We start from the raw sequence: 55,591 nt of genomic DNA on the forward strand, positions 1-55,591 counted from the left end.
TGCCACGCGCTCTGGCTGCGGCCTGGCACGGTGAGCGGCTGTTGCGCGAAGGCGGCGCCACACGCCGCGAGCAAAACGAATCCCGCGTAAGTGGAAGGTCTCATTGGCTTGCAGTTCCCCGATGCGGTTTTATTAGTCGTTGCAGTTTCTTGCGCCGCTCGGACACACTTCGAGCGACGCGAGTCTGCGCCGGGCCTGCTGTCAAGGATACCGCGCCCGCCGAACCGTCCACGCCAGAAGCACTGGCATCTTCCGCCAACTTTCAGACGATGCGCGGCGCGGCGCACATTTGCCGCGATGAACCGCGCATCAGAACTTCATGCCGACGCCAAGGCCGATCACCCACGGATCGATCTTGAGCGAGCCGAGATCGGCGCCGCCCGCCGATGCGCTCGTTCGCATCCAGATCTTCTTCACGTCGGCGTTGACGAACAAATTCTTCGCCACCTGTACGTCGACGCCCGCCTGCAACGCCGGGCCGAAGCTGCTGTGCTTGATCGACACCGGCGTGTCGCCCGCCTTGAGCTTGTCGTTGTAGAAGTACGTATAGTTTACGCCCGCGCCGACATACGGACGCACGCGCCCCGCGTGATTGAAGTGATATTGCAGGAGCAGCGTCGGCGGCAGCACGCCCACGCCGCCAAGCCCGCCGATGTTCGACGTCACCTGATGCCGCGACGTGCCGAGAATCAATTCCACACCGATGTCATCGCGGATCATGTACGTGAAATCGAGCTCCGGCACGATCGCGTTGTTGACGTTGACACCGAGCGTGCCGAGCGTGCCCCCCGCTGTCACATCGGGCTGAATGCTGATCGCGCGCAGGCGAACCAGCACATCGCCGGCGTGGATGCCGCCCATCGCATCGCTCGACGATGCATCGCCTGCCGCCTGCGCCGCGCCCGCGAACAACGCCGCGCATGCCATGACGATTGCCCCGAGACCCTTTCTCATTTTTAGCTCACTCACGTTAAAAGTGAGAATTGTCCGAGCGAGGGTCGGTCGCGCCTTTGACCACAATCAACACGCGCCAGACGCGCGCCGCCTATCGCGGCAAGCCTTGCGCGCGGACAAGCATGCTTTACGCATCGGCGGGTCTGCGACCGCGCGCCACTTGCGGGCGGGTCCGCGCCTTGCTGAACGAAGAGAACGTGCAGAACAAAGGGAGGAAGCAGATGAGACCCACAATCGGCACACTCGGGCGCATGACGGGGATTCTGCTCGGCGGCACATTGGCCGTCGTGGCGAGCGCGCAGCAGGCGCCGCAAAAACCGAACAAGCTCGATTACGACAGTACGCCCGCGTATCAGGAGAAAAACGTGACGCCGCCCGCTGCGGCCGCCGCGAATGCCAGCGATGCGCTGAAGACGCGGCCGGGCAAGACGTCATCGGGCAAGGGCGCAGCGCCCGACCGGCCGAACGGACTCGGCTTCGACTCGGGCGCGAGCGGCATGAGCAAGAAGCAGTAGATCACGCGTCGGCCGGCTTGTCCGGCCACGGCCACGTCGAATAGCGCGACGGCTTTTCCGCTTCCGCTGCCGGCGTGGCTTCGTGCGCAGGCGCCGCGCTCGTTGCGACTTCGGGGAGATCCTCGCCGAACCACGGCACTTCCTTGCGCCGCTCTTCCATGTAGGCGTTCCAGCCCTTCGCGTTGTCCGCGAAGAGATCGTGCTTCACGGTGTTCGCCAGCATCGGGCGATTCAGCGTTTCATCGAGCAGCGCTTTCGGCCAAACGAAAAACGCACCCGATGCACGGCGGATGAAATCGCGCGGCGGCATGGTCGCGTCGACGAAGCCGAGCAGCGTGAAGCCCGCGAGCGCGTCGTTGCCCTTCACCGCTTCGCCGATGCTCGCGTATTCGTCGGCGCATTGGCTCAGGCAAAACACGGACTCCAGCACGTCGCCGAGATGCAGCAGCAGTGCGCGTCGTTCGTAGGGATCTTGCGTGGCGGTCTCTTGTTTCGTCATTCGCTGTTCCGATATGTCGAGGGTGGATTCTGCGGCGCGCGCACTGTCGCACGGGCCGCGTTCATCTCGAATTTTAGCGAACCCGGCGTCACGCGTCGGCGCGCCAGCGCCCCGATCACTTCACAAAGCGCGTGCGAAAGCTCAGTCGATAATCATTCGGCGATACACCGAGCCGCCGCGTGAACACGAGCCGCATGCGGTCCGCCGTGCCGAAGCCGCAGTCGTAGGCGACGGTTTTCAGCGGCGTGTCGCTGCTTTCGAGCATATTGCGCGCCGCGTCGACGCGCGCCCGTTCGACGAACTCGTGCGGCGTCAACTGCGCGAGTTGCACGAAGGCGCGCGCGAAGTTGCGCTCGCTCATGCCCGCGACGCTCGCCATGCGCGCGACGGACAGCCGCTCGCCGATGTGCTCCATGACGTACGCCTGCACTTTCGCGACCGGCGACGTGTCGTCGGCGGGGGCGCTCAGATAAGGGCTGAACTGCGATTGTCCGCCGCGCCGCTGCGCGAATACGACGAGCCGTTTCGCGACCGCGAGCGCGACTTGCGCGCCGTGATCTTCGGCGACGAGCGCGAGCGCGACATCGATGCCCGCCGTCACGCCCGCCGACGTGACGAGATTGCCGTCGCGCATATAAATGCGATCGAGTTCGACGCGTGCGCGCGGAAAACGCTCCGCGAGCCGCGGCGCATTCTGCCAGTGCGTGGTGACATTGCGGCCGTCGAGCAGGCCCGCGTGACCGAGCGCGAATGCGCCGGTGCAGATCGAGCCGTAACGCTCGCAGCGCGACGCCGTATCGACGAGCCAGGTGCAGAGGCGCCGATCGGGTTCATCGACGGGAAGGCTCGGACCGCCCGCGACGAGCGCCGTGCCGTAATGGCGATCGGCTTTGTCGAACGGCAGATCCGCGACGAGCCGCGTGCCGTTCGACGCGCGCACGATGCGCTCCTCCGGTCCGACAAGCGTGATCTCATACGCGTCCGAGGCAGCGATGAAGCCGTTCGCTTCCGCGAAGACATCGACGGGACCGGCCACATCGAGCGCCTGCACGCCCTGAAAGATTGCGATTGCAACTGTCGGCATCGGAGAGAAAGTCGGTGATGAGCGCGCGTGGCGGAAGACGGCGTGCGCCTGGCAGAGTTCGACGCGTCGTTTCGATTGAGACGCGAGCGCCTTTTGAAGAGACTGAAGGCATCGGACGCGCTGCGCGATTTTAGCAACGCACGACGCTTCGCGTCTTTCCATCGACTCACATTCCGGAGCTTCAAACATGAGCGAAATCATCGCAGGCATCAGCATTCCCGACAGCCAGATGGCGCGCGAAGCCACGCAACTCGTACGCGATACGGAACCCGACCTGCTCTATCATCACTCGCGCCGCGTGTTCCTGTTCGGCGCGCTCGCGGGCGAACGCAAGCGGCTGAAATACGATCCCGAACTGCTTTATATCGGCGCGATGTTCCACGACATGGGCCTCTCCGATGCATACAGCAGCCCGCACGACCGCTTCGAAGTCGATGGCGCGAACGCGGCGCGCGATTTCCTGCGCGGGCATGGCGTCGGCGAAAGCGAGATCGAGCAGGTGTGGGATGCGATCGCGCTGCACACGACGCCCGGCATTCCGCAGCACAAGAAACCGGTGGTCGCGCTCGTCACGGCGGGCGTCGAGATGGATGTGCTCGGTCTCGCCTACGACGAGTTCAGCGCCGATCAACGCCGGCTCGTCGTCGCGGCGCATCCGCGCGAGGCGAACTTCAAGGAAGGCATCATCGACGCCTTCGCCAAAGGGACGATCGCCAAGCCGGAATCCACTTTCGGCAACGTCAAGGCCGATGTCCTCGCGCTGAAAGACCCGAACTACAGGCGCCTGAACTTCTGCAGCATCATCCTCGGATCGGCGTGGAACGATCAGCCGCACGATCATGCGACCTGCGGCAATCCTTCGCATCGACACGCGTAGTTCAGCGACAAACGCGATACGGACCCATGTCGACGTGAAAGTGCGTCTTGTGCAAGGCGTTGTAGTCGGGGCCTAATGTGGTATCGAAGGCATGACACGCGCCTTCGTGAACGCGGCGCAGGAACTGGCCGTCGGGCGACGCGGCATCGTCCCAACGAGCGAGCGTGATGCGGCGTCCGTCATCGAGCACGAAGCCGGTCAGATCGATGGCGTTCGCGCTCGCGTGCTGGCTCAGCGCCGCGTCCTGCTGATGATTCACATTGCGGCAAGCATAACTGCCGACATGCTCGATGCGCGCGATGCGCTCGCCATACGTATCGAGCGCGGCCGCCTGAAGATATTGATGCTCGAAGTAGGCGATGCCGAGCGCGAGCGGACACGTCGCGAGAAACGGCGCGCTGAAGCGCACGTCTTGCGATTGCGTGACGCGTACGACGCTTTGGAGCGCGCATCCGCCCGGTCCGGTCGCATCGGCCATCTCGCGATAGACGAGACCCGAGCGTGCGAGCGCGGCATCGCAGCGTTGCGCGTCGTGCATCGTGCGCCATAATTTGAAGCGCGTGAGCGGACCTTGCGGCGCGCGCACGTCGAGCGGTGCGAACGGATCGTAACGCTCGGGCAGCACGATGCGTTTCGAATAGACCGCGTAGCCTAACATCGCCGCGCCGGCGAGCAACGCGAGCAACAGCCATCCGACGATGCGTGCGATCACGCGTGATCGGCCGTGTGCGCCGCGCTCACGCGCTCGGCGAGCTTGGCGTCGTAGCTCGAATGTACATGCACGCGCTTTTTCTCGGGATACGCGTACGAATACGCCTTGCGCAACGCGAGCGACGCTTCGTGAAAGCCCGACAGAATGAGCTTCTGCTTGTTCGGATAGTTGGCGATATCGCCGACTGCGAAAATGCCCAGCCGAGACGATTCATAGTTGGACGTATCCACTTCGATGCGGCCGCCGCGCACGTCGAGATTCCATGTCGCGATCGGCCCGAGCTCCGACACGAGACCGTAGAGCGCGACGATCTTGTCGACGGCCAGATCGGTCGAGCCTTCCACCTGCTTGATGCGTGCGCCGCGCAGCACGCCATCGGGCGCATCGAGCGATTCGATCATGCCGACGACGAACGACATCTCACCGGCTTCGACCGCGCGCTTCATCGTCGCGACGGAATTCGCGGCTGCTGAAAACCCGTTGCGCCGATGCACGAGCGTGAGCTTCCTGGCGATGTCCTTCAATGCGAGCGCCCAGTCGAGCGCCGAGTCGCCGCCGCCCGCGACGATGATCTCCTTGTCCGCGAAATCGGCCGCGCGCGAGACGCTGTAATGCACGTCGCGGCCTTCGAGCGCGGCGGCTTCGGGCAACTGCAGACGCTGCGGAACGAACGCGCCGTTGCCCGCGGCGATGAGGATCGCGGCGCAATCGAAAGTCATGCCGTTTTCGGTAGTCACGGTCCAGCGATGATCGTCATCGCGCTGCGTGACGGATTGCACGCGTTGATCGAGGTGGATCGGCACGTCGAAGGGACGAATCTGTTCCAGCAGGCGATCGACGAGCTCGCGCGCGGTGCATGAGGGAATCGCGGGGATATCGTAGATCGGCTTGTCGGGGTAGAGCTCGATGCACTGTCCGCCGATGCGGCCGAGCGTATCGACGATCTGGCACGAGAGGCCGATGACGCCCGCCTCGAAGGCCGCGAATAGCCCGACCGGGCCCGCGCCTATGATCAACACGTCGGTTTTTATCGCTTCGCTTTGAGGTTCCATTTCGGGGTTCTTTCCTTGGCCTGCTGACTTTTTCAGCATTCTTCGGGCCACGATACAGAAAGCGTTCTCTCGCGGCAACGAAACCCCTTGCGGCTTAGCGGCGATTGCTTTCAGGCGTCAGGCGCGGGCATCGAAGGCTTCGTCGAAAGAAACGGTTCCGGCGGGGACTTTTTCGCTGAAAGCTAACGCCTGGAAGTATTCGGCGGGCACGCCGGGGAGCGTGAGCGCGGATTCGGGTCGGAAGCCGAAGCGTCCGTAATAACCTGGATCGCCGAGCACGACGCAGCCCGCGGCGCCATCGCGCTTCAGGTGCGCGAGCGCTTCCTTCACGAGTTCGCCGCCGATGCCTTCGCGTTGACGCGCGGGCGTCACGGAAAGCGGACCGAGGCCGAACCAGCCGCTCGCGGTTGCGCTGATGCTGATGGGCGAGATCGCGATATGCCCAATGATGTCGCCGTTTTCCACCGCAACGAGGGATAGCGTGAGGCGGCCCGTTTTTCGCAATGCGTTGACGATGAACTGCTCGGTGTGGCTCGAATAGGGCATATCGAGAAATGCGGCAGTGGTCAGTATTTCGATCGCGTCGATGTCGCTGAGTTGCTCGTGGCGGATTGTTGTGGATGCCTTCATAGCGTGCTCTGTCTTGCGGTGGTGAGGCGTGCATTCTAGCTCTGGGCTATGTCGCCGGATCCCGTTTTCGTGTCGGTCTGTTGGCGTTGCCCCTGTGCGGGGCGGCACTCACTTTCTTTGCCGCTGCAAAGAAAGTAAGCAAAGAAAGCAGCTTTTCAGGCCCGCGGTCACACGCAATTCGGGTAGTTCTCTCATCGCAGATGGCACTCGCCTAAAGAGTGCCCTCATAGGCCCAATCCAGCTTGGATCGCGCACGGTCTGCCGCCCGAATGCGTTGAGCGCGCTGGTTCAGCACGAAAAAGCATCGGCACAGCGCTACGCGCTGCCGCCGGGCATTCAAGGGAAACCATCGGTTTGCGCACGCAGTGCGATAGCGATGTCACTAGCGAAGCACACGCATCCCCGATTGCCAAATCGCGCATGACCGCGGGCCTATCAGTAGCTGCTTTCTTTAGTTTTAGTTACTGCAGCCCCGCACAGGGGAAGTGCCAATAGACCGACGCGTAATCGGATTTGATAGAAGCCGAAGGCAAACCAAACATCACTTCGCATTCGCCCCCGAATTCAACTCCCGCGCGTAATACATGGCAGCAGCATCGATCTCCTCGGGCGTCATGTTGCGCGCGACATTGCGCATGACCCCATCGATATCGTTGGTCCGCGTCCCATTGGCAAACGCCAGCAACTGCGATTTGGTGTAAGCCGCCGGCAGGCCATCGAGCCACGGACTCCCCGCCTTCGTATCGATGCCCCCATGACACACCGCGCAAGGAGCGATATTTCTCATCGGCGCACCGTGCGCGACGATCGGCGGCGCAAGCGCGCTGCTCACCTTGCGCTGCGCCGGCGGCCGCGGCAAGTTCGCGTAATACGCAGCGAGATCGCGCATGTCCTGATCCGAAAGATTCATCGCCATCGGCGACATCACCGCGTTGTTCCGCGCGCCCTTCTGAAAATCGATCAATTGCTTGTAAATCACCGACGCATATTGCCCCGCCAGATTCGGCGAGTTGGCCTCGCTCATGCCACGCTCGCCGTGACACATCGTGCAGCGTAGAGCCAGCGTCGCGCCACGTCCGATCGAATTCGCGCTCACCTTGTCGAGCAGTTGAGGCGTCATCTCCACGCTCGTCAGCTTCTCTTTCGGCTCGACCGCCGCGCCGCCCGCATACCACTCGCGCGGCACGCCCGCCGCGCTGCAGATCGCATTCCAGATGCCGGCGAACTGCGCATCGCGCTGCACCGAAGGCAGCCACACGAACCCTATCAGCGCCGATACCACCGCGACCGCGATCGTCCCCAATACGCTGACCGTGAACCAGCGATTGCGAAATGTGAAGAGGCGTTCGTCGCTCATCGCTGCGCTCCGATCGGCACCGCAGGCACCGCCGTGTCCGAACGCGCCAGCAACTGCGCAATCGGATAGCCGTAGTTGACGAGCGTAAGCCCGATCATCAGCACGAGCCACAGCGCAAAGCTGTTCAACGCCACCGGAAGCGTGCGCGGCTCATGCACCGCGCGGCTGAAGCGGAACGCCTCGGGCTGCACCAGCGGCGCGCGATGTCCCCTTATGAGCACGATGAAAAACAGCACCGCCGACACAACCAGAATCAGCCCGCCGACAACCGATATCACGACGGACAGCGCCTGCGCCGCAAGCGCCGGATCGTTGTAGTCGTAGAACGCCATGCGTCGCGGCATGCCAAGAATGCCGACGAAATGCCACGGAAAAGTCAGCACGATCATGCCGATGAACCACAGCCACAATTGCCAGCGCATCAGCTTCACGCTCTGCAATGCGCGGCCCGTCAGATGCGGCCACAGATCGTAGGCGATCACGAAGTACATGATGACGATCGCGCCGCCGAAGATCAGATGGAAATGCCCCGTCACCCATTGCGTGTTGTGCACGGTCGAATCGAGCTGATAGCTCATGTTGATGAGCCCGCCCGCGCCGCCGAAACCGAGCATCACGAACGAGAACGCGAGCGCAAGCATCATCGGGTTATCCCACGGCAACGCCTTGATCCAGCCGAGCGGGCCGCGTCCGCCGCGCAGCCGCGCCGCAATCTCCACCGACGCGCAGATCGTGAACACGGTCAGCAACGTCGGCACGGCGACGAGCGTCGTAAAGACCGAATGCATGAACTTGAAGCCCGAGCCGACTTGCGGATCGGCGAACAAGTGATGAATGCCGATGGGCATCGACACGACGAGGAACAGGATGAACGAGATGCGTGCCATCGCATCGCTGTAGAGACGGCCGCCGATCGCGCGCGGAATGATCGTGTAATACGCGATATACGCCGGCATCAGCCAGAAGTAGACGATCGCGTGCAGCGTCCACGAGAAGAACACGCGCGCGAGTCCCGCGTCGATGGTCGTCTTCCAGCCGATCGCGACAGGCAGAATCATGAACAGCACTTCGATGGCCGCGCCCACCGCCGTCCAACCCCACAGATACGCGCCCGCGACGGTCGCGAACATCGCGAGCGGGATCGGCTTGCCGCGATTCTCGCGCTTCCACGACGCGAGATTCACCGACATCAGCGCCACCCAGACCCACGATCCGACCACGACGAACACGACGCCGACGTAATAGAACACGTTGCCGATCATCGGCGGATAAAAGGTATAGAGCACGGATGCGAGACCCATCGCGACGGGCACAGTGGCCGTCACCGCGCCGATCGCGACGAGCCAGAAGCCGAGCCACGCGAAGCGCAAACCCCCGAGCGGGCGCTTCAACGCAAGCTCGCTGACCGCATAGCCGAAGCCCATCGCGATGAGCGTCGGGAACGCGTAGCCCATCACCGTGCCGTGCTCCGTCACCGAGCGATAGTAAAGCTCCGGATTCTGCAGCCACGGATGCAGCGGACTGCGCACGAGCATCTGCCATGCGCCGAGCAGCAGCGCGACACCGAAGGCGATGAACGCCAGCCAGAAATGCGCGAGGACGAGGCGCTTGCTATTGAACACAGGACACTCTCCGCGAATTGGCCGGCATCTTGTCGGCCATCTGCATGAATTCGGCGCGATCCACCACCTTCACATGCGCCCACATGTTCTGATGCCCGGTGCCGCAATACTCGTGACAAGGCATCAGATGGTCGCCCGGCTTGTCGAAGGTCGTCTTGAAGGTCGAGACATAGCCCGGCTCCAGCATCGAATTGATGTTCGTGTCGGTGATCAGAAAGCCGTGCACGACATCCGAACTCGTCGCGCGGAACGTGACCGGCACGCCCGCCGGCACGACAAGACATTGCGGCGTGAACGAATACTGCTGCGCGACGATACGCACCGTCACGGAGCCGTCCGCCTCCGGCGCGCTGCCGAGATTGCTTTCGATGAATTCGCCCGATACGTGCAGCGTTTCCGGGCGGACCGTCTCGACGCGCGAGGGCGGCATCATCGCCCAGTGCACGCCGGTGTAGACGACCATGCCGACCAGCACGACGACGATCGCGAGCACGAGAATCGCCCAGCGCCGTTCGACCCGTTCGGCGACATCGTGCGAGCTTGGATGGATGGCCATATGCGACGCCTTAATGAATCACTGGATCACGCCGCGCGGCAGGAACACGGCGAAGTAAAAGATGAACCAGATGCCGATCACGATCGCGGTCGAAATGCCCGCGAGCGCGATCGCGCCCGCCGGGCCGCGCTTCACGATCTCGTCTAGCTGCGCGTCTTCCTTCGCGAGTTCATTCGGGTCTTCGGTCATGGTGTCGTCGATGCTCAATAAAGTGGCGCCGAACGCAGCTCGTTCACTTCCTTCACGGAAACCGGCGTGCCGTGGTTGCCCCACGCGGTGCGGATATACGTGACGACCGCCGCGACCTCGACATCCGAGAGCGACTGCGCGAACGGCGGCATGCCGTAAGGCTTCGGGTTCTTGAACGTGCCCGGCGGATAGCCGCCGTTCAGCACCATGCGGATCGGATTCACCGACGAGTTCATCACGATCGATTGATTGTTCGCGAGCGGCGGGAAATCGGGCGGCTTGCCCTGGCCTTGCGTCGCGTGACATTCGGCGCAGTGCTGGTCGTAGACCTTCTTGCCGAGCGGCGCGAGATCCGAGCGCGCCTCGACGGCCGCCTGGCTCGGCGGCGCGGGCTTGTCGCCGGAACGCGCGGGCAGCGCCTTCAGATAGACGGCCATCGCGCGCACGTCTTCCTCGCTCAGATATTGCAGACTGTCGTAGACAACTTCGGCCATCGGTCCATACACCGCACCGCGATTCGACACGCCCGCATGCAGCAGGCCGACGATGTCCTCCATGCTCCAGTCGCCGAGACCCGCTTCCTTGTTCGACGTGAGCGACGGCGCGTACCAGTTCTGGATCGGGATCAGCCCGCCTTCGAACGCCTTCGATTTCACATTGCCGCCGAGCGCGTTGATCGCGGTGTGGCACATCGAGCAATGACCGAGCCCTTCGACGAGATACGCGCCGCGGTTCCATTCCGCGGATTGCGTCGCGTCCGGCTGATACTCGCCCTCGCGAAAGAAGAGCGAACGCCAGCCGTACAGCAGCTCGCGTCGGTTGAACGGAAAACGCAATTCGTGCGGCCGGTTCGGCTGATGCACCGGCGGCGTGGACATCAGGAATGCATAGATTGCGTCGGAGTCGGCGCGCGTGACTTTTGTATAGGACGTATAGGGCATCGCGGGATAAAGCAGCGAGCCGTCGCGTGACTTGCCCGAGTGCATCATCGTGTAGAACTCGCCGGCGCTCCAGCTGCCGATGCCCGTCTCCTTGTCCGACGAGATGTTGGGCGTGAAGAGCGTGCCGAAGGGCGTGTCCATCGGACGGCCGCCGCCGAACGTCTTGCCCGCCGGCAGCGTATGGCACGCGATGCAATCGCCCGCGCGCGCGAGATATTCGCCGCGCTTGACGGTCGCGGCGTCGGCGCTCTGCGCGATGGCATGTTCGATCGGCGCGGCGCACGCCGCCATGAAGACCGCGACGGTCAGCGCTCGGAATGGGCGAAAACGGAGCACGTCGGGTCCTCGCTTAGTTGTGGACGCTGCCGCACGCTAGCGGCATCTTGAGCGAACCGGCGGCGACCGGCACCGGATCGGCCGGCGCGGGCAGCGTCGCGAGGTAGGCTGCGATCGCGGTGATGTCGCGGTCGGAGAGCAGTTTCGCGACCTGCCCCATGCAATCCGGCGCGACCGTCGAGCGCGTGCCGTATCGCCATGCGCCGAGTTGCGCGCTGATGTAGTCGGCATGCAGGCCGAGCAGACCGGGAATCGCCGGCTCCATGCCGGTCATCGACGCGCCGTGGCAGCTCACGCAGGCGGGCACGTTGCGCGTAGCGTTGCCCTTCGTGACGAGCGTCTTGCCGAGCTCGAGCGTCTTCGAATCGACGGTGACGGGCGACGGCGGCGGAAACGGCGGATGTTCGCTCGCGAAGTATTCCGCGATCTGCTTCAAATACGCGTCGGGAAGATACGCGAGCAGGTAATTCATCGGCGGATACTTGCGCCGGCCGTCGCGAAAAGCGAGCAGTTGGTTGTACAGATAGCCGGCGGGCTTGCCGGACAGACGAGGGAAGTAGTCGTTGTCGGTGCCCTGGCCCTGCGAGCCGTGGCATGTGGCGCATCCCATCACGCGGGCCTGCATCGTGTCGGGCGCGCGCTCCAGCGGCGCGTTGTCGGCCGCGAACGCTCCGATGCTGAAAAACGCGAAGAGCGCGGACCAAAAGAATGTGCCGAGCTTTGCCACGTTTCGCACGTAACCCCCGTTGTCGATTTGCCGTGTTCGATGTGCCGGGCGCGTGCTGCTCGTCCGGCTCGGTTCTTCAAGGCGCTGCAATGTTCTTGCTGCAGATGGGTTGCGCTAGGCTTTTCTGATCTTAGAAGAGATCGCCCGTTTTTCCCAACTCAGAGATTGTCTCAATCTGTCACATCGATGCGCGTGACAAATCCAAGTGTTTTTTGCGTTCGAACAATGAACCGCATCTTTTTGAGACGAGCAACGACGTCGACCCGATCTGCTAAGGACTGTAGATAGTCGCTTTGCGCGGCCATGTCCATCATTTCGAGATGAACGAGGTGTTGCTCATTTGAGCCCGAGGCGCTTGGCGAGGCGATTGAGATTCGCGCGATCCAGACCGAGCTCGCGCGCCGCCGACGCCCAGTTCTGGTTGTGACGCTTCAACGCGTCGAGGATGAGCGTGCGTTCGTAGGCCGTCACGGCGTCGCGGAAGTCGGCGCCCGGCGCGGCTTCGACGCGCGTCGCGGCATCGGCGGCCAGTGCGGTGTCGCCGGCGAGCGTGAGGTCGGCGGCGGTGAGCGTGAGGATGCGCGGACGTTCGCGATGCGCCGCGAGCGCCTTCAATGCGCTGCGTCCGATCAGATGCTCCAGTTCGCGCACGTTGCCGGGCCAGCGATACGCGAGCAGCGCGGCTTGCGCATCGGCGGAAAGACGCAGGCTCAGGAGGCCGAGGCGCGAGCGGTTCTCTTCGAGAAAGTAGCCGGCGAGCAGCAAGACGTCGCGTCCGCGTTCGCGCAACGGCGGCACGACGAGCGGATACACCGACAGCCGATGATAGAAGTCCGCGCGAAAGCGCCCTTCACGCACTTCCTCGGCGAGATCGCGATTGGTGGCGGCAATGAGCCGCACGTCGACCTTGTGCTCGCTGTCCGAGCCGATCCGCTGCAACTGGCCGTTCTGAAGCACGCGCAGGAGCTTGGCCTGCACGGGCAGCGGCAGCTCGCCGACTTCATCGAGAAAGAGCGTGCCGCCATCGGCGAGTTCGAACTTCCCGCGCCGGTCCGACGACGCGCCCGAAAACGCACCGCGCACGTGCCCGAAGAGCTCGCTTTCGACGAGCGTATCGGGCAGCGCCGCGCAATTCAGGCTGACGAGCGGTTTGTCGGCGCGCGGCGAAAGCGCGTGAATCTCGCTCGCGACGAGCTCCTTGCCGACGCCCGTCTCGCCGGTGATGAGCACGGTCAGATCGCTCGACGCGACGATCGCAATCTCTTCCTGCAAGCGGTTATGCGGCTCGCTGCTGCCGATCATTTCGCGCCTTCGCGGCCCGCTCGCCTGCCGATACACCTCCGCACGCTGACGCTCGGCCTCGCTCGATTTCGCGAGCGCATCGATGCGCTCGGCGACGCTCACGGTCGCCGCCGCGAGACTCAAGAACGCCTGCAGCGAAGCCATGTCGATGCCGTCGAAGCGCGCGGGATCGAGCGCGTCGAGCGTCAGCAAGCCCCACGCGCGCCCGTTGATGACGAGCGGGCAGCCGAGACAATCGTGCACCTCCAGATCGCCGCTCACGCCCTTGACCAGTCCGTCGTAGGGATCGGGCAAGTCCGAGCCGGCGGCGAAGCGCGTCGGTTCAGCGCGCGCGAGAATGCGTGCGAACCGCGGGTGGTCGCTCACGCGAAAGCGCCGGCCGAGCGTATCGCCCGAAAGACCGTCGATGGCGAGCGGCACGAGCGTATCGCCGTCGAGCCGCAACAGCGCGGACGCATCGCTCGGAAACAGCGCGCGCGATGTGTGCAGCAAACGGCGGTAGCGCTCGGTGTCGGGCATCTCGCTCGACAGGTCCTCGATAAGCGGAACGAGCGCATCGAGCAGCACGCGTGAAGTCATTGCGACTACGTCAGCAGTCCTTTTGACTAGAGTCGAATCGACCATGTTTAATAATAAACGATTGATTTATCGACGATTCTACTCTGGCACGGATCGTGTATAGATTCTGCCGAAGAATTCAGACGCGAAAGCGCCCCGCTTTCGCCTTTATCACACGAGGAAACGAACAATGCTGTCAGCAGAACACCGTGCCATCGTCAAAGCGACCGTTCCCCTTCTGGAAAGCGGCGGCGAAGCCCTCACCACGCACTTCTATAACAAGATGCTCAGCGAGTATCCCGAGGTCCGCCCGATGTTCAACCAGGCGCACCAGGCAAGCGGCGCGCAACCACGCGCGCTCGCCAACGGCGTGCTGATGTACGCACGGCACATCGACGAACTGGAGAAGCTCGGAGGGCTCGTCGGCCAGATCATCAACAAGCACGTCGCGCTGGACATCCAGCCGGAACATTATCCGATCGTCGGACGCTGCCTGCTCGCGTCGATCCGTGAGGTGCTCGGCGCGGAAATCGCCACCGACGCCGTCATCGAGGCGTGGGCCGCCGCCTACGGGCAACTTGCGGATCTGCTGATCGGACTCGAGGAAGGCATCTACAGCGAGCGCGAAAACGCGCCGGGCGGCTGGCGCGGCACGCGGCGTTTCGTCGTCGCGCGCAAGGAGAAGGAAAGCGACGAGATCACGTCCTTCTATCTCGTGCCGGAAGACGGCGGCGCGCTGCTCGACTTCCATCCGGGTCAGTACATCGGCTTGCGCCTGTTGATCGACGGCGAGGAACTGCGCCGCAACTACTCGCTCTCGGCCGCACCCAACGGCCGCGAATATCGCATCAGCGTGAAGCGTGAGGCGAATGGCAAGGTGTCGAATTTCCTGCATGAACACGTCGGCGAAAACAGCGTGTTCGATCTCTATCCGCCCGCAGGCGACTTCAAGCTCGAACACAACGACAAGCCGCTCGTGCTCATCAGCGGCGGGGTCGGCATCACGCCGACGCTCGCGATGCTGCAAGCCGCGCTCAAAACGCAACGCCCGGTGCACTTCATCCACTCGGCGCGGCACGGCGGCGTGCACGCGTTCCGTGCGGCGATCGAGGAACTGGCGGCGCGCCATCCGCAACTGAAGCGCTTCTACTGCTACGAGCACAAGCGCGATGGCGATCTCGAAGCGCACGGCATCGGCTTTGTCGACGAAACGCTGCTCGATACGTGGCTGCCGAAGAACCGCGATGTCGATGCCTACTTCCTCGGGCCGAAGGCGTTCATGAAGGCGGTGAAGAAGCATCTGAAGGCGCTCGGCGTGCCCGAAGCGCAGAGCCGCTACGAGTTCTTCGGCCCGGCCGCCGCGCTCGACTGATTCCGTGCGTGGTGCGGCCCTCTCGACCCGCGGCGCATTTGGCCGCGGGTTTTTTTGCGCGTTCCAGCCTTTGCAAGTGGTTACCTCGATTTTGTAGAAATCGGTCATTTCAAAAGGCCAGCCAGACGCCTAATCTGCTCTTGCCGCGCCGATCTGGCGCACTTTCAGAACCCAGGCAAAGAGGATACGCAAATGGAACCCCGTCTCGACTTCTACAAAGCCAATCCCGCAGCAATCAAGGCGCTGGTCGGCGTCGAGGAGCGCATCGCGAAGTCCGCGCTCGAGAAATCGCTGACCGAACTGGTACGGCTGCGCGCATCGCAGATCAACGGCTGCGCGTTTTGCGTCGACATGCATACGACCGATGCGCGCAAGGGCGGCGAGACTGATCGGCGGCTGGCGACGGTCGTTGTCTGGCGCGAGACGCCGTTCTTCACCGATCGCGAACGCGCCGCGCTCGAATGGACCGAGGCGTTGACGCTGGTGTCGCAAGACCACGTACCCGATGCCGTGTGGGAAGCCGTGAAGCCCCATTTCAGCGACGATGAAATTGTCGACCTGACGCTGCTCGTTTCCGCGATCAATAGCTGGAACCGTTTCGCGATCGCTTTCCGCAAGCTGCCGGCGTGAGGGCATCGACATGAGAAAGCGCGAAATTCTCGTGCTGGCGGCCGCGCTGATGATCGGTGCAGCGAGCGCCGGCGCGCACGACGCGGCGGGCGCGGAACTCGTCACGCCGATGATCAAGCAGGCCGTGCCGGAAGTGGCCGGCAAGAACGTGCTGATGGCGACCGTCTCGTACAAGCCGGGACAGTCGTCGGAGGCGCACAGGCATCCGGGGTCGATCTTCGCTTACGTGCTGGAGGGCCGCGTGACTTCGCAGCTCGAAGGCGGAAGCGCGAAGACGTATGGCCCCGGCGAATCGTGGTACGAACCGCCGGGCGCGCATCACATCGTGTCGAAGAATGCGAGCGCGACGAAGCCGGCAAAGCTGCTCGTGTTCGCGATCGTCGGCGATGGCGATCCGGTCAAGCAGCCGATCCCGCATTGAGGACAACATGAAGATCGCAGAACCCGACACCGTTTTCATCGCGACGCCGCAGAAGCGTTCGCCGGAGCATCGGCCGCGTTTCGCGCTGTTCGATCTCGGCTTCCGGCCGTTCTACCTGTGCGGCGCGGCGTTCGGCGCGCTCTCGGTGACGGTGTGGCTACTGGTGCTGTCGGGCGTGCCGCTCTTCGGCGGCTATCTGCTGCGCGCGGATCCGGTCGCTTGGCACGCGCACGAGATGGTGTTCGGGTTCGCGGCGGCGATCGTCGCCGGCTTTCTGCTGACGGCCGTGCGCGCGTGGACCGGACGCGACACGGCCAAGGGCGCGACACTCGCATCGCTCGTGCTGCTGTGGCTCGCCGGGCGCGTGCTCGTGTGGAGCGGCCCGGCGCTGCCGGCGGCGATCGTCGATAGCGCGTTCCTGCCGGTCGCCGCGATTCTGCTGCTGCGGGTGCTCGTCGAGGCGGGCAACCGGCGCAACTACTTCATCGCGGTCGTTGTGTTCGCGTTCGGCGCGCTGAACGCCGCGTTCCACGCGTTCGCGATCGACGCGCGCCCCGATCTCGCGATGCGCGCGGTGTGTGCGTCGGCGGGCATCGTCGTGTTGCTCGTCGGCGTGATCGGCGGACGCGTGATCCCGATGTTCACCGCCAATGCAATGCCCGGTTTCATCGCACGGCGCTGGCGCTTCGTCGAGTTGATGGCCGCGCCGCTCACGATCGCGGCGTTTGTCGCGGACGCCTTCGCGCTCGATGGCGCGATCGTCGCGCCGATCGCCTTGCTGGCCTGCGGCGTGCATCTCGCGCGGATGATCGGCTGGCGCTCGTACGCGGTGCGCGGCCGGCCGATTCTCGCGATCCTGCATCTCGCTTATGCGTGGCTGCCGCTCGGCTTCGCACTGCTCGCGCTGTCTGCGCTCGGATGGACACGCGTGCCGCACAGTCTCGCGGTGCATGCGTTCGCGGCTGGCGCGATCGGCGGCGCGATCATCGCGATGATCACGCGCACCGCGCGCGGGCATACCGGACGGCCGCTCGTCGCGGACACGCGCGATGTCGCGTGCTACGCGCTCGTGATGTCAGCGGGCGCACTGCGCGTGCTCGGGCCGCTCGTCGCGCCTTCGTGGCATTCGACGTGGGTCTTTGCGGCTGGGTCGTGCTGGGTTCTTGCGTTCGGGCTCTACGTCGCCGCTTATGCCGCGCCGCTCTTCAAGCCGCGCGCGGATGGCAAGCCAGGTTGAGACGGCGACGGATTTTGACATCGGGAAGCGAGGGTTCCGCGAGAATCGCGTCCGGCTTTCCCGATTCCGATTCCGATCCCGCCATGAAGCACCTTCGTTCTCTTTGCGCCGCGGCGATGCTCATCGCCGCTTTGCTCGCCCTTTCCGGCTGCGGCCTCTTCGGATGCAGCGGCTTTGCCACCAACGGCGGCGGCTTCGGCGGCTGCAGCGTCGGCACGCGGTTCTGATTCGATGGCGCGAGGCGGGCGACAAGCCGGGTCGCAAGGATCATCGTCATCACAGCGCAACGCCGCCCGCGGCCTTCGCCTTTTTGGCGCCCGAATACCTCGCCTTCAATCCGAGCGCCTGCTTCTCGATCAAATACCAAGAGAGCGCGCCCGCGAGCCAGGAACCGGGCAGCGCGATCAGCATCATTTGTAGCGCGGAGCCGTCCGGATGGAAGTGATTCACGACCTGCTGAATCGGCCAGCCATAGAGATAGATCCCGTACGAATAGTCTTCGATGGGTCCGAGATTGAGCTTTGGCGTGAAGGCGATCATGAACACGCCATAGGCAATCACCGCGCCGCAGGCAATCTCGAACGCCGGCTGACGGTAGGAAAGCACCGCCGCAAGCAGCAGCGCGAAGAGACCCTGGCGGTTCAGCGGGATGAAATCCCGGTTGACGTAGAGAAAGACACCAGCGGCGAAAAACACGGCAACGCGAAGGTTGGACGGATCGCCCGTGATGAACGGCATGTACGTCGGCGCGAAGAGTCCGATCGCGACCAGGGCGGCGATGCAAAGGTTAGCGACCCATCGACTGCGAAGCGCGCCGAGCGCGCCGAACACCAGTACCAGGACGTAAAGCCGGACCTCGACCCAGATGCTCCACAGCGTTCCGTTCACGGCGTTCCGCGCGTGATTGTCCGCGAAGACGCCGGGCAAGCGCTCGGCATACTCATACAGAGAGGCGTTGCGCCAGACAAAGCCGTACGTCTCGGGTGACTCGAAGTAGATTCCGCGCGAAAGCGTCGTCAACGACGGACCGAGCACGAAGGCGAGCAGCGCCATGCAAACGACCAGCGCCGGGAACAGACGCAGGGCGCGCGAGATGACGAAGTCTTTCACGCTGTGCCGACGATCGAAGCTGAACGTGATGAGAAATCCGCTGATGACGAAAAAGATATGCAGACCGAGATCGCCCGAATATCGGTAATGCAGGATCGACGTCGTGAAATCTCTGAGACCGTTGCTCGTGGCGGCAAGCGCGAACGAATGCCCATAGACAACGAGCGAAGCGGCGATAAGACGCAACAGCAGGAAATTATTACTGTCCTCTCGGCCGTTCTTATTAAAAGCTTGTCCCAGCGTTCTCATGAATGCCGCCTATTTGGAAGGCGGAATTGTAACGCGGTGTGACACAAATTAATAAGTTGCCGAAGCGGCGGCCCGTTTGACCCGCTCCCTTCTCCGCGCGGCTTCAGCCGAAGACGCGCGGAGAGAACCTTCACACGAGCACTGCCCGGCCACGAACCGGCACAAGGACGTTCGCGGACGACAGTGAAAACCAGGCTAATTTCAGGAAGATATCTGGTTCGTTTTGGTTAGCCCTTGTTGCATGAGACTTTGCTGGGTCTGCGAATGTGCATTGCGCATCGGCTTCAGCACGAAAAGCGCGAGCAGCGCCGATATCGCCGCCATCCCCGCCGCAAGCATGAACACGGCGTGCCAGCTGCCGGTCATCGTCGTGATGACGCTCGAGAACGGCACCAGCAACGCCGCCGTGCCCTTCGCCGTGTACAGCAGGCCCGCGTTCGTCGCCGCGAACTTCGGACCGAAGGTATCGCCGCACGTCGCCGGGAAGAGACTGTAGATTTCGCCCCACGCGAAGAACACGATGCCCGTCAGCACGACAAACGCGATCGGGCTATGCCCGTACTTCGACAACGCGACGATGCCCACCGCCTCGATCGCGAACGCGACGAACATCGTGTTTTCACGTCCGATGCGATCCGAGACCCAACCGAAGAACGGCCGCGTCAGACCGTTGAGCACGCGGTCGATCGTGAGCGCGAAGGTCAGCGCGGGCAAGGTCAAGCCGAGTATCGACACGGGCGAATCGTGCAAGCCGAAGTCCTTCGCGATCGGACCGAGCTGCGCGGTCGCCATCAGGCCGCCGGCGGCCATCATCACGAACATCAGATACATGACCCAGAAGATCGGCGACTGCAGCACCTGCTTCGGACTCGCGTTGTAGACCGCGGCCTTGACCGTGCTCTTCACCGTCGCGAGCAACTGCGCGGGCGGCGCATAGAGCGCCATGCCGAGCAGGAAGACCACGAGGCCTTGGCCGAGACCGAACCACAGGAACGTCGCTTCATAGCCGCTCGATTTGATCATGTGCGCGATCGGCACGACGGTCGCGGCGGAACCCATCCCGAAGCCTGCCGCCGTGATGCCCGCAGCAAGTCCGCGCCGCGTCGGGAACCACTTGAGCGCGTTGCCGACGCACGTGCCGTACACCGCGCCCGCACCCACGCCACCGACCGCCGCGGCGAAGTACAGAAGCGGCAGCGACGACGCCACCGAGTTGATCGCCCACGCGATCGCGCATAGCAGCCCGCCACCGACCACCACCGGCCTTGGACCGTACTTGTCGACGAGATAACCCTCGATAGGCACGAGCCATGTCTCCGTCACGACGAAGATCGTAAACGCCACCTGAATGGCCGCGCGGCCCCAGTGGTACTTCTCGTCGATCGGATTGACGAAGAGCGTCCAGCCGTACTGCATGTTCGCGATCATCGCCATGCAAATCACGCCGAAAACCAACTGCACCCACGGCGACGCGAGGCGCGACGCCTTGTCATCGCGGCCCATCTGGTTCATTCCCATGCCTGTCTCCTTGGCAAATATGCCTTGTGTATGCGGACGTCGAACGACGCCTCCCGCGACGCCCATTCATGCTGCGCGCATATACACAGTATGTGATATATCAAGTAAGTCAAGCGAAAGAAATGGCGGGGTTTTCACTTAGAGGATGAAACGGTGTAAGCGCATGAAAGCTGCAGTGAGCGCGGATCGTACAGACGAAAAAAAGCCCGGCAGAGGGAGACCTGCCGGGCGATGAGCGTGGGCGAGACATGGCAATCCGCAGCACGCCCTCTCTTTATAAATGAAAGTTAAACGTAATGTAAACGGGTATTTTTGTAGGGTTTACGCTGCGGTGTTTTTAGGCGTTTTCAGAACACGTTCACAGGGACATTGACCATCAGCCGGTAGACGTCGCTCGTGCCGTCCGGATAGTACGCGCTATTGCTGTGATGATGCATGTAGTAGAACTTGATCGACGTGTTCTTGAACTTGCCGTCGGGAATCGTGTAGCTCGGGATCACGCCGATTTCGTAGTGCGTACCGCTGATCGGCTTGCCGTTCACCAGATAGTTAGCCGCCTGAGCGCTGTCGCCGTTAGCCATCGCGCTGCCATCCGCGCCCCAGCCGTAAGCACCCCACAACGCGAACTTCGCGCCGGGCAGGCCGTATTCCTTGAGGTTGAGCGAATACGACAGGCTCACCGATTTTTCATGCGGCTGGTTGTAGTCGACATCGAGCGAATTCGACAGATAATCGCCCGCAGATTGCCCCATGTAGTCGAACGTCTGATCGCTCACGATCTGCTGGAACGCGAACTGCACCGTATGCGCGCCGTGCGTGCCGGCGAGCGCGAGCGAATACGCGTTATTGTTGATCGACCCTTGACGCTTGTCGCCGATCGCGCCGGTGTAGTAGTAGTTCAACGAACCCGTCCAGCGGATGCTCTTCGGATCGCCGATGCTCTGCGTCGCCGTCAGGTAGTACTGCTGCCATACGTTGTTCGCGACGCTGCCGTAGAGCGAGACGGCCGTATCGTCACCGTGTGTCCAGTCGCCGCCGAAGTACGTGAACTGCGAGACGTGCGTGCCGCCGTATTCCGTCGTGAGGCCGGTGACGGTCGTCATGCCGCGCGCGATCACGCCATCGACCGTGCCGGCCTTGAGCGTCAGGTTCTTGATCTCGTCGCTGGCAAGCGAGAAGCCGCGATACGTCGGCGGCAACGCGCGGTTGTCGTGCGGCACGAGGAACGGGTTATCGAAGAGTTGCTGACCGTATTTAAGCACCGTGTTCGACACGCGCGCCTTCACGTCCCACACGCCCGGATACGCCCACGCGAGCTGGTTCGCGCCGCTCGGGTCGCCGCTCGAGGAAACGTGCACGCGATTGCCCGCGCCCTGCCCGCCGTTCAGCTTGAACGCACCGAAGAGCGACACGTCCGCACCCACGCCGATCAGCCCTTTCGTATAGCCCGACTCGAACACGGCCTGCGCACCGAGCACCCACGCGTCCTTCTTGCCTGCGCCCTTGAATTCGTCATGCTCTGTGAAGGACCGCATCAACAGATTCAAGTGCGAATCCTCGATGAATCCCTTCGATTTCGCCTGATTGCTGACGGGCGCATCGGCTTCCGTGTTGGGCGGCGAATCCGGTGCCAGCGCCTTTTGACGCGTGAGCAGATCATCGTCGGCGGATGGCTGCTGCGCCTGCGCGGCCTGCGTCGGCGCCTGTTGCGCATGTGCCGGAACGGCTGCGGCGATATAAGCGCCGAAAAGCAAAATGGACAATGCCGCTGACGTTTTTTGTTTTTTCATGAAAAGTATCTCCACTGACTCGACCCGCGAACTACATGAAATGAACAACTAGAAAGGATTCCGAATTACCTGATGAAGTGAACCGTACCCGTCGATCGCGAAGGATCCGCACGAACGGTCCGTTCAGGGACGCGCTAGTAAAAGAGAAAGTGTCCCTTTACGCCGGGGCCATCACGCATACAGACAGGCGGCCGACGAACTCTCACCAAGCGCGCGCAACACCGGTACTTCGCGTGCGCAACGCGCGTCGGCCATCGGACAGCGCGTATGAAACACGCAGCCCGAAGGCGGATCGATCGGGCTCGGAATGTCGCCCGACAGAATCTGCACGGTCTTTGCGCGCTCGACGGCCGGATCGGGTACCGGTACCGCCGACAGCAACGCCCGCGTATACGGATGGCGCGGCGTGTCATAGAGCGCGTGCTTCTCCGCGAGCTCCATCACGCGGCCGAGATACATCACCATCACGCGATCGGAGATGTGCCGCACCACGGCCAGATCGTGCGCGATGAAGATAAGCGCGAGCTTCATCTCTTTTTGCAGCGACTTCAGCAGATTGACGATCTGCGCCTGAATCGACACATCGAGCGCGGACACCGGTTCATCGCAGATGACGAGCTTCGGCTCGACGATCAGCGCTCGCGCAATGCCAATGCGCTGACACTGCCCGCCCGAAAACTCGTGCGGATAGCGGTTGATCATCTGCTCGCGCAGACCGACCTTGGCCATCATCGCGCGCACGCGTTCTTCGACTTCGCGCGTGTTCATGCCCGGCCGATGCTCGACGAGCGGCTCCGCGATGATCTGCCCGATCGTCATGCGCGGATCGAGCGATGCGAGCGGGTCCTGAAAGATCATCTGCACGTCGCCGCGCACGCGATGCCATTCACGCGTCGAAGCGCCCGACAAGCGCGCGCCCATCCACACGATGTCGCCGCTCGTCGCGGGAATGAGATTGAGGATCGCGCGCGACAACGTGGACTTGCCGCAACCCGATTCGCCGACGACGCCGAGCGTCTCGCCCGCCTTGAGATCGAAGCTCACGCCGTCGACGGCCTTTAGCGTGCGGCGCGCCGCCCACGGCAGACGGTTCTTCGGCTTCACCTGAAAATGCACGCGCATGTCGCGCACGGAGAGAATCGTCGCGTCAGACATGGCTCGCTTCCTTCTTGATCAGATGAACCGGACGATGACAGGCCCGCAGCCAGCCCGGTCCGATCGCCTTCAGCGCGGGCGCATCGACGGCGCATTCATCGCTTGCATCGGCGCATCGTTCGTGGAACGGACAGCCCGCCGGCGGATGGGCCATGTTCGGCGGATTGCCGGGGATGCCGGTCAGCTCGCCGCCGTCGTGATCGAGACGCGGCAACGCGCGCAATAGGCCGACCGTGTACGGATGCGAAGGCTGCGCGAACAACGTGTTCGCATCGCACTGCTCCATCACACGCCCGCCGTACATCACCATGACTTTTTCGCACAAGCCGGCGACGACGCCGAGATCGTGCGTGATCAATACGATCGACGTGCCGAAGTCATGCTGGAGATTGCGCAACAATTGAAGAATCTGCGCTTGCACGGTGACGTCGAGCGCGGTGGTCGGCTCGTCGGCGAACAGCACTTCGGGCTCGCACAGCAACGCCATTGCGATCATCACCCGCTGACGCATGCCGCCCGACAACTCGTGCGGATACTGCCCGATGCGATGTGCAGCCTCGGGAATGCGCACGGCTTCGAGCAACGAGATTGCGCGCCTCTTCGCTTCGCGGCGCGTGACGTTCTTGTGCAGTTCGAGCACTTCGGTCATCTGCCGCTCGATCGTGAGATACGGATTGAGCGAGCTCATCGGATCCTGGAAGATCATCGACAGGCGATTGCCGCGGATGCGGTTCATCGCGCGATTCGTCATGCCGATGAGATTCTCGCCGCGATACATCGCGCGTCCGCTCGCGCGCCCATTCGATGCGAGCAGGCCGAGCATCGCGAGCACGCTCTGGCTCTTGCCCGAGCCCGACTCGCCGACAATGCCGAGCGTCTCGCCCTCTTCCAGCGTGAAATTCACGCCGTTGACGGCGCGCACGGCGGCGTCGTGCGTCCTGAATTCGACTTGCAGATCGTTGACTTCGAGTAGCGGCATGGCTCACCTGTCCTTCGGATCGAGCGCGTCGCGCAGCCCGTCGCCGACAAAGTTGATGCAGTAAAGCGTGATCGAGAGCAGCGCCGCCGGAAACAGCAGAATCCACGGCGACGACTCCATCACGCCGACGCCGTCTTGAATCAGCACGCCCCAGCTCGTCATCGGTTCCTGCACGCCGAGGCCGAGGAACGACAGCACGGATTCCGTGAGGATGACGGCAGGCACGGTGACAGTCGTATAGATCGCGACGATGCCGAGCAGATTCGGCACCACATGCCGCGCGATGATGCGCCGCGTCGGCACGCCGATCGCGCGCGCCGCTTCGACATATTCCTTGGAGCGGATCGACAGCGTCTGGCCGCGCACGACGCGCGCCATGTCCATCCACGAAAAGATCGTGATGGTGATGACGACGAGATAGAACTCGCGGCCGAGCAGCGTCACCATCAGAATCGCGATGAGCAGATACGGAATCGCGTACATCATGTCGACGATACGCATCATCGCGTTATCGACGCGTCCGCCGACGAAGCCCGCGACCGCGCCCCACAGGATGCCGAGCGTCACCGACGTGAGCGTGGCGAGTGCGCCGATCATCAGGGACACGCGCCCGCCGATCAGGCAGCGCACGAGCAGATCGCGGCCAGTGTCGTCGGTGCCGAACAGATGCCAGTTGGCGAGCGTCGGCGCGACGCTCGTCGCGTTCCAGTCGGTCGAATCGAATTCGTTCGGCAACAACCACGGTCCGACGATGCACGCGAGCGTGATCAGCACAAGCAGCACGAGACTCACGACCGCCGCCTTGTTGCGCAGGAAACGCGCGCGCGCGTCCTGCCACGGGCTGCGGCCGGCGACCGCCCTTTCGAGCATCGGTGCAAGAGAAGCAGATTTCATCGCGCGGCCTTTCAGTAACGAATCTTCGGATCGAGCCACGCATACGCGAGATCGACCAGCAGGTTGAGCAGCACGGCCACCACCGTGACGAGCACGACGAGTCCGAGCACGAGCGTGTAATCGCGATTGGCCGCGCCGTTCACGATCAGCTTGCCGATGCCCGGCAGCGAGAACACCGATTCCGTGACGACCGCCGCCGTGATCGACGAGATCGCGAGCGGGCCGATCACCGAGACGACAGGAATGAGCGTCGGCTTCAGCGCATGGCGCAGCACGATGGTGCGCATCGGCAAGCCTTTCGCGCGCGCGGTGCGGATGTAGTTCGTGTTCAGCACTTCGATCAGACTCGCGCGCGTCACGCGGCCAACCGTGGCGACGTTGATCATCACGAGCAGCGCGACGGGCAGCGCCATATAGCGCAACTGGAAGTCGTTCCAGCCGCCCGCGGGCAGCCACTTGAGCAGGATCGCGAAGACGAGGATCAACACCGGCCCGAGCACGAACGACGGGAACGCATTGCCCGCGTTGCTGGCGAGCATCAGCACATAGTCCGCGATGCTATTGCGGCGCAGTGCCGCGGCGATGCCGAGCGCGACGCCGATCACGATGGCAAGCAGCATCGACACGCCGCCGATCGTCAGCGACACCGGCAGCGCACGAAGCACGAGATCGTTCACGCTCCAGTCGGCATAACGGAACGACGCACCGAGATCGCCGTGCAGAAGGTCTCGAAGATAGAACACATACTGCTTCCACAGCGGCTCGTCGAGGTGATACTTCGCTTGCAGATTCGCGAGCACTTCCGCCGGAATCTTGCGCTCGCCATCGAACGGACCGCCCGGCGTTGCGTGCAGGAGCAGATAGCAGATCGTCACGACGATCAGCAGCGTCGGCAGCGTGAGCAACACGCGCCGCAAGGTATAGGACCACATGAAAGGCTCCTTGCCGTCAGTGCTTGACGATGTAGAGATCCTTGCTGCCGTAATGATCCATCGGATTCTTCAGCGAGTATCCGCCGACGTAGCTCTTCACGAGGCGCGGCAGGCCGTATTGCAGGAGCGGCAGCATCGGATAGTCGTCCATTACGATCTTCGCGGCCTGCGTCTGCAACTGCGTGCGCTTGGCTTGATCCGTGGTTTCGCCGGCTTCCTTGATGAGCGCGTCGGCCTTCGGGTTGCAGCTGAAATTGTCGTTCTGCTCCGACTTGCATTGCACGAGCGTGAGGAAGGTCGTCGCGTCGTTGTAATCGGCGACCCAGCCGTTGCGTGCGATCTGATAGTCGCCTTCATGGCGCTTCTTCAACAGCACCTTGAACTCCATCGATTCGATGTCCATCGTGAGGCCGAGCTTCGACTTCCATTCCGATGCGACGAAGATCGCCATCTTCTTGTTGTAATCGCTCGTGTTCATCGCGAATCGCAGCTTCGTTCCGGGCTTCACGCCCGCCTGTTCGAGCAGCTTCTTGGCTTCCTCGACCCGCTTGGCCATCGGCCACGTCGCCCATTCGTAATTCGACACGTCGGCGCCGCTCACGCCCTTCGGCAGCAGGCCGTAAAGCGGCGTCTGACCATCGGCGGTCACGCGTTGCGCGAGCAGGTCGCGGTCGATGACCATCGAGAGCGCCTTGCGCACGCGCACGTCCTTCAACAGCGGATCGCGATTATTGAAGCTGTAGTAGCGCGTACCGAGAATCAGCGAGTTGCGGATGTCCTTCGGGAACTGCTGGCTGTACTTCGCATAGGTGCCGGTCGGAAGCTGATACGTCATGTCGTTCTCGCCGGACTGGAACAGCTTGACGTCGGTGTTCTCGTCTTCGACCGGCAGATACGTGACTTGCGTCAGTTGAACGTTCGCCTTGTCCCAGTAGTTCGCGTTCTTCGTCAGCACGAGCTTGCTGTTGACCTGCCAGTCCTTCAACTGGAACGCGCCGTTGCTGACGATGTTGCCCGGCTTCGTCCATTCCTTGCCGAATTTCTCGATCGTCGCGCGATGCACCGGCCCGAGGTTCGGATTCGACATCAGTTCCGGCAGGAACGGCACGGGTCCGGCGGTCTTGATTTCGACGGTGCTCGCGTCGATGGCGCGCACCCCGAGCGCGCTCGCCGGCTTCTTGCCCGCGGCGATATCCGCGCCGTTCAGCAGGAACGGGCCGTACACGCTCGCATACGACGACGCCGTTTTCGGGTCGAGGAAGCGCTGGCAGCCGTACACGAAATCGTTTGCGGTGACGGCGTCGCCATTGGACCAGCGGGCGTTCTTGCGCAGATGGAAAATCCAGGTCGTCGCGTCCTTCTGTTCCCATTTTTCCGCGACACCGGGCACGACCGTGCCGTCCGAATTCGTCGCGGTCAGGCTCTCGAACAGGTCGCGCGAGACGTTGGCCGCCACCACGGTTTCGACCAGCGCCGGATCGAGCGTCTCGACCTCCGAGCCGTTGTTGCGCACGAGTTCCTGCTTCGCGGCGAGCGCAACACCCGGCGGCACGATGGCGGCCGACGCGTTCAGCGCGGAGAACGCGAGCAGCGCCGCGGCGGCGGCGAGTTTCGTGCGTTGGATCGATGCGTGGGGAACGGCAAAAAACGTCATGGGGAATCCTCTTTCCTGTCTCGTTTATCGATTGTTGCCTTTCGCCGGGCTTTCGAAATTTGGCAGTCCTTCGTGTAGCGGATCGTTTATCGCCGTTGGGATAAACAAAGCAGCTTCAAGCCCGGAGAATCTAACGTATTGCTTTCTATCTTCTGTCGGCGCGCCAATGCCGATAACTCGTTGAAAACCGCGCGTCTGGCGGATATTTCTTACGTAGACGCTTTCATTCGTGCTTCAGGCTGGCGGCGAGTATTTCGTATCAATAAGACGGATGCCACTCACATGTGCTTATAGTCACTAAATTTTTCGAATAGTCGTTCAATTTGTTGGTTTAACGCACTTTCGGGCTTTGGTTAGCTGAACAGGGTTAAGGCAGCAAGTGTTTGTTTCCTATAAGATTGCGTCGCCGTATAACCGCCGCTTCAGAGCCGTCCGAAAGATGATCCGTTTCCGCCAGATCGAGGCATTTCGCAGCCTCATCATGACCGGCACCAGTGTCGGCGCAGCAAAAAAACTCCATGTGACGCAGCCCGCAATCAGCCGCCTGATCGCCGATCTCGAAGCCGATCTCGGCTTCAGCCTGTTCTCGCGCATCGGCGGCCGTCTCAATCCGACGACCGCCGGCCTGCGCTTCTACAAGTCCGTCGAGGAGAACTTCCTCGGCCTGGAGCGCTTGAAGCAGGTCGCCGCAATGATTCGCGAGGAAGCTTCAGACAGCCTCACGGTCGCATGCATGCCCGTGCTCGCGACCACGCTTTTGCCGCCCGTACTCGCCGATTTCACCGAACGTCATCCCGGCGTGCCGATCAAGGTCGATTCGGTGAAAGTGCCGGAAGTGCTGGTGAACCTGCAGAACCACAAGGCCGATGTCGCGTTGAGCCTGGCGTTTCCGGCGGTCGCGGGCATCGAGGTGGAGACGCTGCTCAAGGCGCGCGCGTCGTGCGCGATGCCCACGACACACAAGCTCGCGAAGAAGAAGATCGTGCGCCCTTCCGACTTGCGCGGCGAAAAGCTCATCGGCTGGCTGCCGAACGCGCGCCAGCCGTACGAGGCGGAGCAATCGCTGATTTCATCGACGGAAGACCGGCCGCGTTACACCGTTTTCACCGACACGGCGCACACGCGTTACGCGATGGTGGCGGGCGGGCTCGGCATTTCGATCGTCGAGCCGTTCGCGGCCAAGGTCTGGCGCGCGCACGGCGTGGTCGTGCGGCCGTTCGAGACCGACATCGAATATGAATACGTGCTGTCGTATCCGAGCAGCGGCATCCGCTCCGATCTCGTCGCATCGTTCCGAAGTTCGGTGAAGCGCGTGGTCGAGCACTATTCGTTCGAGGCCGCCGAAGAAGCGCCTCTCGCGGAGGACTGACGCGCCGCGCGCCACTCGGCCGCCGATCGGTTTTCCGTTTCATACTCTCGTCTGTTGCGCCCGCTTCAAACCCTCATCCATACGGAGCACACATGCACGATCTGAAAGGCAAGTCGATTCTCATCACCGGCGCCAGTACGGGCATCGGCGCCGCGGCGGCGCGGGCGTTCGCGCAATACGGCGCGAATGTCGCGGTGCACTACAACAGCTCGAAAGACGAGGCCGAGGAAGTCGCGAAGGACGTGCGCGCGCTCGGCGTCACGGCGATCACCGTCGGCGCGGATGTGCGCGATTCAAAAGCCATCGATGCCGCCGTCGCGCAAGTCGCCGATACCTTCGGCAAGATCGACGTGCTCATCAATAACGCGGGCAGTCTCGTGAAACGCGAGCCGATCGCGTCCGCGAGCGACGAGCTCTTCGACGAGATCATGCACATCAACGCGCGCTCGGTCGTCGCGTTCACGCGCGCGGCGCTGCCGTCGCTGCGCTCGGGCGGCGGCGGCTCGATCATCAACGTGACATCGGTGGCGGCGCGCAACGGCGGCGGGCCGGGCGCGCTCCTCTACGCGGCGTCGAAGGGCTTCGTCAGCACCATCACCAAGGGCATGGCGAAGGAACTGATGCCGGATCGCATCCGCGTGAATGCGGTCGCGCCCGGCGTGATCCAGACGCCGTTTCAGGAGCGCTTCACATCGCCGGAACAACTCGAATCCTTCCGCAAGGCAATTCCCATGGGCTTCATCGGCGAGCCGGACGATTGCAGCGGCGCGTTCCTCTATCTCGCGTCGGAAGCGATGTCGCGCTATGTGACGGGCCAGATCATCGACGTGAACGGCGGCCAGTTGATGCCCTGAGCGTCGCGCGGCTCGTGGTATATAAAGCGCTGGTCTTTCGTCGCATGCAATAAAGGAGAACGCAGGAGATGCTTTTGAAAAAGGAACTTCGCATCCGCTCGGTCGCACTCGGCGCCATCGTCGCGTCGGCGCTCATGACGGCGGGATTCGTCGAGACGGCGCCGGCTTACGCAAAAACCACCGACAATCAGCCGGCGGTGCTGACCGCGTCGGCTGTCGCGGTCGCCGACAAATACGCCGCCGACACCGCGGAACAAATCTTCAAGCTCGGCGGCAATGCGGTCGATGCGGCCGTCGCGATCGCCTTCACGCTCGCCGTGACGTATCCGGAAGCGGGCAATATCGGCGGCGGTGGCTTCATGACGCTCTACGTCGATCATCGTCCGTACTTCCTCGACTATCGCGAGCGCGCGCCGCTTTCGGCCACGCGCAACATGTATCTCGACGACAAGGGCGAGGTCATCAAGGGCATGAGCCTCATCGGGCATCGCGCGGTGGGCGTGCCGGGCACGGTCCAGGGCATGTGGGAAGCGCAGAAGCGCTTCGGCAAGTTGAAGTGGAAACAGGTGCTCGCGCCGGCCATCAAGTACGCGCAGGACGGCTTCGAAGTCGACGATCAGCTCGTCTCGCGACGCGACAACGCATCGAAGGAGTTCGCCGGCAAGACCAACTTCGATCTGTACTTCGGCGGCATGAAGGCCGGTCAGGTGTTCAAGCAGCCGGATCTCGCCAAGACCTTGCAGCGCATCTCCGATAAAGGCGCGAAAGGCTTCTACGAAGGCGAAACCGCCGAGCTGATCGCCAAGTCGATGGAAGGCCACGGCCTCATCACGACGCGCGACCTGAAGGACTACAAGGCGGTGTGGCGTCAGCCGATCACGGCAAGCTGGAACGGCTATCGCGTGATCACCGCGCCGCCGCCGAGCTCCGGCGGCGTCGGCCTCGTGCAGTTGCTCAAGATGAAGGCCGACCTCAAGGACAAGTTCCAGGACGTGCCGCTCGATTCCGCGCAGTACATCCATCTCGTGGCCGAAATCGAGAAGCGCGTGTTCGCGGACCGCGCGCAATATCTCGGCGATCCGGACTTCTACAAGGTGCCGGTCGCGCAGCTCTCCAACGACGACTACATCCTGAAGCGTGCGCAGGAAGTCAATCCCGACAAGCCTTCGGACACGAAGAGCGTGCAGCCGGGACTCGGCACGTCGATGCCCGAGAAGGCGGAAACGACGCACTTTTCGGTCGTCGACAAATGGGGCAACGCGGTGTCGAACACGTACACGATCAACGGCTATTTCGGCTCGGGCGTGATCGCGGAAGGCACGGGCGTCGTGCTCAACGACGAAATGGACGACTTCGCGTCGAAGCCGGGCGTGCCGAACATGTTCGGCGTCGTCGGCAGCGATGCGAACGCCATCGCGCCGAAAAAGCGTCCGCTTTCGTCGATGACGCCGACCATCCTCACGAAGGACGACAAGGTCGCGATGGTGATCGGCACGCCGGGCGGCTCGCGCATTTTCACGTCGATTTTCCAGGTCATCACGAACGTGTACGACTTCGACATGCCGCTGGCGGAAGCCGTCGGCGCGACGCGATTCCATCATCAGTTGCTGCCGCCGGACACGATCTATCAGGAGCCGTTCCATCAGCTCGACGCGAGCGTCGTCAAGCAGCTCGAAGACAAGGGCTACAAGTTCACGATGCAGAACTTCAATGGCGACATTCAGGCGATCCGCATCGACGGCGACAAGCCCGAACCGATGTCCGATCCGCGCGGACGCGGCGTGTCGCGCGTCATCCAGTAACGCGCCTTACAACGTCGAACGAGTAAAATAGCGGCCCGGTCCGGACTAGGCGTTTCCCCTAGTCCGGCCTTTTCTCGCTCATGCGGGAGCCCCGCCCCGCGCGGGATTCGCGGCATATAAGCCGCTCGGCATGAGCGGCATGTTTTTCATGGGATTGGACCCCGCGTTCTGTTCCCCTAGTCTCTGTCCTGACCGAGTGCAGCCATCAGAGCGCGTCACCCGGCATTCATCCAGAACTACATACGAGACGACCCTGACGATGGACCCGCGGTGCCGGCGAGCTGACAAGCGCGGCGCACGGCGTTCCGTTTCAGCGTGCTGATAAAGGAGCAGCTCATGTTGGAATCCTCCGCCCAGCAGCTTGGCGACATCGACATCACCCCCACAGAACGAGAGGAAAGCGTTCAGACCGCCAGCGGCGGATTTCTCGATCGCTATTTCGGCATTTCCAAAACCGGCAGCACGGAAAAACGCGAGATCGTCGCGGGCGTTACGACGTTCCTCGCGATGGTCTACTCCGTGTTCGTCGTGCCGGGCATGCTCGGCAAGGCCGGCTTCGACACGAGCGCGGTGTTCGTCGCGGTGTGCCTCACGACCGCGTTCGGCTCGCTGCTGATGGGCGTGTGGGCGCGTCTGCCGATCGCGATCGGCTGCGCAATCTCGCTGACTGCGTTCACGGCCTTCGGTCTCGTGCTCGGCAAGGGATTGACGCCGAACATCGCGCTCGGCGCCGTGTTCCTGATGGGCGTCGTGTTCACCGCGATCTCCGTCACCGGCGTGCGTTCGTGGATCCTGCGCAATCTGCCGACGGGCGTCGCGCACGGCACGGGCATCGGCATCGGCTTGTTCCTGCTGCTGATCGCATCGAACGATGTCGGGCTCATCATCAAGAATCCCGCGCCTGGCATGCCGGTGTCGCTCGGGCATATCACGGCGTTTCCGGTGCTGATGTCGGTGGCGGGCCTCGCCGCGATCTTCGGTCTGGAGCGCCGGCGCGTGCCGGGCGGCATCCTGCTGGTGGTGATCGGCCTGTCGGCGATCGGCCTGATCTTCGATCCGTCCGTGCGCTTTCATGGCGTGTTCGCGCTGCCGGCGTTGTCGGCGCCGGGCCATGCATCGCTGATCGGTGCGATGGACATCAAGGGAGCACTCTCGATGGCCGTACTGCCGAGCGTGCTCGCGCTCGTGATGACCGCCGTGTTCGACGCGACCGGCACGATCCGCGCGGTCGCGGGCCAAGCGGGCCAGATCGACAAGAACGGACGCATCGTCAACGGCGGCCGCGCGCTGACCGCCGATTCGCTCAGCTCGATCTTCTCCGCCTGCTTCGGCGGCGCGCCGGCTGCGGCGTATATCGAATCGTCGGTGGGCGTGGCGGCGGGCGCGAAGACGGGTCTCGCGGCAAGCGTCGTCGGCGTGCTGTTCCTGGTGGTGATGTTCCTGTCGCCGCTCGCCGCGCTCGTGCCTTCCTACGCGACGGCGCCTGCGCTGATGTACGTCGGCCTGCTGATGCTCGGCAACGTGAGCAAGCTGCATTTCGAGGACACGGTCGACACGATGTCGGGCCTCGTTTGCGCGGTGTATATCGTGCTGTCGGCGAATATCGTGACGGGCATCATGCTCGGCTTTTGCACGCTCGTGATCGGCCGCATCGTCGCGGGCGAATGGCGCAAGCTGAATGTCGGCACGGTGGCGATCGCGGTCGTGCTCGCGGTTTTCTATCTCGGCGGCTGGGCGATCTGATCGACGGCTCGATCGCGTGAAGCGAAACGGCGCGCTGCCAGAGAGGACAGCGCGCCGTTTTTCATGGCCGTGTTACTTCGTGACGAGCGCGACGGAACCCGTCTCCAACAACGACTTCAAATTCGACAGAATCTTCGGCCATCCGCCCGACACGGCCTCGATGAACGGTTTGCTCTCGCTGACGTGCGTGACCGTGAGCTTGACCGCATCGCCGAGCGCCTCGATGTCGTAGGTGCAGCGCGACCAGCCCGCGTCCTTCAGATCGTCGCGAAATTCGTTGCGCCATTTCAGCACGAGGCGCTTGCCCGGCTCGGCTTCGAGCACTTCTCCGGCATCCGCGACGCGTCCATCGGAAAACAGCATCTTCCACGCGGAGCCTGCTGACCAGTCGGATTCCTGATGCATCCCGAACCAGTACTGCCGAACGAACTCAGGCGTCGTCAGCGCTTCCCACAGCTTTCCCGGCGTCGTGCGGATGTAGGTCACATACACAAACGTGTCGCTACTCATGATCGTCTCCTTCAAGCGTGCGTTTCAGGTCGGACAAAGCGTCCAGCCGCGGACGCTCGAACTTGCTGATCCAGCGTTGCGCGATCTCGTGGATCGGCACCGGATTAAGGAAATGACGCTTCTCGCGGCCATGACGCTGCGTCGACACGAGATTCGCGTCTTCGAGTATCGCGAGATGCTTCGACACGGCCTGCCGCGTCATGCCGAGGCCGTCGCATAAATCGCCGAGCGTCTGGCCGTTCGCCTCGCGAAGCCGGTCGAGCAGTTGCCTGCGGCTCGCGTCGGCGAGCGCGCGAAAAACCGAATCGTCATCCATGAACGGATTATGCAACCATTTGGTTGCATGTCAAGCGCAAAAACGACAACGCCCCGGAAGCTCTTCACTTCCGGGGCGTTGCGGATGATGCTCTTGACCGGGATGCTGTCGCGCGCGGCTTACTTGCGGCGATACGATTCGACGAGAATCTCGCAGTTCTGGAGATGCAGTTGCAGCGCACGGTTCCACTCACGACGCACCGCAGCCTTTGCCGCGCGCAGCCAGGAACCGAACGAAACGACCAGGGATTGTTGTGCGGTGGTTTTCATGTGGGTCTCTCAGGATAAGTAGCTAGGGAATAACCCTAACTATACGCCTTTCTCGCTGCACCGCAACACGTTTTCAAAAAAGCAACAGGGTATTCCCTACGTCGATCGGTCAATTTTTCTCCGGCGCGTCGGGCGCCAACTGCACGCCCTTTTTGAAGATGAAGCAGCCGTAACCCCGAGATTCGCCGGTGGCGATCACGCAATACGCGTTCTTCGCGCGCTCGTAGAAGGCAAAACGCTCGATCGACGCCAGCGGCACGGCGCGCCCCTCGGCGTCATCGACTTCACGCTGCGCTTCGCGTTGCACGGCGGGCAGCGCGGCCGCGTCGCCGACGACCTCCATGCGCTGAGCAGGATGATCGACGAACGTATCGAGCGGCAGCACCGACAGCACCGCCCGCACCGCGCGCGGCGAACTCACGCCGTCGAGCCGCAGCACGCGCCCGAGCACCGTCTGTCGCGCGACGGAATCGGCGGGAAAGTTGGCGTCGCAGATCACGACTTCGTCGCCGTGACCCATCGCGCAGAGCGCGTGCAGGATGTCCGCGTTGAGCAGCGGATCGATGTTCTTGAGCATGTTTCTTGTTCTCCATGACGTAAGGCCAGCCGAATCTATGGTACCCGCCGCCGCGCAACCGAGGCGCAGCTAAGGCACGAGCAGGTCGCCCTGCCGCGCCGCGTCCGCGCCCGCGATGCGCGCGACCAGCATTCCCGCCGTCGCGAAGCGCGTCCAGTGCCGCGCGTAGAGCAGCCCTTCCGTCTGCGCCACGAGCGGCACGAGGCGATCGTCGAGCGGATCGAGCACGTCGGCGATGACGTCGCCCGCGCGAATCCGCTCGCCGATTTCGCGCCGATGCAGAATCACGCCCGACATCGGCGCGTGGATGTACTCGCATCCCGCAAGCGGCGTCGCGGGATTGCGCAGCGGCGGCGGCTTCGGCGCATCGCCTGCGATCATGCCGATGTGCGTCAGATAATCGACGATCGCCTGTGCATCGCGCGCCGCCATCTCGTGCGACACGTCCCGCACGCCGCGCAGTTCGAGCGTGACGGATTGCGCGCCCATCGGAATCGGAAAGCGCTCGCCGAGCGCACCGCGCAGATAGCGCCACGCCGCCGTGCACGCCTCGTCGAACGGCTCGCCGCCCGACACGTCCGCAAGCAATTGCGCCTCGCTGCCGAGATAGCGCGCGAGCGGTTCGATCGCGGGCCACGCGCCGGGCGTCGTGTAGAGATGCGCGACGGCTTCCCAGTCGCAATGCAGGTCGATGACGAGATCCGCGTCGCACGCGAGTTTCATCAGCTCGATGCGTTGCGATTCGAGCTCGGTCGCCGCTTCGAGCGCCGCCAGATGCTCGCGCAGCGCCGCGCGGATGAGCCGAGCGTTCCGCGTCGCGTCGCCCGTCAGACGGTTCTTGAGTTCGAGCGCCAATTCCGCGCCGAACTCGGGAAAGCGCCGGTTGAAGTCCTGCCCCGAGCGCATCTCGAAGCGGCCCATCTGCGTGCCGAACCAATGCTGGTTCAATCCCGCCGGATTCGCGACCGGCACGACTACGACACGCGCGTTCAGCTTCCCCGCTGCTTCCAGTTCGGCGAAGCGCCGCTTCAGATACCACGCGACGACCATGCCCGGCAATTCGTCGGCATGCAGCGAAGCCTGGATATAGACCTTCGGCGCCGCGTCGCCGTCTTGCGGACCGAATCGATAGCTCGTGATCGCGCGCCCTGTGCCGAGCGACGCGCCGACGAGCGGATGATGATGAACCTGCATCTTCGATGTATCTCTCGTCGAAAGCGAAAAGAAAAGGCATCGCGAACGATGCCTTTCCGGTCGAAAACGAATGCGGCGGACGGCGCTTACCGGATCGAGATATCCGTCTCGAAATACTTCGCCATGATGCGCTTGAACGTGCCGTTCTTCTTGATCTCGGCGAACGCGTTGTTCAGGCCGTTCTTCAGATCGGCGTCGCCCTTGCGCAGACCGATGGCCGTGCCCGGACCGATGATCGCCTTGTCCTCGACGATCGGGCCGACGAGCGCGAACGGCTTGCCCTGCGGCTTCTTCAGAAAGCCGATGGCGGCTTGCGCGGCGTCGGTGAAGATCGCGTCGATGCGGCCCGCGACGAGATCGGCCTCGACCTGTTCCTGATCGCCGTAAGCCACGACGGTCACGCCTTGCGGCTCCCATTTCACTTTCGCGTAACGCTCCTGCACCGTGCCTTGCTCGACGCCGACGCGCTTGCCCTTCAATGCCTGCGGCGTCGGCAGGATGCCCGAGCCGGCGCGCGCGACGAGTTGCGCGTGCGTGTCATAGAGCGGATCGGTGAAATCGATCTGCTTCAGGCGCTCTTCGGTGATGCCCATGTCGGACAACACGGCGTCGAATTTGCGGGCCTTGAGGCCGGGAATCATGCCGTCGAAATTGTTTTCGACCCACACGCACTTGACCTTCATCTGCGCGCAGAGCGCATTGCCGAGATCGATATCGAAGCCGGCGAGCTTGCCGTCGGCCTGCTTGGATTCGAACGGCGGATAGGACGGATCGACGGCGAAACGGATTTGCGTGATTTCCTTCGCTTGCGCCGAGAACGACACGGCGGCGAGTGCTGCAAGCATCGCGAACGATGCGGACTTCTTCAATGACATGCTTTTCCTTCAGGACTTTCGATGAGACCGCGAAACGTCGCGCGCGGACGCGCGAAAAACCGTGAATGGTAACAAAATCGCACGATTGATCGGACGACGCGCGTCAAGGCACGACCGAAAGAAACAGGAAAGCCGCAAAGATCACGAGATGCACGACGCCTTGGAGCACGGTCGAGCGGCCCGTGCCGAGCGTAATGACGGACACGAGCAGCGTGAGCGCGAGCATGACGATTTCCTTGGGCGCGAGCCCGAGCGAAATCGGCTGGCCCATGAAGATCGACACGACGGCCACTGTGGGAATAGTCAATCCGATGCTCGCGAGCGCCGAACCGAGCGCGAGATTCAAGCTCGTCTGGAGGCGGTTCAGGCGCGCCGCGCGCAAGGCGGCGAGTCCTTCCGGCAGCAGCACGAGCGCGGCGATCACCACGCCGACCACAGCCTCGGGCGCGCCCGCCGCCGCGACGCCCGCTTCCACCGCCGGCGACAGCAGCTTCGCCAGCCCGACCACCGAAACCAGCGAAAGCATCAGAAAGATGAGCGCGACCCACGCCTCCCGGTTGCTCGGCGGCGGCGCGTGCGGCGCCTCATCCTCGTCCTGCACGCCCGCGGCGGCCGGCGGCGTGAACGGCAGGAAATAATCGCGATGGCGGATCGTCTGCACGAACACGAACGTCACGTACAGCACGAGCGAAATCACGCCGACGAAGATCAGTTGCGACGTCGAAAGCGCGGGACCGGCGACCGTGCTCGTGAAATTCGGCAAGACCAGTGTAAGCACGGAAAGCGCGCACAGGATCGCGAGCGCGGCGCTCGCGCCTTGCAGCTGAAAATCCTGCACGTGATGCCGCAAGCCGCCGATCAGCAGACACAGCCCGACGATCCCGCAACTGCAGATCATGATTGCGGCAAACACCGTGTCGCGCGGCAGACCGGCTTTTTCCGGACCCCCGGAAAGCATCACGGAGACGATCAGCGCGACTTCGATCACCGTGACGGCGACCGCGAGCACCAGCGTGCCGAACGGCTCGCCGACGCGATGCGCGACCACTTCCGCGTGATGCACCGCCGCGAACACGGCGAACGCCAGCGCGATGGCCGCGAGCACGATCAGCGCGCCGCTGTGTATGAAAGCGGCCGCGGCCAGCACGACGAGCGCGAGAATCGGGGAAACGAGGGTCCAGTCCAGCTTGAATTTCATCGGCGCTCCGGGCGGATCGGTTGAATGGGATCGTCGGCTCTTGCGATGTAGCCACGAGGTTGCAGCAAAAACGCGCCGAATGCATCGGACCTGCGCGAGCGCCGCGCGTGCGAAGGGATTGCCGTGACAAAGGGCCGCAGACCATCGGCATCATAGCGAAAACGCAACCGCGCGCCTTCGGCACGAACGGATGTATTTATTGCGCAATTGTCAGAGAATAACGGCTCCAGTGGTTACGTTAAGCACGGAGACACATGCTCGTCGCACCGATACCCGAGAACGAATCCGCCCGCCTTGCCACCCTGCGCACGCTCGGCATCCTCGATACGCCCGCCGAAGAACGCTTCGACCGGTTGACGCGTCTCGCGCGCCGCGTCTTCGACGTACCCATCGCGCTCGTCTCGCTCATCGACGAAAACCGTCAGTGGTTCAAGTCGTGCGCGGGTCTCGGCGTGCAGGAAACCTCGCGCGACATTTCTTTCTGCGGACACGCGATCCTGCAAGACGACGTCTTCATGATTCCCGACGCCCGCGCAGACGTCCGCTTTCACGACAACCCGCTCGTCTCGGGCCATCCGGGCATCCGTTTCTACGCCGGTCAGCCGCTCATGGTGCCCAACGGCAGCAAGCTCGGCACGCTCTGTCTCATCGACACGCGCCCGCGCGAGCTGGACGGCGACGAACGCGGCCTGTTGCGCGATCTCGCGCATATCGCGGAACAGGAGATCGCGGCGATCGAGCTCGCGACCGTCGACGAGCTGACGCTCATCGCGAACCGGCGCGGCTTCGAAGCGCTCGCGCAGCATGCGCTGAACGTCTGCAAGCGCCTTGAGCGCGACGCGTCGCTGCTCTTCTTCGATCTCGACGATTTCAAGCAGATCAACGACACCTTCGGTCATGCGGAAGGGGATCGCGCGCTCGTGACCTTCGCCGCCGCGCTGCGCGAATCGCTGCGGGAGAGCGATGTCATCGGCCGTCTGGGCGGCGACGAATTCGTCGCCCTTCTGACCGACGCCCGCGAAGACGAAACGCGCCGCGCGCTCGATCGCCTGCGCGAATTGCTCGCGGCGAGCAATGCGGCATCGGCGCCGGGTTATCGGATTCGCTTCAGCGTCGGCCAGACACAGTTCGACGCCGCTCGGCATTCGTCGGTGATCGATCTGCTCGCGGCAAGCGACAGCAAGATGTACGCGCAGAAAGCCGCGCGCAAAAGCGCTCCGGCGCGCTAGCGCCAACGAGCATTGCGATCTGTGCGTTGATCCGAAACAGATTGCGCTTATTCAAATAAAAGGCGTCGCAGGCAGCGATTGTCCAGCGCGACGCCAAACGAAATACTTATTCAACGCGCCGAAAATACGGCGGGAATAAGTTCGACGTCAAAAAACGTAATAATCGCGTCAGCCGGGCGCGAAGCAAAAACCGAAAATCAGTGTTTCAGTTGAACTGACGCACTTCCATCATATAATTTATTTCAATCGGCAAAGAAAATTTACGCGGACTAAATCATGTTCCTATAACAAAAAGGTATTCTCTGATGATTATCTCGTCGAATTTCAATCATCAATTCAGGAGAAGACAATGACGACTATCTTCGCGAAACTCGCGCTGTGCGCCGCGGTTGCAGGCGCGTTATGCAGCATGGTAAGCGCATCGGCGAAGGAAACGGCGACCGCGCATAAACCAGATCCCGCCGCAATGGAAGCGCTGGCCAAAATGAGCGCTTATATGCAAACCGTGAAGCAGTTCGTTCTGGATGTCGATTCGACGACAGATCAAATCATGGTGGACGGTAAAACGGCACAATTGGTCCAGTTGTCGCACACGACGAAGCTGACCGTAAATCGCCCCGATCATCTCAAGGCGGATATTTCCGGCGGTGCGCCTGGCAGCAGTCGTCACGCCTATTTCGACGGAAAGCACTTCACGCTTTACACTGAGCCGGGCAAATACTATGCGACGGTGCCGGCGCCGGCCACCATCAAGGAACTGATCAGCGATCTCGGCGACAAGTACGGAATCGAGTTGCCGTTAAGCGATATTTTCACGCTGGGAGCGAATTCGGACGACATGAAAAGAGTGCTTTCCGCCGCCTATCTCGGTGACGAGACAATAAACGGCGCGACGTGCTCACATTATGCATACCACGAAAAATCGGTCGATTGGCAGCTCTGGGTTCAGAAAGGCGATAAACCGCTGCCGTGCAAGTTGAATATCGTGACATTGTCGGACAAGGAGCGGCCGCAATACACGGCGATTTATCGCTGGAACCTCAATCCTGAAATCGGAAATGGCGCATTCGCATTCTCGGCCCCTGAGAACGCGCGCGAAATCAAAATCGTGCAGGTCAAAGACACGCAATAATCGATTAATGTAGAGATCATCATCATGAATTTGAAGAACTTCTCAAGCACGGCATGCGCGGCGCTCTTACTGGCAACAATCGCGTCGACGGCAAGCGCCTTTCAAGTCCGCGGCGGCGCTCAAACGTCCGTGAATAGCGGCGCCTGGCAGAGCGCGCATGAAACCAATGTCGCGACACGGCAAGCCAACCGCACGACGCGTGAGGGCAACCGGCAGGACACCGTTCAGCAGGTCAGTTCGAACCGAACGAGCGCGGCGACAAACATCAGCAATAACCGGATGAATGCGGCGCAGAACATCAGTGACAACCACGGCTGCTGCTACAACAACGGCGGCTGGTACAACGACCATCCGGTGGCAACCGCTGCCGCCGTCACGACAACCGTGGTCGCGACGGCAGCCATAGTCGGCTCCATCGTTCATACACTGCCGCCCAGTTGCTCCGCGATCAGCGTCAACGGCGTGACGTATCAGCAATGCGGCTCGACGTGGTATCAGCCGCAATACTCGGGCACGTCCGTTCAGTACGTGGTGGTCAACGCGCCTCACTGACCGGCGGTCGAGTTCGCTTCACTCGCTGCCGCTCTCGCGGAAATACAGGCGGCGCGGCAGGCCCCACACGATCAGCATCGCGCCCAGCAGGCACGCGCACGCGATCGCATAGAGGCCGGGCGTCGCGCTGCCGGTCATCGTCTTCACTTTGCCGACCATGTACGGACTGATGATCCCGCCGAACTGCCCGACCGAATTGATGAGCGCGATGCCGCTCGCCGCTGCGATACCGGTGAGAAAGCGCGTCGGCAGAATCCAGAACAGCCCGAGCGACGTAATGATGCCCGTCGCGGCGATCGTGAGGCCGATCACGAGCATCACCGTGTTCGTCGGGAAGAAGCCGCACAGCACGTAACCGATCGTGCCCGCGAGCGCGCATGCGCCGAGGTGCCAGCGCCGTTCGCCGGTCCGGTCCGAATGCTTGCCGATCAGGATCATGCCGATGCCCGCGACCGCGTAAGGCAGCATCGAGATCAGGCCGATCATGAACGGATCGCTCGTGCCCGCGGTTTTCACGAGCTGCGGCATCCAAAAGACGAGCCCGTAGATGCCCATCGCGAGGAACAGATAGATGAGCGCCATCACGAGCGTGACGGGCTGGCTGAACGCGGCCTTCAGCGAATGCACTTCGCCGACTTTCGGATCGCGCGCGAGTTGCGCTTTCAGCGCGCGCTTTTCGCCGGCGTCGAGCCACTTTGCGTGATCGACGTCGTCATCGACGAACGCGAGCACGACAAAGCCGAGCAGCACCGACGGAATGCCTTCGAGCAGAAAGAGCCATTGCCATCCGGGCATGCCGTTCAGGCCATCGCAGAACTTCATGATCGCGCCCGACAGCGGGCTGCCGATGATCCCGCACAGCGCGATCGACGCCATGAAAAACGAGTTGATGCGCCCGCGCCGCGACGACGGAAACCACTTCGTGAAGAAGTACAGCGCGCCCGGCACGAAGCCCGCTTCGAGCGCGCCGATCAGAAAGCGCAGCACGTAGAACCACGTTTCGCTGCGCACGAACATCATGCACGCCGACGCGATGCCCCACGTAATCATGATGCGCGCGATCCAGCGCTTCGCCCCGACGCGATGCAAAACGATATTGCTTGGCACTTCGAATAAAAAGTATCCGACGAAGAATACGCTCGCCCCGAAGCCGTACATGGCGTCGGAGAAGCCGAGCTCGCTTTGCATCTGCAGCTTCGCAAAGCTGATGTTGATGCGATCGAGATACGAAAACACGAAGCACGCGACGAACAGCGGCACGAAGCGCCAGAACACTTTCTTGTAGATGCGGCTGTCGTCGAGCGTCGCCTCGCGCGGGGCGGCGAAGGTATTCATGTGGCTTGTCTCCTTGATTTTCTTGTCTTGACGCGTGTGTTCAGTAAGTCGCGCGTCCTCCGGAGAGATCGAAGACCGCGCCCGTCGTGAACGAGTTCTCCGACGAAGCGAGGAACGCGACCATCGATGCGATCTCGTTCACTTCGACGAAGCGTCCGCGCGGAATCTTCGACAGCATGTAGTCGATGTGCTCCTGCTTCATCTGCTCGAAGATTTTCGTGCGCGCGGCGGCGGGCGTCACGGCGTTCACCGCGATATCGAGGCCGGCCGTTTCCTTGCCGAGACTCTTCGTCAGCGCGATCACGCCCGCCTTCGCCGCACTGTACGCCGACGCGTTCGGATTGCCCTCCTTGCCCGCGATCGACGCGATGTTGACGATGCGTCCATAGCCGCGCGCGATCATCGCCCTGACGATCGCCTGATTCACATGGAACGCCGCGTTGAGGTCGACGTCGATCACGCGCGACCATTCTTCCGGCGCGTAATCGGCGACCGTCGCGTTCGCGCCCGCGATGCCCGCGCTGTGCACGAGCACGTCGATTTGCCCGAAGCGCTCCAGCGTGCGCGACGTCGCGTTGGCAACTGCATCGCGATCCGTCAGATCGACGAGCACGGTCTGAACGTCGCCCAGACGCGCGCGGGCATTCGCCAGCGCGGCTTCATCGCGATCCCACAACGAGACGCGCGCGCCGCCTTCGAATAGACGCTGCGCCACCGCGTAGCCGATGCCCTGCGCGCCGCCCGTCACGACAGCCGCGCGATTCGTGAAGTCGTATCGGTTCATGCGTCCACCGTGCGTTGTTGTTGAACGCCCAGACCTTCGATGCCGAGGCGCATCGTCTGTCCCGCGCGCAAATAGATGGCGTCCGGCTTCTGCCCCATGCCGACGCCCGGCGGCGTGCCCGTCGAAATGACATCGCCCGGTTGCAGGCTCATGAAGCGCGAGAGATACGCGACGATCTCGCCGACCTTGAAGATCATCGTGCTCGTGTTGCCGTTCTGATAACGCTTGCCGTCGACTTCGAGCCAGAGCGGGAGCTTGTGCGGATCGGGCACTTCGTCGGCGGTGACGAGCCACGGACCGATCGGGCCGAACGTATCGCAGCCCTTGCCCTTGTCCCAGGTGCCGCCGCGCTCGATCTGATATTCGCGCTCGGAGACATCGTTGATGACGCAATAACCGGCGACGTGACTCATCGCATCGGCTTCGTCGATATACGCGCCGCCCTTGCCGATCACGACGCCCAGTTCCACTTCCCAATCGGTCTTCTTCGAGCCGCGTGGAATGCGCACATCGTCGTTCGGGCCGACGACCGCCGAGAGCCACTTGTTGAACACGACCGGCTCCGACGGCACCGGCAGATTCGATTCCGCCGCGTGATCGGCGTAATTGAGCCCGATGCAGATGAACTTGCCGATGCGTCCGACACACGGCCCGATGCGTTCGTTCGAAGGCACGACGGGCAGCGTCGATGGATCGAGCTTCGCGAGACGTGCGAGCGATTCGGGCAGGAGCGCATCGCCCGCGATATCGCCGACGACGCCGGACAAGTCGCGGATCGCGCCGCTGGAATCGAGAAGGCCGGGTTTTTCGCGGCCGGGAGCGCCGTATCGCAGCAGCTTCATGAGTCGGTATTTCCTTGACGAGGTGAACGGAACCCACAATGTAGAGAACGCTGCATCGCTTGAATAATGAAAGCTGCTGCCGGGGCAATAACTTTCCGTTATCTTCTCGTTGTCCCTATGCCTGCCGAAACCATGCTGCCGAATGCCGATTCCATCGCCGCGCGCTTGCGGCTCAAGCAACTGCGCCTGCTGATCGCGCTCGACGATCATGGCTCGCTGCATCGCGCCGCCGACGAAATGGCGCTTACGCAGCCCGGCGCGACCAAGGCGCTGCGCGAGATCGAAGCGACGCTCGGCGCCACGCTCTTCACGCGTTCGGCGCAAGGCATTCAGCCGAACGAACTCGGGCGCTGCGTGATCCGCTATGCGCGGCTGATTCACATGGACGTCGCGCATTTACGCGAGGAAATGGCGGGCATTCTGCAAGGCACGGGCGGACGGCTCGCCATCGGCGCGATCACCGGCGCGGTGTCGGGCGTGCTCGTCGATGCACTCGCGCGACTGCGCGAGCGGCAGCCGGCGCTGACCATCGAAGTCGTCGAAGACACGAGCGCGCGCCTGCTCGCGCTGCTGGATCAAGGCAGGCTCGACGTCGCGATCTGCCGTGCGAGCGTCGCGCGTCAGCCGGATCATTACCACTACGTCGAGTTGCGCGACGAACCGCTCGCGATCGTCGCGGGCGTCTCCCATGCGCTCGTCGATGCACCGCGCGTCGAGTTGAGCGAACTCGCTTCGAGCCGATGGATCGTCTATCCGGCCATCATGCCGATCCGCAGCCTCTACGAGCGCGAGTTCAAGGAAGCGGGGCTGCCGCTGCCCTTGCATCCGATCGAAACGGCATCGACCATCACGACCGTCCTGCTGCTGCAGCGCGATCCGACGCTCGTCGCAATGATGCCGCTCGACATGGCGACGTTTCTCGCCGGACACGGACTCGCGAAGCGGCTTGCCATCGCGGTGCGTTCGCGCACGGAGCCGTATGGCGTCGTGACCAGAAAAGGCGCGGCATTGCCGGCGCCCGCGCGGCTCATCATCGAGGAACTGACGCGCGAAAAAAACGCGGACGGGTGATGTGCCCGTCCGCGTTTTCGGCTTCGACTGCCACGCCGCTTACGACACCAGCTCGGCGTTCAACGTGATCTTCGCGTTGCCCGCAAACAGCTTCGACACCGGACAGCCCTCTTTCGCGGCCTGCGCAGCCTTGTCGAAAGCGGCTTTGTCGGCGCCGGGAATCTTCGCCTTAAGATCGAGCTGGCAGGCGGTGATCGTGAAGCCGTCGCCGTCTTTATCGAGCGTCACGGTCGACTTGGTTTCGAGGCTCTCGGCCTTCATGCCGGCCAGCTCGAGTTGCAGCGAGAGCGCCATCGTGAAGCAGCCCGCGTGCGCCGCGCCGATCAGCTCTTCCGGATTGGTGCCCGGACCTTCCTCGAAGCGCGACTTGAAGCCGTACGGCGCCTCGTTGAGCACGCCGGTCTGCGTCGAGATGAAACCCTTGCCGTCCTTGATGCCGCCGCTCCATTTTGCCGATGCTGTCTTTTGCACGAGAGTTCTCCAGAAGATAAATTGGAACCGACGATTCGCACGCGCCGTGCCCGAACGGCGCCCTTCGATAGCCCGAGCGCTTGCATCGTAGCCGATCGCTCGAGCGGGTGCAGGGAGCCTGCGCATTGGACTATCATCGCCCGTTCGCGTTTAACACAACACCACATCACATGGGTCCACCTACCGAACGCATCACCGAAGACCGCACGCCGCCCGATCACGTCGATGTCGTCGTCGTGGGCGGCGGCGTCATCGGCATCAGCACGGCGCGCGCGCTCGCCGAAAAAGGCTTGTCGGTCGCCGTGTGCGAAAAGGGCTATATCGCCGGCGAGCAATCGAGCCGCAACTGGGGATGGTGCCGCGCGACGCACCGCGACCTGCGCGAACTCGAACTGAGCCTCGAAAGCCTCAAGCTCTGGCGGCGCATCGATGCGGAACTGGGCATCGACACCGGCTTTCGCGAATGCGGCATTCTCTACGCCGCCGACGATGCCAAAGCCCTCGCCGATCACGAAGCCTGGCTCGCGCGCGCCGTCGCGCTCGTCGGCCGCGACGCGCTCGATTCGCGTATCACGTCGCCCGACGAAACTGGCGCGTTGATGTCCGGCACGTCGCGACGCTTCGCGGGCGGCATCTACACACCGAGCGATGGCCGCGCGGAACCGCAACGCGCCGTGCCCGCCATGGCCGCAGCGCTGCGCGAACGCGGCGTGAAAGTGCTCACGCCCTGTGCGGTGCGCGGCATCGAAACGAGCGGCGGCGCGATACACGGCGTGGTCACGGAACACGGACGCATCCGCTGTTCGAGCGTGGTCATCGCGGGCGGCGCGTGGACGCGCTATTTCGCGGGCAGTCTCGGCGTAGATGTGCCGCAACTCATGGTGCGTTCGTCGGTCATGCGCACCGCGCCGCTCGACGGCGGACCCGACGTCAGCGCGTGCAATCAGGAAATGGGCTATCGCAAGCGTCTGGACGGCGGCTACACCATCGCGAATGCGTTTCACAGCTATCACGACATCACGCCCGACAGCTTTCGGCTCCTCGTCAAATTCCTGCCCGCGCTCAGGAGCCAGATCGGTTCGATCAAGCTCGGACTCAACGCGCGCTTCTTCGAGGAACTTCGACGCCCGCGCCGCTGGCCGCTCGACCGGCCGACCGTCTTCGAAACCGCGCGCACGCTCGATCCGGTGCCGGTCGAATCGTTCAACGAAGCGGCGGTCACGGAGTTCCGCAAGCTCTTTCCGGCGCTGAATCCATTGCGCATCGAACAAGCGTGGGCGGGCTATATCGACGTGACGCCAGATGCCGTGCCGGTCATCTCCCGCGTGGATGGCAAACCGGGGCTTTTCATCGCGACGGGTTTCTCGGGGCACGGCTTCGGCATCGGTCCGGGCGCGGGCCGACTGATGGCGGATATCGTCGCGAACGACGCACCGATCGTCGATCCGCGCGCGTTTCGCCTGTCGCGCTTCTTCGACGGCACCAAGATCGAGCTCGACGGCGGATTCTGATGCGTCGCGCGACCGCGCGTCGGCGGCGCGCACGCGCTAACATACCGGTTTTGCGGACGTCGCCGGAAACGCGGCGTTCGCCCGGTTCAGTCAAACGGCGCAAACACGCGCCGTTCGTTTTTGAGGCTCACATGGCATCCACGTCAGTTCTTTATATCGACGTCTGGTCGGACTTCGTGTGTCCGTTCTGCTATCTCGAGACGCCCGTGCTCGACCAGTTCCGCAACGCATACGGCGATGCGGTCGAGATTCGCTGGCACGCGTTCGAATTGCGTCCGGAGCCGACGCCGCTCGTCGATCCGAACAGCGAGCAGATCGTCGAATCGTGGGAGAAATCGGTGCGTCCGCTCGCGGAAGAACGCGGCGTGACGATGCGTATGCCGCCGGTCGCGCCGCGCAGCCGCAAGGCATTCGAGACGGCGATGTTCGCGCGCGAATCCGGCCGCTACGATCTCGTGCATCGGGCGATTTTCAAGGCGTATTTCGAGGAAGGCATCGATATCGGCGATACCGACGCGCTGCTCGACATCGCGGCGACCTGCGGCGTCGATCCCGAACTGCTCGAGGAAGCGCTCGATGACGGCACCTACACCGATCTCGTGATCGAAGACGAAGAGTTCGCGAAGAAGCTCGGCGTGACGGGCGTGCCGTTCGCTGTGCTGTCGCGCGAGCCCGCGCCCGGCCAGGAACCGCCGCCGCCGATCGCGCTGCGCGGCGCCGCGCCGATTCAGCATTTCGAGGCGGCGGTCGAGCGGCTCTTTCCCGACGGCTTTCCGGGCGCCTGAAGCGCGTCGAGGCCGCTTAGCTGTGCTCGGCCATGAACGATTTCAGCGCGATCCGCTGCGACGGTTCGAGCGTTTCGAACTCGAGCCCGTACGCCGCGCTGCCATCGGCAGGATCGGTCGCGCCGACATGGCGCACGATCGCGATGGTCTCGATCTTCACCTCGACGCCATCGGTCCTGAACTGAAATGAAAGTTGCAGACGCTCGCCCATGTGCGCGACCGGATTCGCGACGGTCAGCGACATGCCGTACGGACTGATGTCGCTCACGCGGCCCAGTTGCAGGGCGCTCTGCGGCTCCCCGACGGCCGCGAAATGCGCCGCGAGACGAGTCGGCATCCGCGCGAACTTGCGCGTGCGCAATCGGCGGATCGCGCCCGGCGCCGATAGCACCGCGTAATTGAACGGCTCGCGGCAGGTGGCATCGACGGTGCAGGCGAAGCGGAACACGCCCCGCCCCGTCAGCGCGACCAGATCGACCTGCTCGCCCAGCGTCAGAACGAGCGGATCGAATCCCGCCATCAAAGGCTGCGTCACGAAGAGCGAACGCTCGCCATTGCGGCGCGGCGTCGAAAAGCCGATCACGCGGCTCGCGTACATGGCAGAACCCGTGCCGCCCGTGCCGCGCAAGCCGACCCGCGCGCCGATCGTGAGACCGATGTCCTCCAGCGTCAGCGGCCCGTCCTTCGCGAACTCTTCCTCGGGCGCGCTCGGCGCTGCCGCCTGAATCGCACGATTCGGCTCGAAGTGCCGGAACATGAATTCGAGCGCCGCGCCGTCCGGCACGACGGCGCCGGCGTCGAACAACATCGCGCCATCTGCGGCGACGATCGGCCATTCGAGCGGCGTGCCAAGCGGAATCTCGGACGGTTCGAGACGCGCCAGCGACTGGCGCGCATCTGCGACGGTTTCTTCGGTCATCTTATCGGACGATTCTTAGGTGTTTTCCGCAATCGTCGTGCTTGCCGGGGTTGCCGTCAAGTGCTGTATGGCAAGTTTTACGTTAGCGTACTGATATTTTTACCGCGCGATGGATTTTCTACCGGGCCAGGCGTCGGCATGAGTTTATGCGCACAAAGTTTCGCTGCGACTCATGTTCAGCGAACCGTAGCGCCCGATTCGGCCGAATGAGGAACGGGTTTTTGCGGCGAATTCGTCACGCTCTCGATGGCAGCCAGCACTTGCGGCACGTCGGGAGGTGCGCCCTCTTCGCCGATCGACACCGACCGTCCGGGATCATTCACGCCGAAATGCTCTCGCGAGGTCGCGGCAAACAACATGACGGTGCGGCGCTGCAAGGCGTGCGCGAGATGCACGAGCCCGGTATCCGCGCCGACAACGAGTTCAGACGCCTGAATCCAGTGGGCGCATTCCACGACCGACAGCTTCGGCAGCACGGTCGCACCCGGCACGAGCGCGGCGATGGCTCGCGCCTCGTCCTGCTCGCGCTCCGTTCCCCACGGCAGCGCGATCGAATAACCGCGCGCGGTCAGCCAGCGGCCGACTTCGCCCCAATGCGACTGCGGCCACTTCTTCACGTCCGCCGACGTCGCATGAAACAGCATCGCGATGCGCGCGTCGCGCGGAATGTTCAGCTCGCGGGTGAGCGCGGGCAGGCGGATGTTGAAGTCGGGCGGGTCTTCCAGACGATAGCCGAGCGCATCCGCGACGCTCACGCGCATGCCGCGCCAGGCATCGGTGAGCGGACGCGGACCGAAGCGCGCGTTGTACGCGAAAGCCGCGCCGCGCTCGCCGAGATCCTGATTCAGATACCCGTAACGCCGCCGTCCGCGCGCGATGAACGCGATGATCGCGCTCTTGTAGACACCGTGAATATCGACGATCACGTCGTATTTTTCGGCGCGCAACTCACCGATCGACGCGCCGATCTCCTTCAGATCGTTCCAGCTGCGCGCCTTCTTGAACTTGCGCAAGGGCGCGCTCAGCACGCGATCGACGCCGGGATTCCAGCGGATGATATCGGCGAAGGCGGCGTCCGCGGCCCAGTCGATTTTGGCGGAAGGAAACGCGCGCCGCAGATCGGCAACGACGGGTAGCGTCTCGACGATATCGCCGAGAGACGTGACTTTGACGATCAGAATTCGCTTCATGAACGGGACGAGAATGTTCCGGTGCGAGTCGCGGCCAGCGGCAATGCTGGGCCGAACCCGGAAAACCAGCGATTCTAATGAATTTGAGACGAACGCGATGTCAGCGTTTGTAAGGACTATCCGGAAACGGACGCTGCGACGGCTTCAGAATAGACCAATTCGCACCGTCCGGTTGCCGCGACGCGCGCCCGTCGATCAGAGCGAACGCGTCGAGAACGTGTCGCACTGGGCGACATCGCCCGATGACATGCCGCGCCGCAGCCAGCGCTGGCGTTGCGCGCTCGTCCCGTGCGTGAACGCCTCGGGCACGACGCGACCTTGCGATTGCTGTTGCAGACGGTCATCGCCGATCGCGGCCGCCGCGTTCAAGCCTTGCTCGAAATCGCCCGGCTCGATCAGCTTCGCGTTCTCGCGCTGCGCGACCGCGGCCCAGACGCCCGCGAAGCAATCCGCCTGCAACTCGACGCGCACCGACAGCGCGTTCGCCTGCTCGCGCGACATTCGCGAGCGCGCCTGATCGACCTTGTTCATGATGCCGAGCACGTTCTGAACGTGATGCCCGACTTCATGCGCGATCACATACGCCTGCGCGAAATCGCCGCTCGCGCCGAAGCGGTCGCGCAACTCGCGATAGAACGAAAGATCGATGTACACCTTGCGGTCGTTCGGGCAATAGAACGGGCCCATGGCTGCCTGCCCGGTGCCGCACGCGGTTTGCGTGGCGCCGGAAAACATCACGAGCCGCGGCGCCGGATAGTCCTGATTGAACTGCGCGCGAAAGATGTGCTGCCACGTCTGTTCCGTGTTGCCGAGCACGCGGCGCACGAACACGGCGCCGGGATCGTTGGCCGGCTGCGCATTGGACGGCGCGGCCTGCTGTTGCGGCGCGTTGCCATGCAGAACTTGCGCGCCGTTGATGATCGTCATCGGATTGATGCCGAAGAAATACGACGCCGCGAGCGCCACGACGATCGTCCCGATGCCGATCGATCCGCCGCCCATTCGAAAACCGCCCCCGCCGCGCCGGTCCTCTACATTCTGACTTTCCTGCTGGTCATCGAGGCGCATGATGCTTCTCCTTCCTACGCGCACGTCGCGCGTGTCAAAAGCGATTATGGTAACCGCGCCTGTCGCACGTCCCGTGCCGCGACAACGTAAAAGTTCTTTCTGAACCGATCAAACCGGCGCCTCTTGCGCGCGGCGATTCCAGTGCGGTCGATTGTCGCGAAAACGCGTGCGCGATCTTGCCGCGGCGCACTATATCTCCATCTCGAAATCATCGAGAAATCAATCCGATAGCGGTGCTAAACCCTTGAAACTGCGGCATTTGCGCGCAATGACAATTCACTGACGCAGCGCAACACCCGTCTCGAAATAGAGCTAAGCTCCGGCCCGTCGCACGTCTCGATCAGCACAGGACACAACCGCTCCCGACTGCGGGCGCGCGTGAATTTCAAGGCACAAGTCATCATGCATTCGACTCCCGAAGCACTCGATCTGGCGCGCATCCAGTTCGCGTTCACCGTCTCGTTCCACATCATCTTTCCGGCGCTTTCCATCGGGCTCGCGAGTTTCATCGCCGTGCTCGAAGGCGCGTGGCTCAAAACCGGCAAGCCGGTCTACAAGGAGCTGTGTCTCTTCTGGTCGAAAGTCTTTGCCGTCGCGTTCGGCATGGGCGTCGTGTCGGGCGTCGTCATGGCGTACGAATTCGGCACCAACTGGGGCGGCTTTTCGAGCTTCGCCGGTCCGATCACCGGGCCGCTGCTTACCTATGAAGTGATGACCGCGTTCTTCCTCGAAGCGGGCTTCCTCGGCATCATGCTGTTCGGCTGGAACAAGGTCGGCCCGAAGGCGCACTTCGGCGCAACGCTGATGGTCGCCATCGGCACGCTCATCTCCACCTTCTGGATTCTCGCCTCGAATAGCTGGATGCAGACGCCGCAGGGCTTTCGCATCGAAGGCGACCATGTCGTGCCGGTCGACTGGTGGGCGATCATCTTCAATCCGTCGTTTCCGTACCGGCTCGCGCATATGGCGATTGCGGCGTTCATCGTGGCGGCGCTCGTCGTGGCCGCGACCGGCGCGTGGCATCTGCTGAAAGGCCGGCGCGATCCGGCCATCAAGAAGATGTTTTCGATGTCGCTCTGGCTGCTGCTCGCCCTGACGCCGATTCAGGCGCTCGTCGGCGACGCGCACGGCCTCAACACGCGCGAACATCAGCCGGCGAAGATCGCGGCGATCGAAGGCATCTGGGAAACGGAGAAAGGCGGCACCGCGCTCAATCTCTTCGGCATTCCCGACATGGAAGCCGAAACGACGAAATACGCCGTGCAGATTCCGCATCTCGGCAGCCTGATCCTCACGCATAGCTGGGACGGCGAGATTCGCGGCCTGAAGGAATTCCCGAAGGAAGATCGTCCGAACTCGACGCTCGTGTTCTGGAGCTTCCGCGTGATGGCCGGACTCGGCGTGCTGATGATCGTGATGTCGTTCGCGGCGTGGTGGCTGCATCGCAGGCGCAAGCTGTTCGAGGCGCGCTGGTTCCATCGCTTTGCGCTTGCGATGGGTCCGAGCGGATTCATCACGCTGCTCGCGGGCTGGGTCACGACCGAAGCCGGACGCCAGCCTTGGGTCGTGTACGGCGTGATGCGTACTGCCGATGCCGTCTCGCCGGTCACGGCGCAGCAAGTCGGCGTGTCGCTGCTCGCGTTCGTGATCGTCTACACCTTCGTCTTCGGCACGGGCATCTACTACTTGCTGAAGCTGCTGCGTCACGGCCCCGCGTTGCCGGGCGCGTCGACGCAGCCGTCGGACGGCAGCGTGCGGCGTCCGCTCAGCCTTCCGAATCAGTCCATCGAAGGAGCTTAAGAACATGGACCTCACACTCGCCTGGGCCGCGATCATCGCGTTCGGCCTGTTCCTTTACGTCGTGCTCGACGGCTTCGACCTCGGCATCGGCATTCTCTTCCCGTTCTTTCCGGATCAGCACGATCGCGACGTGATGATGAACACCGTCGCGCCCGTCTGGGACGGCAACGAAACGTGGCTCGTGCTCGGCGGCGCGGGATTGTTCGCCGCGTTCCCGATGGTTTATTCGACCGTGCTGTCCGCGCTGTATCTGCCGCTCGTGCTGATGCTCGTGTGCCTGATTTTCCGCGGCGTGTCGTTCGAAATCCGCGCGAAGGCGCAGCGCACGAAGCATATGTGGGATCTGGCGTTCATCGGCGGATCGGCGGGCGCGACGTTCTTTCAGGGCGTGGCGCTCGGCGCGTTTCTCGACGGCATTCCGGTCGCCGACGGCCGTTTTTCCGGCGATGCCTTCGGCTGGTTCACGCCCTTCTCGATCTTCACGGGCGGCGCGCTGGTCGTCACTTATGCGCTGCTCGGCGCGTGCTGGCTGATCGCGAAAACGGAAGGCGATCTGCAGCGGCGGATGTATCGCGTCGTGTGGCCGCTGACCGTTCTGCAACTCGCGACGATCGCGGTCGTCAGCATCTGGACGCCGTTGCAAGACGCGGGCATCGCGTCGCGCTGGTTCGATTCGCCGTGGTTCTATCGCATGTTGCCGGTGCCCGTGCTCGTCGCGGTTTGCGCGTGGGCGATGCGCCGCTCGATCGCATCGCGTCACGAGAAGCGGCCGTTTGCCGTCGCGCTCGGCTTCGTGTTTCTCGGCTACTCGGGTCTGGTGCTGAGCGTGTCGCCGCACGAGATTTTCCCCGGCGTTTCGATCTGGGATGCGGCCGCGCCCCGTTCGAGCCAGCTCTTCACGATCGTCGGCGCGGCGGTGATTCTGCCTGTGATCGTCGCTTACACGACGCTAGGCTATTGGGTCTTCAGAGGAAAGGTGCGTCATGGCGAACATCACTACCATTGAGCGCGCGCGCAAGGTGTTCTGGTTCGTCGCATTGTGGATGGCGGGCGTCGGCGGCGCGATGCTGCTCGCGCTGCCGTTCAAGTTGCTGATCAAGGCGGGCGCGGCGATTCATTGAGGCGCCGCGCGCGTTCAGAACACCGCCGCCGCAATCACCCCGCCAACGATCCCGAACACCACGACCGACGCCGCCACGAACGCGAGCACGCGCGGCGGAAACGACCGCGCGAGCATCGCGAGCGACGGCACGCTGACGGGCGGCAAGGTCATCAAGAGCGCGCCGGCCGGTCCCGTCGCCATGCCGAGCGAAAGCATCGCCTGAATGATGGGCACTTCGCCGGCGGTCGGAATCACGAAGAGCGTGCCCGCGACGGCAAACGCCGCGATCCACCACATGCCGTTGCCGATATCCGGACCGATGTGCGGAAAGAGCCAGGCGCGCGCCGCGCCAAGCAGCAGCACGAGCACGATGTATTCGGGCACGAGCCGCAACGTCATGCGTCCGAGAATTTTGATCCAGCGCGAAAACGCCGTGCCCGGCTCGTCCTCTTCGATCAGCTTGGCAAGCGCCTGACGCGACGACGCCGCCTGCGCCGGCGTCACCATCCGGTTGATCGCGTAGCCGAGGCCGAACACCATCAGCACGCCGAGCACGAGCCGCAAACCGGTCCACTGCCAGCCGAGCACGAAGCCCATGAAAACCAGCGCCGCCGGATTGAGCACGGTATTGCCGAGCCAGAACGCGACGGCCGCGCCCGGCGCCGCTTCGCGCGCACGCAGCCCCGCGACGACGGGCGCGGCGCAACACGTGCACATCATGCCGGGCAAGGACATCAACCCGCCGTTCACGACGCTGCCGAAGTTGTGCTCGCCCAGCGCCCGCGCGACCCAGCGCGGCGGAATCAGCGCCTGCACCGCGGAGCCGAGCAGAAGGCCGAGCACCATCGCCTGCCAGATGGCCTTGCCGTAGGCGATCGCGTAGTCGAGCGCGGCTTGCCACGACGGCTCCGGCGCGCTCGCCGACGTGCCCATCAGAATGGATTTGCCGATCGAATGCTGGCTCGCCGCGACGAACGCGCGGTTGTAGTACGGAAACCATTTCACGTAGAACAGGCCCACGACGGCGATCAGCAGGAATACCAGCCAGCCGCGTGCGACGCGAGGTTGTGAAAACGTGGTCATATCTTTTTCTTTCGAGTGATGAGGTTGAATCAGAGAGCGGGCGTCGTCTCGGCGAGCCGGGCGAGCAAGGCTTTCGCCTGATCGACGCTGTCCGCGTCGTTCGGACGGAACAGCACGTGCGCCGCATGCGGCAGCTTCGTATAGAGCGCCTGGCTGCT

At 63.1% G+C, this 55,591-nt stretch carries 58 protein-coding genes (2 of these 58 only partly in view); 20 read left to right on the forward strand and 38 right to left on the reverse strand.

The genetic code is table 11. From position 1 onward, the window contains the following. Together NCS67_RS17310 and NCS67_RS17315 are read right to left on the reverse strand one after the other, a co-directional pair. On the reverse strand, window positions 1-104 hold the 5' portion of the coding sequence (locus tag NCS67_RS17310; RefSeq protein ID WP_033537049.1) for a hypothetical protein. The gene continues 469 nt to the left of window position 1, outside the view; the window shows 104 of its 573 coding nt (coding positions 1-104); it begins with the start codon at window positions 102-104; its stop codon lies beyond the left edge, outside the window. Between the two features lie 205 nt (window positions 105-309). After that, window positions 310-927: an OmpW/AlkL family protein gene (locus NCS67_RS17315; protein WP_250435981.1), complete on the reverse strand. Its 618-nt coding sequence runs from the start codon at window positions 925-927 to the stop codon at window positions 310-312. 248 nt (window positions 928-1,175) lie between these two features. On the opposite strand from NCS67_RS17315, the gene NCS67_RS17320 reads away from it, so the two are divergent. Further along, window positions 1,176-1,469 carry a hypothetical protein gene (locus NCS67_RS17320; protein WP_144403815.1) on the forward strand — a complete coding sequence of 98 codons (294 nt, stop codon included), beginning with the start codon at window positions 1,176-1,178 and terminating at the stop codon, window positions 1,467-1,469. A gap of 1 nt (window position 1,470) precedes the next feature. Here NCS67_RS17320 and NCS67_RS17325 read toward each other — a convergent pair whose 3' ends face one another. Both NCS67_RS17325 and NCS67_RS17330 read right to left on the reverse strand, forming a co-directional pair. Further along, window positions 1,471-1,968, reverse strand: coding sequence for a hypothetical protein (locus NCS67_RS17325; RefSeq protein ID WP_008353214.1), 498 nt, complete (start codon window positions 1,966-1,968; stop codon window positions 1,471-1,473). Window positions 1,969-2,083: 115 nt separating this feature from the next. Beyond that, the gene (locus NCS67_RS17330; RefSeq protein WP_250435885.1) at window positions 2,084-3,052 is read right to left on the reverse strand and encodes a GlxA family transcriptional regulator; all 969 of its coding nucleotides are present in this window, start codon (window positions 3,050-3,052) and stop codon (window positions 2,084-2,086) included. 187 nt (window positions 3,053-3,239) lie between these two features. Between NCS67_RS17330 and NCS67_RS17335 the strand changes: the two genes are divergently transcribed. Next, window positions 3,240-3,929, forward strand: coding sequence for an HD domain-containing protein (locus tag NCS67_RS17335; protein WP_250435887.1), 690 nt, complete (start codon window positions 3,240-3,242; stop codon window positions 3,927-3,929). Between the two features lies 1 nt (window position 3,930). Here the strand turns inward: NCS67_RS17335 and NCS67_RS17340 are convergent, their stop codons facing one another. From NCS67_RS17340 to norR, 10 genes are all read right to left on the reverse strand, one after another. After that, window positions 3,931-4,641, reverse strand: coding sequence for an extensin-like domain-containing protein (locus NCS67_RS17340; RefSeq protein WP_175979398.1), 711 nt, complete (start codon window positions 4,639-4,641; stop codon window positions 3,931-3,933). Beyond that, window positions 4,638-5,693, reverse strand: coding sequence for an NAD(P)/FAD-dependent oxidoreductase (locus tag NCS67_RS17345; protein ID WP_250435889.1), 1,056 nt, complete (start codon window positions 5,691-5,693; stop codon window positions 4,638-4,640). The genes NCS67_RS17340 and NCS67_RS17345 overlap by 4 nt, the downstream gene beginning before the upstream one ends. Window positions 5,694-5,810: 117 nt before the next feature. Then, complete coding sequence (locus NCS67_RS17350; protein WP_175979400.1) at window positions 5,811-6,323, reverse strand: GNAT family N-acetyltransferase; 513 nt, start codon at window positions 6,321-6,323, stop codon at window positions 5,811-5,813. 541 nt (window positions 6,324-6,864) lie between these two features. Next, window positions 6,865-7,680, reverse strand: a complete 816-nt coding sequence (locus tag NCS67_RS17355) for a c-type cytochrome (RefSeq protein ID WP_250435891.1) — start codon at window positions 7,678-7,680, stop codon at window positions 6,865-6,867. Then, the gene (locus NCS67_RS17360; RefSeq protein WP_250435892.1) at window positions 7,677-9,302 is read right to left on the reverse strand and encodes a b(o/a)3-type cytochrome-c oxidase subunit 1; all 1,626 of its coding nucleotides are present in this window, start codon (window positions 9,300-9,302) and stop codon (window positions 7,677-7,679) included. The genes NCS67_RS17355 and NCS67_RS17360 overlap by 4 nt, the downstream gene beginning before the upstream one ends. Then, window positions 9,292-9,858 carry a cupredoxin domain-containing protein gene (locus NCS67_RS17365; RefSeq protein WP_175979402.1) on the reverse strand — a complete coding sequence of 189 codons (567 nt, stop codon included), beginning with the start codon at window positions 9,856-9,858 and terminating at the stop codon, window positions 9,292-9,294. Before NCS67_RS17365 ends, NCS67_RS17360 begins: the two co-directional genes overlap by 11 nt. Window positions 9,859-9,876: 18 nt before the next feature. After that, entirely contained in the window at window positions 9,877-10,047 is a 171-nt protein-coding gene (locus NCS67_RS17370) for a hypothetical protein (RefSeq protein WP_250435895.1), read from the reverse strand. Window positions 10,048-10,061: 14 nt separating this feature from the next. After that, the gene (locus NCS67_RS17375; RefSeq protein WP_008353197.1) at window positions 10,062-11,279 is read right to left on the reverse strand and encodes a c-type cytochrome; all 1,218 of its coding nucleotides are present in this window, start codon (window positions 11,277-11,279) and stop codon (window positions 10,062-10,064) included. 58 nt (window positions 11,280-11,337) lie between these two features. Further along, the gene (locus tag NCS67_RS17380; protein ID WP_033537071.1) at window positions 11,338-12,000 is read right to left on the reverse strand and encodes a c-type cytochrome; all 663 of its coding nucleotides are present in this window, start codon (window positions 11,998-12,000) and stop codon (window positions 11,338-11,340) included. 387 nt (window positions 12,001-12,387) lie between these two features. Continuing rightward, window positions 12,388-13,977 carry a nitric oxide reductase transcriptional regulator NorR gene (gene norR / locus NCS67_RS17385; protein ID WP_250435897.1) on the reverse strand — a complete coding sequence of 530 codons (1,590 nt, stop codon included), beginning with the start codon at window positions 13,975-13,977 and terminating at the stop codon, window positions 12,388-12,390. A 124-nt stretch (window positions 13,978-14,101) separates the two neighbouring features. Between norR and hmpA the strand changes: the two genes are divergently transcribed. From hmpA to NCS67_RS17410, 5 genes are all read left to right on the forward strand, one after another. Beyond that, a complete protein-coding gene (gene hmpA, locus NCS67_RS17390) occupies window positions 14,102-15,283 on the forward strand; it encodes an NO-inducible flavohemoprotein (RefSeq protein WP_250435899.1) in 1,182 nt (393 codons plus the stop codon). Between the two features lie 192 nt (window positions 15,284-15,475). Continuing rightward, entirely contained in the window at window positions 15,476-15,913 is a 438-nt protein-coding gene (locus tag NCS67_RS17395) for a carboxymuconolactone decarboxylase family protein (protein WP_008353193.1), read from the forward strand. A gap of 10 nt (window positions 15,914-15,923) precedes the next feature. After that, entirely contained in the window at window positions 15,924-16,334 is a 411-nt protein-coding gene (locus NCS67_RS17400; protein ID WP_175979405.1) for a cupin domain-containing protein, read from the forward strand. Window positions 16,335-16,341: 7 nt separating this feature from the next. Further along, window positions 16,342-17,571, forward strand: coding sequence for an NnrS family protein (locus NCS67_RS17405; protein ID WP_250435900.1), 1,230 nt, complete (start codon window positions 16,342-16,344; stop codon window positions 17,569-17,571). Between the two features lie 83 nt (window positions 17,572-17,654). Beyond that, on the forward strand, window positions 17,655-17,798 hold the full coding sequence (locus NCS67_RS17410) for a hypothetical protein (RefSeq protein ID WP_250435901.1): 144 nt from the start codon (window positions 17,655-17,657) through the stop codon (window positions 17,796-17,798). Window positions 17,799-17,847: 49 nt separating this feature from the next. Here the strand turns inward: NCS67_RS17410 and NCS67_RS17415 are convergent, their stop codons facing one another. The 8 genes from NCS67_RS17415 to NCS67_RS17450 all read right to left on the reverse strand — a co-directional run bounded on the left by NCS67_RS17415 (window position 17,848) and on the right by NCS67_RS17450 (window position 27,852). Beyond that, window positions 17,848-18,930: an acyltransferase family protein gene (locus NCS67_RS17415; RefSeq protein ID WP_250435902.1), complete on the reverse strand. Its 1,083-nt coding sequence runs from the start codon at window positions 18,928-18,930 to the stop codon at window positions 17,848-17,850. Window positions 18,931-19,131: 201 nt separating this feature from the next. Next, window positions 19,132-20,448: an oxalate/formate MFS antiporter gene (gene oxlT, locus NCS67_RS17420; RefSeq protein ID WP_008353183.1), complete on the reverse strand. Its 1,317-nt coding sequence runs from the start codon at window positions 20,446-20,448 to the stop codon at window positions 19,132-19,134. A 347-nt stretch (window positions 20,449-20,795) separates the two neighbouring features. Further along, on the reverse strand, window positions 20,796-22,238 hold the full coding sequence (locus NCS67_RS17425; RefSeq protein WP_008353181.1) for an OprD family outer membrane porin: 1,443 nt from the start codon (window positions 22,236-22,238) through the stop codon (window positions 20,796-20,798). Between the two features lie 171 nt (window positions 22,239-22,409). Further along, window positions 22,410-23,393, reverse strand: a complete 984-nt coding sequence (gene oppF, locus NCS67_RS17430) for a murein tripeptide/oligopeptide ABC transporter ATP binding protein OppF (RefSeq protein ID WP_175979410.1) — start codon at window positions 23,391-23,393, stop codon at window positions 22,410-22,412. Continuing rightward, complete coding sequence (locus NCS67_RS17435) at window positions 23,386-24,372, reverse strand: ABC transporter ATP-binding protein (RefSeq protein ID WP_008353179.1); 987 nt, start codon at window positions 24,370-24,372, stop codon at window positions 23,386-23,388. The genes oppF and NCS67_RS17435 overlap by 8 nt, the downstream gene beginning before the upstream one ends. A gap of 3 nt (window positions 24,373-24,375) precedes the next feature. Next, window positions 24,376-25,266 (reverse strand): ABC transporter permease subunit, encoded by an 891-nt coding sequence (locus tag NCS67_RS17440; RefSeq protein ID WP_372492481.1) that lies wholly within the window; start codon window positions 25,264-25,266, stop codon window positions 24,376-24,378. An 11-nt stretch (window positions 25,267-25,277) separates the two neighbouring features. Further along, window positions 25,278-26,198 (reverse strand): oligopeptide ABC transporter permease OppB, encoded by a 921-nt coding sequence (oppB, locus tag NCS67_RS17445; RefSeq protein ID WP_008353177.1) that lies wholly within the window; start codon window positions 26,196-26,198, stop codon window positions 25,278-25,280. Between the two features lie 16 nt (window positions 26,199-26,214). Then, window positions 26,215-27,852 (reverse strand): peptide ABC transporter substrate-binding protein, encoded by a 1,638-nt coding sequence (locus tag NCS67_RS17450; RefSeq protein ID WP_008353176.1) that lies wholly within the window; start codon window positions 27,850-27,852, stop codon window positions 26,215-26,217. A gap of 439 nt (window positions 27,853-28,291) precedes the next feature. On the opposite strand from NCS67_RS17450, the gene NCS67_RS17455 reads away from it, so the two are divergent. The 4 genes from NCS67_RS17455 to NCS67_RS17470 all read left to right on the forward strand — a co-directional run bounded on the left by NCS67_RS17455 (window position 28,292) and on the right by NCS67_RS17470 (window position 33,620). Next, complete coding sequence (locus NCS67_RS17455; protein ID WP_008353175.1) at window positions 28,292-29,221, forward strand: LysR substrate-binding domain-containing protein; 930 nt, start codon at window positions 28,292-28,294, stop codon at window positions 29,219-29,221. Window positions 29,222-29,313: 92 nt separating this feature from the next. Further along, on the forward strand, window positions 29,314-30,075 hold the full coding sequence (locus NCS67_RS17460; RefSeq protein WP_250435903.1) for an SDR family NAD(P)-dependent oxidoreductase: 762 nt from the start codon (window positions 29,314-29,316) through the stop codon (window positions 30,073-30,075). A 134-nt stretch (window positions 30,076-30,209) separates the two neighbouring features. Further along, a complete protein-coding gene (ggt, locus tag NCS67_RS17465) occupies window positions 30,210-31,877 on the forward strand; it encodes a gamma-glutamyltransferase (RefSeq protein WP_502801863.1) in 1,668 nt (555 codons plus the stop codon). Between the two features lie 336 nt (window positions 31,878-32,213). Beyond that, entirely contained in the window at window positions 32,214-33,620 is a 1,407-nt protein-coding gene (locus NCS67_RS17470; RefSeq protein ID WP_008353171.1) for an NCS2 family permease, read from the forward strand. A gap of 72 nt (window positions 33,621-33,692) precedes the next feature. On the opposite strand, the gene NCS67_RS17475 is transcribed toward NCS67_RS17470, so the two are convergent. The 7 genes from NCS67_RS17475 to NCS67_RS17505 form a co-directional block, all read right to left on the reverse strand. After that, window positions 33,693-34,130, reverse strand: a complete 438-nt coding sequence (locus tag NCS67_RS17475; RefSeq protein WP_008353168.1) for an SRPBCC family protein — start codon at window positions 34,128-34,130, stop codon at window positions 33,693-33,695. Beyond that, entirely contained in the window at window positions 34,123-34,446 is a 324-nt protein-coding gene (locus tag NCS67_RS17480) for an ArsR/SmtB family transcription factor (protein WP_008353166.1), read from the reverse strand. Before NCS67_RS17480 ends, NCS67_RS17475 begins: the two co-directional genes overlap by 8 nt. Before the next feature lie 119 nt (window positions 34,447-34,565). Further along, on the reverse strand, window positions 34,566-34,715 hold the full coding sequence (locus NCS67_RS17485) for a hypothetical protein (RefSeq protein ID WP_157695790.1): 150 nt from the start codon (window positions 34,713-34,715) through the stop codon (window positions 34,566-34,568). A gap of 109 nt (window positions 34,716-34,824) precedes the next feature. Next, window positions 34,825-35,292, reverse strand: a complete 468-nt coding sequence (locus NCS67_RS17490; protein WP_008353164.1) for an RbsD/FucU family protein — start codon at window positions 35,290-35,292, stop codon at window positions 34,825-34,827. 69 nt (window positions 35,293-35,361) lie between these two features. Continuing rightward, on the reverse strand, window positions 35,362-36,486 hold the full coding sequence (locus NCS67_RS17495; protein ID WP_008353162.1) for a succinylglutamate desuccinylase/aspartoacylase family protein: 1,125 nt from the start codon (window positions 36,484-36,486) through the stop codon (window positions 35,362-35,364). Between the two features lie 86 nt (window positions 36,487-36,572). Further along, on the reverse strand, window positions 36,573-37,361 hold the full coding sequence (locus tag NCS67_RS17500) for an ABC transporter substrate-binding protein (RefSeq protein ID WP_175979415.1): 789 nt from the start codon (window positions 37,359-37,361) through the stop codon (window positions 36,573-36,575). Window positions 37,362-37,464: 103 nt separating this feature from the next. Next, on the reverse strand, window positions 37,465-38,559 hold the full coding sequence (locus NCS67_RS17505) for a calcium:cation antiporter (RefSeq protein WP_175979416.1): 1,095 nt from the start codon (window positions 38,557-38,559) through the stop codon (window positions 37,465-37,467). Between the two features lie 254 nt (window positions 38,560-38,813). Here NCS67_RS17505 and NCS67_RS17510 point away from each other — a divergent pair, with 254 nt between their 5' ends. From NCS67_RS17510 to NCS67_RS17520, 3 genes are all read left to right on the forward strand, one after another. Beyond that, window positions 38,814-39,788 carry a GGDEF domain-containing protein gene (locus NCS67_RS17510; RefSeq protein ID WP_175979417.1) on the forward strand — a complete coding sequence of 325 codons (975 nt, stop codon included), beginning with the start codon at window positions 38,814-38,816 and terminating at the stop codon, window positions 39,786-39,788. Window positions 39,789-40,137: 349 nt separating this feature from the next. Beyond that, window positions 40,138-40,920 carry a DUF2092 domain-containing protein gene (locus tag NCS67_RS17515; protein WP_250435905.1) on the forward strand — a complete coding sequence of 261 codons (783 nt, stop codon included), beginning with the start codon at window positions 40,138-40,140 and terminating at the stop codon, window positions 40,918-40,920. A gap of 129 nt (window positions 40,921-41,049) precedes the next feature. After that, window positions 41,050-41,472, forward strand: coding sequence for a DUF6515 family protein (locus NCS67_RS17520; RefSeq protein ID WP_502801859.1), 423 nt, complete (start codon window positions 41,050-41,052; stop codon window positions 41,470-41,472). An 18-nt stretch (window positions 41,473-41,490) separates the two neighbouring features. Here NCS67_RS17520 and NCS67_RS17525 read toward each other — a convergent pair whose 3' ends face one another. From NCS67_RS17525 to NCS67_RS17535, 3 genes are read right to left on the reverse strand one after another with little or no spacing between them, the layout of a single operon-like run. Continuing rightward, window positions 41,491-42,807, reverse strand: coding sequence for an MFS transporter (locus NCS67_RS17525; protein ID WP_008353154.1), 1,317 nt, complete (start codon window positions 42,805-42,807; stop codon window positions 41,491-41,493). Between the two features lie 40 nt (window positions 42,808-42,847). Further along, window positions 42,848-43,591 (reverse strand): SDR family oxidoreductase, encoded by a 744-nt coding sequence (locus NCS67_RS17530; protein ID WP_008353153.1) that lies wholly within the window; start codon window positions 43,589-43,591, stop codon window positions 42,848-42,850. After that, window positions 43,588-44,433 carry a fumarylacetoacetate hydrolase family protein gene (locus NCS67_RS17535; protein ID WP_008353152.1) on the reverse strand — a complete coding sequence of 282 codons (846 nt, stop codon included), beginning with the start codon at window positions 44,431-44,433 and terminating at the stop codon, window positions 43,588-43,590. The genes NCS67_RS17530 and NCS67_RS17535 overlap by 4 nt, the downstream gene beginning before the upstream one ends. 132 nt (window positions 44,434-44,565) lie before the next feature. Here NCS67_RS17535 and NCS67_RS17540 point away from each other — a divergent pair, with 132 nt between their 5' ends. Next, window positions 44,566-45,504, forward strand: a complete 939-nt coding sequence (locus NCS67_RS17540; protein WP_008353151.1) for a LysR family transcriptional regulator — start codon at window positions 44,566-44,568, stop codon at window positions 45,502-45,504. Between the two features lie 39 nt (window positions 45,505-45,543). Here the strand turns inward: NCS67_RS17540 and NCS67_RS17545 are convergent, their stop codons facing one another. Beyond that, a complete protein-coding gene (locus tag NCS67_RS17545) occupies window positions 45,544-45,975 on the reverse strand; it encodes an OsmC family protein (RefSeq protein WP_008353150.1) in 432 nt (143 codons plus the stop codon). Between the two features lie 170 nt (window positions 45,976-46,145). Between NCS67_RS17545 and NCS67_RS17550 the strand changes: the two genes are divergently transcribed. Together NCS67_RS17550 and NCS67_RS17555 are read left to right on the forward strand one after the other, a co-directional pair. Further along, window positions 46,146-47,486 carry an NAD(P)/FAD-dependent oxidoreductase gene (locus NCS67_RS17550; protein WP_250435907.1) on the forward strand — a complete coding sequence of 447 codons (1,341 nt, stop codon included), beginning with the start codon at window positions 46,146-46,148 and terminating at the stop codon, window positions 47,484-47,486. 131 nt (window positions 47,487-47,617) lie between these two features. Beyond that, window positions 47,618-48,271 carry a DsbA family oxidoreductase gene (locus tag NCS67_RS17555; RefSeq protein ID WP_033537055.1) on the forward strand — a complete coding sequence of 218 codons (654 nt, stop codon included), beginning with the start codon at window positions 47,618-47,620 and terminating at the stop codon, window positions 48,269-48,271. A gap of 16 nt (window positions 48,272-48,287) precedes the next feature. Here NCS67_RS17555 and NCS67_RS17560 read toward each other — a convergent pair whose 3' ends face one another. The 3 genes from NCS67_RS17560 to ypfJ all read right to left on the reverse strand — a co-directional run bounded on the left by NCS67_RS17560 (window position 48,288) and on the right by ypfJ (window position 51,448). Beyond that, window positions 48,288-49,190 (reverse strand): flagellar brake protein, encoded by a 903-nt coding sequence (locus NCS67_RS17560; protein WP_008353144.1) that lies wholly within the window; start codon window positions 49,188-49,190, stop codon window positions 48,288-48,290. Window positions 49,191-49,366: 176 nt separating this feature from the next. After that, entirely contained in the window at window positions 49,367-50,380 is a 1,014-nt protein-coding gene (gene waaC / locus NCS67_RS17565) for a lipopolysaccharide heptosyltransferase I (protein WP_250435909.1), read from the reverse strand. A 195-nt stretch (window positions 50,381-50,575) separates the two neighbouring features. Continuing rightward, a complete protein-coding gene (gene ypfJ / locus NCS67_RS17570) occupies window positions 50,576-51,448 on the reverse strand; it encodes a KPN_02809 family neutral zinc metallopeptidase (protein WP_250435911.1) in 873 nt (290 codons plus the stop codon). A gap of 402 nt (window positions 51,449-51,850) precedes the next feature. Between ypfJ and NCS67_RS17575 the strand changes: the two genes are divergently transcribed. Genes NCS67_RS17575 through NCS67_RS17585 form a run of 3 tightly spaced genes read left to right on the forward strand, consistent with a single transcriptional unit; the run spans window position 51,851 to window position 54,369 of the window. Next, window positions 51,851-53,248 carry a cytochrome ubiquinol oxidase subunit I gene (locus NCS67_RS17575; RefSeq protein ID WP_250435913.1) on the forward strand — a complete coding sequence of 466 codons (1,398 nt, stop codon included), beginning with the start codon at window positions 51,851-51,853 and terminating at the stop codon, window positions 53,246-53,248. A gap of 4 nt (window positions 53,249-53,252) precedes the next feature. Further along, window positions 53,253-54,254 carry a cytochrome d ubiquinol oxidase subunit II gene (gene cydB, locus NCS67_RS17580; protein WP_008353140.1) on the forward strand — a complete coding sequence of 334 codons (1,002 nt, stop codon included), beginning with the start codon at window positions 53,253-53,255 and terminating at the stop codon, window positions 54,252-54,254. Next, window positions 54,232-54,369 carry a hypothetical protein gene (locus NCS67_RS17585; RefSeq protein WP_167357759.1) on the forward strand — a complete coding sequence of 46 codons (138 nt, stop codon included), beginning with the start codon at window positions 54,232-54,234 and terminating at the stop codon, window positions 54,367-54,369. The genes cydB and NCS67_RS17585 overlap by 23 nt, the downstream gene beginning before the upstream one ends. 14 nt (window positions 54,370-54,383) lie before the next feature. On the opposite strand, the gene NCS67_RS17590 is transcribed toward NCS67_RS17585, so the two are convergent. Then, entirely contained in the window at window positions 54,384-55,433 is a 1,050-nt protein-coding gene (locus NCS67_RS17590) for a permease (RefSeq protein ID WP_008353139.1), read from the reverse strand. 29 nt (window positions 55,434-55,462) lie between these two features. Next, window positions 55,463-55,591 carry the 3' portion of a tRNA 2-selenouridine(34) synthase MnmH gene (gene mnmH / locus NCS67_RS17595; RefSeq protein ID WP_008353138.1) on the reverse strand. It continues 936 nt past the right edge of the window, so only the last 129 of its 1,065 coding nucleotides appear in the window; its start codon lies off the right edge, out of view; the stop codon is at window positions 55,463-55,465.

Source organism: Caballeronia sp. ATUFL_F2_KS9A (genome assembly GCF_023630765.1).
Taxonomy (GTDB): domain Bacteria; phylum Pseudomonadota; class Gammaproteobacteria; order Burkholderiales; family Burkholderiaceae; genus Caballeronia; species Caballeronia zhejiangensis.

Excerpts from the sequence above, each read along its gene's own strand:
- NCS67_RS17315 (WP_250435981.1), bottom strand. The coding sequence starts at position 927 with ATGGCATGCGCGGCGTTGTTCGCGGGCGCGGCGCAGGCGGCAGGCGAT.
- NCS67_RS17320 (WP_144403815.1), top strand. The coding sequence starts at position 1,176 with ATGAGACCCACAATCGGCACACTCGGGCGCATGACGGGGATTCTGCTC.
- NCS67_RS17325 (WP_008353214.1), bottom strand. The coding sequence starts at position 1,968 with ATGACGAAACAAGAGACCGCCACGCAAGATCCCTACGAACGACGCGCA.
- NCS67_RS17330 (WP_250435885.1), bottom strand. The coding sequence starts at position 3,052 with ATGCCGACAGTTGCAATCGCAATCTTTCAGGGCGTGCAGGCGCTCGAT.
- NCS67_RS17335 (WP_250435887.1), top strand. The coding sequence starts at position 3,240 with ATGAGCGAAATCATCGCAGGCATCAGCATTCCCGACAGCCAGATGGCG.
- NCS67_RS17345 (WP_250435889.1), bottom strand. The coding sequence starts at position 5,693 with ATGGAACCTCAAAGCGAAGCGATAAAAACCGACGTGTTGATCATAGGC.
- NCS67_RS17350 (WP_175979400.1), bottom strand. The coding sequence starts at position 6,323 with ATGAAGGCATCCACAACAATCCGCCACGAGCAACTCAGCGACATCGAC.
- NCS67_RS17355 (WP_250435891.1), bottom strand. The coding sequence starts at position 7,680 with ATGAGCGACGAACGCCTCTTCACATTTCGCAATCGCTGGTTCACGGTC.
- NCS67_RS17365 (WP_175979402.1), bottom strand. The coding sequence starts at position 9,858 with ATGGCCATCCATCCAAGCTCGCACGATGTCGCCGAACGGGTCGAACGG.
- NCS67_RS17370 (WP_250435895.1), bottom strand. The coding sequence starts at position 10,047 with ATGACCGAAGACCCGAATGAACTCGCGAAGGAAGACGCGCAGCTAGAC.
- NCS67_RS17375 (WP_008353197.1), bottom strand. The coding sequence starts at position 11,279 with ATGGCGGCGTGCGCCGCGCCGATCGAACATGCCATCGCGCAGAGCGCC.
- norR (WP_250435897.1), bottom strand. The coding sequence starts at position 13,977 with ATGGTCGATTCGACTCTAGTCAAAAGGACTGCTGACGTAGTCGCAATG.
- hmpA (WP_250435899.1), top strand. The coding sequence starts at position 14,102 with ATGCTGTCAGCAGAACACCGTGCCATCGTCAAAGCGACCGTTCCCCTT.
- NCS67_RS17395 (WP_008353193.1), top strand. The coding sequence starts at position 15,476 with ATGGAACCCCGTCTCGACTTCTACAAAGCCAATCCCGCAGCAATCAAG.
- NCS67_RS17400 (WP_175979405.1), top strand. The coding sequence starts at position 15,924 with ATGAGAAAGCGCGAAATTCTCGTGCTGGCGGCCGCGCTGATGATCGGT.
- NCS67_RS17405 (WP_250435900.1), top strand. The coding sequence starts at position 16,342 with ATGAAGATCGCAGAACCCGACACCGTTTTCATCGCGACGCCGCAGAAG.
- NCS67_RS17410 (WP_250435901.1), top strand. The coding sequence starts at position 17,655 with ATGAAGCACCTTCGTTCTCTTTGCGCCGCGGCGATGCTCATCGCCGCT.
- NCS67_RS17415 (WP_250435902.1), bottom strand. The coding sequence starts at position 18,930 with ATGAGAACGCTGGGACAAGCTTTTAATAAGAACGGCCGAGAGGACAGT.
- oxlT (WP_008353183.1), bottom strand. The coding sequence starts at position 20,448 with ATGGGAATGAACCAGATGGGCCGCGATGACAAGGCGTCGCGCCTCGCG.
- NCS67_RS17425 (WP_008353181.1), bottom strand. The coding sequence starts at position 22,238 with ATGAAAAAACAAAAAACGTCAGCGGCATTGTCCATTTTGCTTTTCGGC.
- oppF (WP_175979410.1), bottom strand. The coding sequence starts at position 23,393 with ATGTCTGACGCGACGATTCTCTCCGTGCGCGACATGCGCGTGCATTTT.
- NCS67_RS17435 (WP_008353179.1), bottom strand. The coding sequence starts at position 24,372 with ATGCCGCTACTCGAAGTCAACGATCTGCAAGTCGAATTCAGGACGCAC.
- NCS67_RS17440 (WP_372492481.1), bottom strand. The coding sequence starts at position 25,266 with ATGAAATCTGCTTCTCTTGCACCGATGCTCGAAAGGGCGGTCGCCGGC.
- oppB (WP_008353177.1), bottom strand. The coding sequence starts at position 26,198 with ATGTGGTCCTATACCTTGCGGCGCGTGTTGCTCACGCTGCCGACGCTG.
- NCS67_RS17450 (WP_008353176.1), bottom strand. The coding sequence starts at position 27,852 with ATGACGTTTTTTGCCGTTCCCCACGCATCGATCCAACGCACGAAACTC.
- NCS67_RS17455 (WP_008353175.1), top strand. The coding sequence starts at position 28,292 with ATGATCCGTTTCCGCCAGATCGAGGCATTTCGCAGCCTCATCATGACC.
- NCS67_RS17460 (WP_250435903.1), top strand. The coding sequence starts at position 29,314 with ATGCACGATCTGAAAGGCAAGTCGATTCTCATCACCGGCGCCAGTACG.
- ggt (WP_502801863.1), top strand. The coding sequence starts at position 30,210 with ATGACGGCGGGATTCGTCGAGACGGCGCCGGCTTACGCAAAAACCACC.
- NCS67_RS17470 (WP_008353171.1), top strand. The coding sequence starts at position 32,214 with ATGTTGGAATCCTCCGCCCAGCAGCTTGGCGACATCGACATCACCCCC.
- NCS67_RS17475 (WP_008353168.1), bottom strand. The coding sequence starts at position 34,130 with ATGAGTAGCGACACGTTTGTGTATGTGACCTACATCCGCACGACGCCG.
- NCS67_RS17480 (WP_008353166.1), bottom strand. The coding sequence starts at position 34,446 with ATGGATGACGATTCGGTTTTTCGCGCGCTCGCCGACGCGAGCCGCAGG.
- NCS67_RS17485 (WP_157695790.1), bottom strand. The coding sequence starts at position 34,715 with ATGAAAACCACCGCACAACAATCCCTGGTCGTTTCGTTCGGTTCCTGG.
- NCS67_RS17490 (WP_008353164.1), bottom strand. The coding sequence starts at position 35,292 with ATGCTCAAGAACATCGATCCGCTGCTCAACGCGGACATCCTGCACGCG.
- NCS67_RS17495 (WP_008353162.1), bottom strand. The coding sequence starts at position 36,486 with ATGCAGGTTCATCATCATCCGCTCGTCGGCGCGTCGCTCGGCACAGGG.
- NCS67_RS17500 (WP_175979415.1), bottom strand. The coding sequence starts at position 37,361 with ATGTCATTGAAGAAGTCCGCATCGTTCGCGATGCTTGCAGCACTCGCC.
- NCS67_RS17505 (WP_175979416.1), bottom strand. The coding sequence starts at position 38,559 with ATGAAATTCAAGCTGGACTGGACCCTCGTTTCCCCGATTCTCGCGCTC.
- NCS67_RS17510 (WP_175979417.1), top strand. The coding sequence starts at position 38,814 with ATGCTCGTCGCACCGATACCCGAGAACGAATCCGCCCGCCTTGCCACC.
- NCS67_RS17515 (WP_250435905.1), top strand. The coding sequence starts at position 40,138 with ATGACGACTATCTTCGCGAAACTCGCGCTGTGCGCCGCGGTTGCAGGC.
- NCS67_RS17525 (WP_008353154.1), bottom strand. The coding sequence starts at position 42,807 with ATGAATACCTTCGCCGCCCCGCGCGAGGCGACGCTCGACGACAGCCGC.
- NCS67_RS17530 (WP_008353153.1), bottom strand. The coding sequence starts at position 43,591 with ATGAACCGATACGACTTCACGAATCGCGCGGCTGTCGTGACGGGCGGC.
- NCS67_RS17535 (WP_008353152.1), bottom strand. The coding sequence starts at position 44,433 with ATGAAGCTGCTGCGATACGGCGCTCCCGGCCGCGAAAAACCCGGCCTT.
- NCS67_RS17540 (WP_008353151.1), top strand. The coding sequence starts at position 44,566 with ATGCTGCCGAATGCCGATTCCATCGCCGCGCGCTTGCGGCTCAAGCAA.
- NCS67_RS17550 (WP_250435907.1), top strand. The coding sequence starts at position 46,146 with ATGGGTCCACCTACCGAACGCATCACCGAAGACCGCACGCCGCCCGAT.
- NCS67_RS17555 (WP_033537055.1), top strand. The coding sequence starts at position 47,618 with ATGGCATCCACGTCAGTTCTTTATATCGACGTCTGGTCGGACTTCGTG.
- NCS67_RS17560 (WP_008353144.1), bottom strand. The coding sequence starts at position 49,190 with ATGACCGAAGAAACCGTCGCAGATGCGCGCCAGTCGCTGGCGCGTCTC.
- waaC (WP_250435909.1), bottom strand. The coding sequence starts at position 50,380 with ATGAAGCGAATTCTGATCGTCAAAGTCACGTCTCTCGGCGATATCGTC.
- ypfJ (WP_250435911.1), bottom strand. The coding sequence starts at position 51,448 with ATGCGCCTCGATGACCAGCAGGAAAGTCAGAATGTAGAGGACCGGCGC.
- NCS67_RS17575 (WP_250435913.1), top strand. The coding sequence starts at position 51,851 with ATGCATTCGACTCCCGAAGCACTCGATCTGGCGCGCATCCAGTTCGCG.
- cydB (WP_008353140.1), top strand. The coding sequence starts at position 53,253 with ATGGACCTCACACTCGCCTGGGCCGCGATCATCGCGTTCGGCCTGTTC.
- NCS67_RS17585 (WP_167357759.1), top strand. The coding sequence starts at position 54,232 with ATGGCGAACATCACTACCATTGAGCGCGCGCGCAAGGTGTTCTGGTTC.
- NCS67_RS17590 (WP_008353139.1), bottom strand. The coding sequence starts at position 55,433 with ATGACCACGTTTTCACAACCTCGCGTCGCACGCGGCTGGCTGGTATTC.